This window comes from Streptomyces sp. NPDC000348, from assembly GCF_042898795.1.
Classification (GTDB): Bacteria; Actinomycetota; Actinomycetes; order Streptomycetales; family Streptomycetaceae; genus Streptomyces.
Genome location: NZ_JBIAZD010000019.1, coordinates 55,010 through 108,319, shown reverse-complemented (window position 1 = coordinate 108,319; position 53,310 = coordinate 55,010). Strand labels below are relative to the sequence as shown.

At 74.4% G+C, this 53,310-nt stretch carries 59 protein-coding genes and 1 riboswitch (2 of these 60 only partly in view); of the genes, 29 read left to right on the top strand and 30 right to left on the bottom strand.

Translation table 11 applies throughout. From position 1 onward, the window contains the following. A protein-coding gene (locus ACFY3N_RS29850; protein ID WP_390819890.1) for a lysophospholipid acyltransferase family protein crosses the window boundary here: on the top strand, positions 1-724 show its 3' portion. 2 nt of this gene lie to the left of the window's left edge; only the last 724 of its 726 coding nucleotides appear in the window; the start codon is cut by the window's left edge — 1 of its three bases falls inside, at position 1; it ends in the stop codon at positions 722-724. A 69-nt stretch (positions 725-793) separates the two neighbouring features. Here the strand turns inward: ACFY3N_RS29850 and ACFY3N_RS29845 are convergent, their stop codons facing one another. The 9 genes from ACFY3N_RS29845 to ACFY3N_RS29805 form a co-directional block, all read right to left on the bottom strand. Further along, positions 794-2,395 (bottom strand): alpha/beta hydrolase, encoded by a 1,602-nt coding sequence (locus tag ACFY3N_RS29845; protein ID WP_390819889.1) that lies wholly within the window; start codon positions 2,393-2,395, stop codon positions 794-796. 119 nt (positions 2,396-2,514) lie between these two features. Beyond that, entirely contained in the window at positions 2,515-3,294 is a 780-nt protein-coding gene (locus ACFY3N_RS29840; RefSeq protein ID WP_390819888.1) for an urease accessory protein UreD, read from the bottom strand. Then, on the bottom strand, positions 3,282-3,965 hold the full coding sequence (ureG, locus tag ACFY3N_RS29835; protein WP_390819887.1) for an urease accessory protein UreG: 684 nt from the start codon (positions 3,963-3,965) through the stop codon (positions 3,282-3,284). The genes ACFY3N_RS29840 and ureG overlap by 13 nt, the downstream gene beginning before the upstream one ends. A 116-nt stretch (positions 3,966-4,081) precedes the next feature. Then, positions 4,082-4,756, bottom strand: coding sequence for an urease accessory protein UreF (locus tag ACFY3N_RS29830; RefSeq protein ID WP_390819886.1), 675 nt, complete (start codon positions 4,754-4,756; stop codon positions 4,082-4,084). Beyond that, positions 4,756-6,477 carry an urease subunit alpha gene (locus ACFY3N_RS29825; RefSeq protein ID WP_390819885.1) on the bottom strand — a complete coding sequence of 574 codons (1,722 nt, stop codon included), beginning with the start codon at positions 6,475-6,477 and terminating at the stop codon, positions 4,756-4,758. Before ACFY3N_RS29825 ends, ACFY3N_RS29830 begins: the two co-directional genes overlap by 1 nt. Further along, positions 6,470-6,781, bottom strand: a complete 312-nt coding sequence (locus ACFY3N_RS29820; RefSeq protein ID WP_390819884.1) for an urease subunit beta — start codon at positions 6,779-6,781, stop codon at positions 6,470-6,472. Before ACFY3N_RS29820 ends, ACFY3N_RS29825 begins: the two co-directional genes overlap by 8 nt. A gap of 14 nt (positions 6,782-6,795) precedes the next feature. Next, positions 6,796-7,098 carry an urease subunit gamma gene (locus ACFY3N_RS29815; protein WP_390819883.1) on the bottom strand — a complete coding sequence of 101 codons (303 nt, stop codon included), beginning with the start codon at positions 7,096-7,098 and terminating at the stop codon, positions 6,796-6,798. 89 nt (positions 7,099-7,187) lie between these two features. Further along, a complete protein-coding gene (locus tag ACFY3N_RS29810; protein ID WP_390819882.1) occupies positions 7,188-7,394 on the bottom strand; it encodes a hypothetical protein in 207 nt (68 codons plus the stop codon). 217 nt (positions 7,395-7,611) lie between these two features. After that, positions 7,612-7,899, bottom strand: coding sequence for a type II toxin-antitoxin system Phd/YefM family antitoxin (locus ACFY3N_RS29805; RefSeq protein ID WP_390819881.1), 288 nt, complete (start codon positions 7,897-7,899; stop codon positions 7,612-7,614). 68 nt (positions 7,900-7,967) lie between these two features. On the opposite strand from ACFY3N_RS29805, the gene ACFY3N_RS29800 reads away from it, so the two are divergent. From ACFY3N_RS29800 to ACFY3N_RS29790, 3 genes are all read left to right on the top strand, one after another. Next, a complete protein-coding gene (locus tag ACFY3N_RS29800) occupies positions 7,968-8,603 on the top strand; it encodes an ATP-dependent Clp protease proteolytic subunit (protein WP_390819880.1) in 636 nt (211 codons plus the stop codon). Positions 8,604-8,610: 7 nt separating this feature from the next. Next, positions 8,611-8,919, top strand: a complete 309-nt coding sequence (locus tag ACFY3N_RS29795) for a hypothetical protein (protein WP_390819879.1) — start codon at positions 8,611-8,613, stop codon at positions 8,917-8,919. A gap of 333 nt (positions 8,920-9,252) precedes the next feature. Beyond that, positions 9,253-9,455: riboswitch (cyclic di-AMP (ydaO/yuaA leader) on the top strand. Between the two features lie 3 nt (positions 9,456-9,458). After that, positions 9,459-9,932: a C40 family peptidase gene (locus ACFY3N_RS29790; protein ID WP_390819878.1), complete on the top strand. Its 474-nt coding sequence runs from the start codon at positions 9,459-9,461 to the stop codon at positions 9,930-9,932. Between the two features lie 45 nt (positions 9,933-9,977). On the opposite strand, the gene ACFY3N_RS29785 is transcribed toward ACFY3N_RS29790, so the two are convergent. After that, complete coding sequence (locus tag ACFY3N_RS29785) at positions 9,978-10,439, bottom strand: ATP-binding protein (RefSeq protein ID WP_390819877.1); 462 nt, start codon at positions 10,437-10,439, stop codon at positions 9,978-9,980. Positions 10,440-10,651: 212 nt separating this feature from the next. On the opposite strand from ACFY3N_RS29785, the gene ACFY3N_RS29780 reads away from it, so the two are divergent. Both ACFY3N_RS29780 and ACFY3N_RS29775 read left to right on the top strand, forming a co-directional pair. Beyond that, positions 10,652-11,512, top strand: a complete 861-nt coding sequence (locus tag ACFY3N_RS29780) for a helix-turn-helix domain-containing protein (RefSeq protein ID WP_390819876.1) — start codon at positions 10,652-10,654, stop codon at positions 11,510-11,512. A 9-nt stretch (positions 11,513-11,521) separates the two neighbouring features. After that, the gene (locus tag ACFY3N_RS29775; RefSeq protein WP_390819875.1) at positions 11,522-11,746 is read left to right on the top strand and encodes a DUF397 domain-containing protein; all 225 of its coding nucleotides are present in this window, start codon (positions 11,522-11,524) and stop codon (positions 11,744-11,746) included. 52 nt (positions 11,747-11,798) lie between these two features. Here ACFY3N_RS29775 and ACFY3N_RS29770 read toward each other — a convergent pair whose 3' ends face one another. Then, positions 11,799-12,926 carry an 8-amino-7-oxononanoate synthase gene (locus ACFY3N_RS29770; RefSeq protein ID WP_390819874.1) on the bottom strand — a complete coding sequence of 376 codons (1,128 nt, stop codon included), beginning with the start codon at positions 12,924-12,926 and terminating at the stop codon, positions 11,799-11,801. Between the two features lie 148 nt (positions 12,927-13,074). Here ACFY3N_RS29770 and bioB point away from each other — a divergent pair, with 148 nt between their 5' ends. The 4 genes from bioB to ACFY3N_RS29750 all read left to right on the top strand — a co-directional run bounded on the left by bioB (position 13,075) and on the right by ACFY3N_RS29750 (position 16,988). Next, a complete protein-coding gene (gene bioB, locus ACFY3N_RS29765) occupies positions 13,075-14,226 on the top strand; it encodes a biotin synthase BioB (protein WP_390819873.1) in 1,152 nt (383 codons plus the stop codon). Then, positions 14,219-15,499 carry an adenosylmethionine--8-amino-7-oxononanoate transaminase gene (locus ACFY3N_RS29760; RefSeq protein WP_390819872.1) on the top strand — a complete coding sequence of 427 codons (1,281 nt, stop codon included), beginning with the start codon at positions 14,219-14,221 and terminating at the stop codon, positions 15,497-15,499. Before bioB ends, ACFY3N_RS29760 begins: the two co-directional genes overlap by 8 nt. Position 15,500: 1 nt before the next feature. After that, entirely contained in the window at positions 15,501-16,217 is a 717-nt protein-coding gene (bioD, locus tag ACFY3N_RS29755; RefSeq protein WP_390819871.1) for a dethiobiotin synthase, read from the top strand. A gap of 69 nt (positions 16,218-16,286) precedes the next feature. Next, a complete protein-coding gene (locus ACFY3N_RS29750) occupies positions 16,287-16,988 on the top strand; it encodes a class I SAM-dependent methyltransferase (protein ID WP_390819870.1) in 702 nt (233 codons plus the stop codon). Here ACFY3N_RS29750 and ACFY3N_RS29745 read toward each other — a convergent pair whose 3' ends face one another. Both ACFY3N_RS29745 and ACFY3N_RS29740 read right to left on the bottom strand, forming a co-directional pair. Continuing rightward, positions 16,989-17,363 carry a fic family toxin-antitoxin system, toxin component gene (locus ACFY3N_RS29745; protein ID WP_390819869.1) on the bottom strand — a complete coding sequence of 125 codons (375 nt, stop codon included), beginning with the start codon at positions 17,361-17,363 and terminating at the stop codon, positions 16,989-16,991. A gap of 4 nt (positions 17,364-17,367) precedes the next feature. Continuing rightward, positions 17,368-17,607, bottom strand: a complete 240-nt coding sequence (locus ACFY3N_RS29740; protein ID WP_390819868.1) for a toxin-antitoxin system HicB family antitoxin — start codon at positions 17,605-17,607, stop codon at positions 17,368-17,370. A gap of 156 nt (positions 17,608-17,763) precedes the next feature. On the opposite strand from ACFY3N_RS29740, the gene ACFY3N_RS29735 reads away from it, so the two are divergent. The 6 genes from ACFY3N_RS29735 (at position 17,764) to mug (ending at position 23,621) form a co-directional block, all read left to right on the top strand. Continuing rightward, the gene (locus tag ACFY3N_RS29735) at positions 17,764-18,189 is read left to right on the top strand and encodes a GNAT family N-acetyltransferase (RefSeq protein ID WP_390819867.1); all 426 of its coding nucleotides are present in this window, start codon (positions 17,764-17,766) and stop codon (positions 18,187-18,189) included. Positions 18,190-18,348: 159 nt separating this feature from the next. Further along, entirely contained in the window at positions 18,349-19,716 is a 1,368-nt protein-coding gene (locus tag ACFY3N_RS29730) for a hemolysin family protein (RefSeq protein WP_390819866.1), read from the top strand. After that, positions 19,713-20,726, top strand: a complete 1,014-nt coding sequence (locus ACFY3N_RS29725) for a hemolysin family protein (RefSeq protein ID WP_390819865.1) — start codon at positions 19,713-19,715, stop codon at positions 20,724-20,726. Before ACFY3N_RS29730 ends, ACFY3N_RS29725 begins: the two co-directional genes overlap by 4 nt. A gap of 58 nt (positions 20,727-20,784) precedes the next feature. Next, positions 20,785-21,561: an SGNH/GDSL hydrolase family protein gene (locus ACFY3N_RS29720; protein ID WP_390819864.1), complete on the top strand. Its 777-nt coding sequence runs from the start codon at positions 20,785-20,787 to the stop codon at positions 21,559-21,561. A gap of 72 nt (positions 21,562-21,633) precedes the next feature. Continuing rightward, on the top strand, positions 21,634-23,076 hold the full coding sequence (purB, locus tag ACFY3N_RS29715) for an adenylosuccinate lyase (RefSeq protein ID WP_390819863.1): 1,443 nt from the start codon (positions 21,634-21,636) through the stop codon (positions 23,074-23,076). Next, complete coding sequence (mug, locus tag ACFY3N_RS29710) at positions 23,073-23,621, top strand: G/U mismatch-specific DNA glycosylase (protein WP_390819927.1); 549 nt, start codon at positions 23,073-23,075, stop codon at positions 23,619-23,621. Before purB ends, mug begins: the two co-directional genes overlap by 4 nt. Before the next feature lie 10 nt (positions 23,622-23,631). On the opposite strand, the gene ACFY3N_RS29705 is transcribed toward mug, so the two are convergent. Genes ACFY3N_RS29705 through ACFY3N_RS29695 form a run of 3 tightly spaced genes read right to left on the bottom strand, consistent with a single transcriptional unit; the run spans position 23,632 to position 25,763 of the window. Then, positions 23,632-24,069 carry a hypothetical protein gene (locus ACFY3N_RS29705; protein ID WP_390819862.1) on the bottom strand — a complete coding sequence of 146 codons (438 nt, stop codon included), beginning with the start codon at positions 24,067-24,069 and terminating at the stop codon, positions 23,632-23,634. Between the two features lie 45 nt (positions 24,070-24,114). Further along, positions 24,115-24,840, bottom strand: a complete 726-nt coding sequence (locus ACFY3N_RS29700) for an ABC transporter permease (protein ID WP_390819861.1) — start codon at positions 24,838-24,840, stop codon at positions 24,115-24,117. A gap of 2 nt (positions 24,841-24,842) precedes the next feature. Next, positions 24,843-25,763: an ABC transporter ATP-binding protein gene (locus tag ACFY3N_RS29695; protein ID WP_390819860.1), complete on the bottom strand. Its 921-nt coding sequence runs from the start codon at positions 25,761-25,763 to the stop codon at positions 24,843-24,845. Between the two features lie 108 nt (positions 25,764-25,871). Here ACFY3N_RS29695 and ACFY3N_RS29690 point away from each other — a divergent pair, with 108 nt between their 5' ends. From ACFY3N_RS29690 to ACFY3N_RS29680, 3 genes are all read left to right on the top strand, one after another. After that, positions 25,872-27,041, top strand: a complete 1,170-nt coding sequence (locus tag ACFY3N_RS29690; protein WP_390819859.1) for a sensor histidine kinase — start codon at positions 25,872-25,874, stop codon at positions 27,039-27,041. 14 nt (positions 27,042-27,055) lie between these two features. Then, positions 27,056-27,718 (top strand): response regulator, encoded by a 663-nt coding sequence (locus ACFY3N_RS29685; protein ID WP_390819858.1) that lies wholly within the window; start codon positions 27,056-27,058, stop codon positions 27,716-27,718. Positions 27,719-27,813: 95 nt separating this feature from the next. Next, entirely contained in the window at positions 27,814-28,971 is a 1,158-nt protein-coding gene (locus ACFY3N_RS29680; protein ID WP_390819857.1) for an ROK family transcriptional regulator, read from the top strand. 161 nt (positions 28,972-29,132) lie between these two features. Here ACFY3N_RS29680 and ACFY3N_RS29675 read toward each other — a convergent pair whose 3' ends face one another. Both ACFY3N_RS29675 and ACFY3N_RS29670 read right to left on the bottom strand, forming a co-directional pair. Continuing rightward, positions 29,133-29,894, bottom strand: coding sequence for a GntR family transcriptional regulator (locus ACFY3N_RS29675; RefSeq protein WP_390819856.1), 762 nt, complete (start codon positions 29,892-29,894; stop codon positions 29,133-29,135). A gap of 161 nt (positions 29,895-30,055) precedes the next feature. Then, the gene (locus tag ACFY3N_RS29670) at positions 30,056-30,943 is read right to left on the bottom strand and encodes an RNA polymerase sigma-70 factor (protein ID WP_390819855.1); all 888 of its coding nucleotides are present in this window, start codon (positions 30,941-30,943) and stop codon (positions 30,056-30,058) included. Between the two features lie 150 nt (positions 30,944-31,093). On the opposite strand from ACFY3N_RS29670, the gene ACFY3N_RS29665 reads away from it, so the two are divergent. From ACFY3N_RS29665 to ACFY3N_RS29650, 4 genes are all read left to right on the top strand, one after another. Then, complete coding sequence (locus tag ACFY3N_RS29665; RefSeq protein ID WP_390819854.1) at positions 31,094-31,924, top strand: alpha/beta fold hydrolase; 831 nt, start codon at positions 31,094-31,096, stop codon at positions 31,922-31,924. Between the two features lie 55 nt (positions 31,925-31,979). Then, the gene (locus tag ACFY3N_RS29660) at positions 31,980-33,410 is read left to right on the top strand and encodes a PLP-dependent aminotransferase family protein (protein WP_390819853.1); all 1,431 of its coding nucleotides are present in this window, start codon (positions 31,980-31,982) and stop codon (positions 33,408-33,410) included. A gap of 113 nt (positions 33,411-33,523) precedes the next feature. Then, on the top strand, positions 33,524-35,110 hold the full coding sequence (locus ACFY3N_RS29655) for an alkaline phosphatase D family protein (protein ID WP_390819852.1): 1,587 nt from the start codon (positions 33,524-33,526) through the stop codon (positions 35,108-35,110). 97 nt (positions 35,111-35,207) lie between these two features. Continuing rightward, a complete protein-coding gene (locus ACFY3N_RS29650; RefSeq protein ID WP_390819851.1) occupies positions 35,208-36,479 on the top strand; it encodes a GNAT family N-acetyltransferase in 1,272 nt (423 codons plus the stop codon). Between the two features lie 189 nt (positions 36,480-36,668). On the opposite strand, the gene ACFY3N_RS29645 is transcribed toward ACFY3N_RS29650, so the two are convergent. Next, entirely contained in the window at positions 36,669-37,844 is a 1,176-nt protein-coding gene (locus tag ACFY3N_RS29645; RefSeq protein WP_390819850.1) for a trans-sulfuration enzyme family protein, read from the bottom strand. 72 nt (positions 37,845-37,916) lie between these two features. Between ACFY3N_RS29645 and ACFY3N_RS29640 the strand changes: the two genes are divergently transcribed. Next, positions 37,917-38,408 (top strand): Lrp/AsnC family transcriptional regulator, encoded by a 492-nt coding sequence (locus ACFY3N_RS29640; protein WP_390819849.1) that lies wholly within the window; start codon positions 37,917-37,919, stop codon positions 38,406-38,408. Between the two features lie 32 nt (positions 38,409-38,440). Further along, the gene (locus tag ACFY3N_RS29635) at positions 38,441-40,129 is read left to right on the top strand and encodes a DUF885 domain-containing protein (protein WP_390819848.1); all 1,689 of its coding nucleotides are present in this window, start codon (positions 38,441-38,443) and stop codon (positions 40,127-40,129) included. Positions 40,130-40,342: 213 nt separating this feature from the next. On the opposite strand, the gene ACFY3N_RS29630 is transcribed toward ACFY3N_RS29635, so the two are convergent. Both ACFY3N_RS29630 and ACFY3N_RS29625 read right to left on the bottom strand, forming a co-directional pair. Further along, on the bottom strand, positions 40,343-40,855 hold the full coding sequence (locus ACFY3N_RS29630; RefSeq protein WP_390819847.1) for an immunity 21 family protein: 513 nt from the start codon (positions 40,853-40,855) through the stop codon (positions 40,343-40,345). A gap of 43 nt (positions 40,856-40,898) precedes the next feature. Next, the gene (locus ACFY3N_RS29625) at positions 40,899-41,372 is read right to left on the bottom strand and encodes a rhodanese-like domain-containing protein (protein WP_390819846.1); all 474 of its coding nucleotides are present in this window, start codon (positions 41,370-41,372) and stop codon (positions 40,899-40,901) included. 94 nt (positions 41,373-41,466) lie between these two features. Here ACFY3N_RS29625 and ACFY3N_RS29620 point away from each other — a divergent pair, with 94 nt between their 5' ends. Further along, positions 41,467-41,913 carry an Lrp/AsnC family transcriptional regulator gene (locus tag ACFY3N_RS29620; protein WP_390819845.1) on the top strand — a complete coding sequence of 149 codons (447 nt, stop codon included), beginning with the start codon at positions 41,467-41,469 and terminating at the stop codon, positions 41,911-41,913. Positions 41,914-41,920: 7 nt separating this feature from the next. Here ACFY3N_RS29620 and ACFY3N_RS29615 read toward each other — a convergent pair whose 3' ends face one another. The 5 genes from ACFY3N_RS29615 to ACFY3N_RS29595 all read right to left on the bottom strand — a co-directional run bounded on the left by ACFY3N_RS29615 (position 41,921) and on the right by ACFY3N_RS29595 (position 48,127). After that, positions 41,921-44,914 carry an AAA family ATPase gene (locus tag ACFY3N_RS29615; protein ID WP_390819844.1) on the bottom strand — a complete coding sequence of 998 codons (2,994 nt, stop codon included), beginning with the start codon at positions 44,912-44,914 and terminating at the stop codon, positions 41,921-41,923. Further along, positions 44,911-46,074 (bottom strand): exonuclease SbcCD subunit D, encoded by a 1,164-nt coding sequence (locus ACFY3N_RS29610; protein ID WP_390819843.1) that lies wholly within the window; start codon positions 46,072-46,074, stop codon positions 44,911-44,913. Before ACFY3N_RS29610 ends, ACFY3N_RS29615 begins: the two co-directional genes overlap by 4 nt. A gap of 120 nt (positions 46,075-46,194) precedes the next feature. Then, entirely contained in the window at positions 46,195-46,821 is a 627-nt protein-coding gene (locus ACFY3N_RS29605; RefSeq protein WP_390819842.1) for a YigZ family protein, read from the bottom strand. Between the two features lie 41 nt (positions 46,822-46,862). Further along, positions 46,863-47,405, bottom strand: a complete 543-nt coding sequence (locus ACFY3N_RS29600) for a SixA phosphatase family protein (protein WP_390819841.1) — start codon at positions 47,403-47,405, stop codon at positions 46,863-46,865. Continuing rightward, positions 47,402-48,127, bottom strand: coding sequence for a hypothetical protein (locus ACFY3N_RS29595; RefSeq protein WP_390819840.1), 726 nt, complete (start codon positions 48,125-48,127; stop codon positions 47,402-47,404). Before ACFY3N_RS29595 ends, ACFY3N_RS29600 begins: the two co-directional genes overlap by 4 nt. Positions 48,128-48,330: 203 nt before the next feature. Here ACFY3N_RS29595 and ACFY3N_RS29590 point away from each other — a divergent pair, with 203 nt between their 5' ends. Beyond that, a complete protein-coding gene (locus ACFY3N_RS29590; RefSeq protein WP_390819839.1) occupies positions 48,331-48,738 on the top strand; it encodes a CoA-binding protein in 408 nt (135 codons plus the stop codon). Positions 48,739-49,064: 326 nt separating this feature from the next. Here ACFY3N_RS29590 and ACFY3N_RS29585 read toward each other — a convergent pair whose 3' ends face one another. Then, positions 49,065-49,424 (bottom strand): ArsR/SmtB family transcription factor, encoded by a 360-nt coding sequence (locus ACFY3N_RS29585; RefSeq protein ID WP_390819838.1) that lies wholly within the window; start codon positions 49,422-49,424, stop codon positions 49,065-49,067. Between the two features lie 61 nt (positions 49,425-49,485). On the opposite strand from ACFY3N_RS29585, the gene ACFY3N_RS29580 reads away from it, so the two are divergent. Beyond that, positions 49,486-50,598, top strand: a complete 1,113-nt coding sequence (locus ACFY3N_RS29580) for a cation diffusion facilitator family transporter (RefSeq protein ID WP_390819837.1) — start codon at positions 49,486-49,488, stop codon at positions 50,596-50,598. 2 nt (positions 50,599-50,600) lie between these two features. Here the strand turns inward: ACFY3N_RS29580 and ACFY3N_RS29575 are convergent, their stop codons facing one another. From ACFY3N_RS29575 to ACFY3N_RS29565, 3 genes are all read right to left on the bottom strand, one after another. Then, positions 50,601-51,158, bottom strand: coding sequence for a YbaK/EbsC family protein (locus ACFY3N_RS29575; RefSeq protein ID WP_390819836.1), 558 nt, complete (start codon positions 51,156-51,158; stop codon positions 50,601-50,603). Positions 51,159-51,181: 23 nt separating this feature from the next. Then, the gene (locus tag ACFY3N_RS29570; RefSeq protein ID WP_390819835.1) at positions 51,182-51,754 is read right to left on the bottom strand and encodes a helix-turn-helix domain-containing protein; all 573 of its coding nucleotides are present in this window, start codon (positions 51,752-51,754) and stop codon (positions 51,182-51,184) included. Between the two features lie 130 nt (positions 51,755-51,884). After that, positions 51,885-52,682: an acyltransferase gene (locus tag ACFY3N_RS29565; RefSeq protein ID WP_390819834.1), complete on the bottom strand. Its 798-nt coding sequence runs from the start codon at positions 52,680-52,682 to the stop codon at positions 51,885-51,887. Between the two features lie 117 nt (positions 52,683-52,799). Between ACFY3N_RS29565 and ACFY3N_RS29560 the strand changes: the two genes are divergently transcribed. Continuing rightward, positions 52,800-53,310, top strand: partial view of a gamma carbonic anhydrase family protein gene (locus ACFY3N_RS29560; RefSeq protein WP_390819833.1) — the 5' portion only. It continues 20 nt past the right edge of the window; only the first 511 of its 531 coding nucleotides appear in the window; it begins with the start codon at positions 52,800-52,802; its stop codon lies off the right edge, out of view.

Genomic DNA, 53,310 nt, shown 5'->3' with positions numbered 1-53,310 from the left:
GTTCTACTACCTGCTCAAGTACGTGCTGCTGGGCCCGCTGCTGCGTCTGGTCTTCCGGCCGCGCATAGAGGGCCTCGAACACGTGCCGTCGTCCGGCGCCGCCATCATCGCGGGGAACCACCTGTCGTTCTCGGACCACTTCCTGATGCCAGCGGTGCTCAAGCGGCGCATCACCTTCCTCGCCAAGGCCGAGTACTTCACCGGCCCCGGCCTCAAGGGCCGGCTGACGGCGTTCTTCTTCCACAGCGCGGGGCAGATCCCCGTCGACCGCTCCGGCAAGGAGGCCGGGCAGGCCGCCATCCGGGAGGGTCTCGGCGTGCTCGGCAAGGGGGAACTGCTCGGCATCTACCCGGAGGGCACGCGCTCGCACGACGGCCGCCTCTACAAGGGCAAGGTCGGCGTCGCGGTGATGGCCCTCAAGGCGGGCGTCCCGGTGATCCCCTGCGCGATGATCGGCACCTTCGAGGCCCAGCCGCCCGGCAGGAGGATTCCCCGGATCCGCCCGGTGGCGATCCGTTTCGGCACGCCGCTGGACTTCTCGCGCTACGCGGGGATGGAGAACGAGAAGGCGGTCCTGCGCGCCGTCACCGACGAGATCATGTACTCCATCCTCACCCTGTCCGAGCAGGAGTACGTCGACCAGTACGCGGCCGTCGCCAAGGCGGAGGACGCCGCGCGCGGGGCGGAGGACAAGCACCGCTTCCCGCGCATGCCGCTGAGCTGACCCTCCCGCGCACACGGGCGAGGGGCGGCCGGAGGGTTCCGGCCGCCCCTCGTGCCGTACGGCACGGGTTCAGGGCTTCGGCGTGGCGTGCGGGGCGCAGGTCACGTCGGACCGGTCCACCTCGCCGGTGAGCAGGTAGGTGTCCACCCGGGCGTTGACGCAGGGGTTGACCAGGCCGGTGACCCCGTGGGATCCGGCGTTCCGCTCGGTGACGAGGCGGGAGCCCCTGAGCCGCTGGTGCAGTTCGACGGCGCCCGCGTACGGGGTGGCCGCGTCGCGCTCGGACTGGACGATCAGCACCGGCGGCAGCCCCTTGCCGGACCTGACGTCCACGGGCGTTCGCTGCTTGACCGGCCAGGTGGCGCAGGGGAGGTTCATCCAGGCGTTGGCCCAGGTCATGAACGGGTGGTCCCGGTGCAGCCGGGTGTTGTCGCGGTCCCACGTCCGCCAGTCGGCGGGCCACTTGGCGTCGGTGCACTCCACGGCCGTGTAGACGGCGTTGCCGTTCTCCGAGGCCGCGTTGCCGGCCGTGTCGGAGAGGTCGGGGGCGGCCGCGTCGACGAGCGCCTGGGTGTCGCCGGCGACGTACCGGCTGAAGACGGTCGCGACCGGGACCCACGCGGAGTCGTAGTACGGGGCGCTCTGGAAGAAGCCGATCAGCTCGGCCGGTCCGACGACTCCGCCGATCGGGTCCTGCTCGGCGGTGGCGCGCAGCTTCAGCCACTGGGCCTGGACGGCGTCGCGGGTGGTGCCGAGGTGGAAGGCGGCGTCGTTCTTCGCGACCCAGTCCTGCCAGTCCTTCCAGCGGCCCTCGAAGGCGACGTCCTGGTCCAGGTTGGCCTGGTACCAGATCTTGTCGCGGGAGGGGTTGACGACGCTGTCGACGACCATGCGGCGGACGTGGCCCGGGAAGAGGGTGGCGTAGACGGCGCCCAGGTAGGTGCCGTAGGAGACGCCGAGGAAGTTGAGCTTCTCCTCGCCGAGGGCGGCGCGGATGACGTCGAGGTCGCGCGCGGTGTTCGGCGTGGTCATGTGCGGCAGCATCTCGCCGCTGCGCTCGTGGCAGCCCTCGGCGTACGCGCGGGCGAGCTTCCGCTGGGCGAGCTTGTCGGCCTCGGAGCGGGGCACCGGGTCCATCTTGGGCGCCTTGACGAACTCCTGCGGGTCGGCGCAGGAGATGGGCGCGGACCTGCCGACGCCGCGCGGGTCGAAGCCCACGAAGTCGTAGGCCTTGGCCGTGTTGGCCCAGACCGGGTTCTTGGCGGTGACCCGGGCCGGGAAGCGCAGACCGGAACCGCCGGGGCCGCCCGGGTTGTACAGGAGCGCGCCCTGGCGTTCGCTCCCGGTGCCGGTGCTGCCGATGCGGTCGACGGCGAGCTCGATCTGCTTGCCGTACGGCTCGGCGTAGTCCATCGGCACCGAGACCCAGCCGCACTGGATCGGCTTGGCCAGGTTCCAGTCGGCGGGGCAGTCCTGCCAGTCGACGCCGGTCTTCGCGGCCCGGGCGGCGGCGATCGCCACGCCCCTGGCCTCGCGGTCCTTGCCGTGGTGGGTGTCCGCCGTCGCGCTCGCCGCGGGTGCCGCGACGGCGCCGGCTATGAGCGTCGCCGCGACGAGCACTCCGGCCGAACCGAGCGCCGCCGCCCGCCTCTTCGGTCTGCTGTCCCTCAAGTGGGGCCTCCCCGTTCATCGTTGCGATGGGTACGGGGGATCCTCTCCGCCGCGAGGCCGCCGGGGACAGGGTCCGGGCCCCTTCTTTGCCAATCCGATAACCGGGTGGAGGCGTCCCGTCAATCGGACACGGCCGCGAAGGAGGCGGGTGCCCCGTCGAGGAGGCGCCGCAGCCGCAGCGCGTCGGGCGCCACGGCGCTCACCAGGACGGCGGGCCCGGCGAGCGGCAGGACCGCGGCGCCCTCGCCCGGCTCCCCCGCGCGGACCGGCTTCTCCTCGAACTCGGGCCTCGCCACGAGGAGCTGACCGACGGCCCGGTGCCCGCCGAGCACGGCCGGGCCGTCCCAGCCGCCGGGGGCTCCGGGACCGCAGGCCAGCTCCTGGTCGAGGACGGTACGCCCCGCGATCCGTACGGTCAGACGGGAGGTGAGCCTTCCGGGCCGCTCCCCGGCCCGCCCCAGGACCTGCTCCTCACGCAGCACGAGCCGGGCCCCGGCAGCGAGGTCGACCCGGGTGGTGACGTACAGTTCGCTTCCGCTGATGGAGATCAACTGCTCGGGAAGCCAGTGGAGTTCACCGCCCTCGGCGACGGTGATCCGTACGTCGTAGCGCGCCCCGTCCCGGTGCCCGCCCGGCAGGGCGAGGGTGGCGGCGGCCGTTTTGAAGCGGAGCCCGGCCCCCGGCTCCACGTCCGCCAGCACCGTGAGGTGGTCCCCGCCGAGGGGTCCGCTCATGGCGCCGACCAGCATGACGTGCGCCTCGGTGCCGCTCCCCCGCGTCCGCCGGAGCGCCAGCGGCCCGTCGCTCTCCAGCACGGGCAGGCAGGTCCCGCCCCGGCCGTCGGGGCGGGCACGGACCCGGGCGACGGCGCGTACGCCGGCGGTGTTCACGCGGTCCACGCGGCGAGCCGCTCCCGCACCCAGCCGGCGACGTCCTTCGCCCCGTCCCCGTCGCGCAACGACTGGAACACCACGGGGAGGTGGGCCCGCTGGGCCCTGGCGTCGGCGGCCATCCGGGCGAGGTCGGAGCCGACGTACGGGGCGAGGTCGGTCTTGTTGACGACCAGCAGGTCGGCGGTGGTCACCCCGGGGCCGCCCTTGCGCGGGATGTCGTCCCCGCCGGCCACGTCGATGACGAAGATCTGCGCGTCGACGAGCCCTCTGGAGAAGGTGGCGGTGAGGTTGTCCCCGCCGGACTCCAGGAGGATCAGGTCCAGTGGACCGGCCTCGTCCTCGAGGTCCTCCACCGCCTCGAGGTTGGCGGAGATGTCGTCCCGGATCGCGGTGTGCGGGCACGCCCCGGTCTCCACGGCGGTGATCCGCTCGGGCGGCAGCACGGCCTCACGGAGCAGGAACTCCGCGTCCTCCCGGGTGTAGATGTCGTTGGTGACGACGGCGAGCGACACCTCGTCCCGCAGTGCCCGGCACAGGGCGGCGACGGTGGCGGTCTTCCCGGACCCGACGGGCCCGCCGAGCCCGATGCGCAGGGCCCGCCGCGCCCCGTCGGGCCGTCGGACGTCGGCGCTGACGGCCGCGGGCCCGTCGTGGGAGAGCGAGTGGTCACGATGCATGGAGTTCCTCCGATCTCCGGCCCGCCCGGTGTCCGGGGACGGGGCCGTTCGGGCCTACGGGGTCCGGGGGCGAAGCCCCCGGGGGCGGGACGGGAAGGGGGCGGGGCGACCACCCCTCATGTGGCGAACAGCCGCACGGCCCACCCGGCGTGCGCCTGGGCGAAGACCTCCAGCAACGGCGCGGACGCCGCGGGCAGCGCGTCGGCCCCCTCGTCGACGACCTTCCGCGCCGCCGCCACCGCCCTCGACACCACCTCGTCCACCTCCGGCGCCAACCGCGCCGTCACGCGCGTCGCGTCGAACGGATCGAGTGCCAGCAACCGCACCGTCGCCGATGCCGGCCCGCTCACGCACTCGTACGCCGCGCAGTACGCCGCGTCCACCGCCCCCAGTCCCGCCGCCCGCGCGACGACCCCCAGCACCACCGGCTGGTGCGCCCCCTTGGGAAACCGCCGCGCCAGGGCGTCGAGCTCGTCGGAAGGCCACACCGCGCGTCCCGCCCGCGTCAGCTGCCGCCCCAGCCTGCGCGCGGCCAGCCGCAGCGCGGGCGACGGGGTCCGCGCGTCGGCCGCCGCGTCCAGCGCCGCGGGATCCGCCCCGAGCGCGGCGGACGCCGCGAGCGCCGCCGACACCAGCCCCGTCGTGTGCAGCCGCCCCCGGCAGAACCGCTCCAGGCTCGCCACCCCCGTGACCCGCCCGGCCCGGACCGCCGCCTCGGCCCCGCCGGAGTGCGCGTGCCCTCCGGCGGGAAACCTGCCGTCGGCCAGCACGAGCAGCGCTCCCCTGGACATCAGAAGAGGAAGTACCGCTGGGCCAGCGGCAGTTCGGCGGCCGGGACCGCCTCGACCAGCTCCCCGTCGATGTGCACGGCGAAGCTGTCGGGGTCGATCCGTACGTCCGGCCGGGCGTCGTTCTCCCGCATGTCCGCCTTGGTCACGCCACGGGTGGAGTCGATGGTCACGAACCGCTTGCCCAGCCCCAGCCGGTCCGGCAGCCCGGCCTCGACCGCCGCTTCCGCCACGAAGTTCACCGAGCCCGCGGCGACCGCCCGCCCGATCGCCCCGTACATCGGGCGCGGGAGGACCGGCTGCGGGGTCGGGATGGAGGCGTTGGCGTCGCCCATCTGGGCGTAGGCGATCTGTCCGCCCTTGATGACGAGTTGGGGCTTCACACCGAAGAACGCCGGTTCCCACAGCACGAGGTCGGCCAGCTTGCCGCTCTCCACGGAGCCGATCTCGCGGGCCAGGCCCTGGGCGAGCGCCGGATTGATCGTGTACTTGGCGACATAGCGACGCACCCGGTGGTTGTCGGCGCGCCCGTCCCCCGGGAGCGCGCCGCGCCGCCGCTTCATCACGTGGGCGGTCTGCCAGGTCCGCATGATCACCTCTCCGACCCGTCCCATGGCCTGGGAGTCGGAGGAGATGATCGAGATCGCGCCGAGGTCGTGCAGCACGTCCTCGGCGCCGATGGTGGACGGACGGATCCGGGACTCGGCGAAGGCGAGGTCCTCCGGCACCGCCGGGTTCAGGTGGTGGCACACCATCAGCATGTCGAGGTGCTCCTCGACGGTGTTGACGGTGAACGGCCGGGTCGGGTTGGTGGAGCTGGGCAGGACGTGCGGTTCGGAGACCACGGTCATGATGTCCGGGGCGTGCCCGCCGCCGGCGCCCTCGGTGTGGTACGCGTGGATGCCGCGCCCGGCGATCGCGGCGAGCGTGTCGCCCACGAAACCGGCCTCGTTGAGGGTGTCGGTGTGGATGGCGACCTGAACGCCGGTCCGCTCGGCGGCGGTCAGCGCGGCGTCGATGACGGCCGGGGTGGATCCCCAGTCCTCGTGCAGTTTCAGCCCGACCGCGCCTCCCCTGATCTGCGAGAGCATCCCCTCCTGGGAGACGGTGTTGCCCTTGCCGAGCAGACCGATGTTGAGGGGGTGGGCCTCCATCGCCTCGAGCATCCGCGCCAGGTGCCAGGGACCGGGCGTGACGGTGGTCGCCTTGGAGCCCTCGGCGGGTCCGGTGCCGCCGCCGACCAGGGTGGTGACGCCGGAGGCCAGCGCCTCGTCGGCGATCTGCGGGCAGATGAAGTGGACGTGCGCGTCCACGGCGCCGGCGGTCAGGATCCGCCCGTTGCCCGCGATCACCTCGGTCTCGGGCCCGATGACCAGGTCCGGGTGGACGCCGTCCATGGTGTCGGGGTTGCCGGCCTTGCCGATGCCGGTGATCCGGCCGTCGCGGATGCCGATGTCGGCCTTGACGATGCCCCAGTGGTCGATGACGACCGCACCGGTGACGACCGTGTCCGGGGTGCCGTCCGCGCGGGTGGCGCGGGACTGGCCCATGGACTCGCGGATGACCTTTCCGCCGCCGAACACGGCCTCGTCGCCCGCGCGTCCGGGGCCGCCGGAGCGGTCCTCCTCGATCTCGATCAGCAGGTCGGTGTCGGCGAGCCGGATGCGGTCGCCGGTCGTCGGGCCGAACAGGTCGGCGTAGGCGGCGCGGGAGATCTCAGGCATCGAGGGCGCCTCCGGTCTCCCCGCGCAGCCCGGGCACCACACGCGCCCCGGCGAGCGGGACGAGCAGCACCTCGACCGGGATGCCGGGTTCGAACCGTACGGCGGTGCCCGCGGCGACGTTCAGCCGCTTTCCGCGCGCCGCCGCCCGGTCGAACTCCAGGCCCGGGTTGGCCTCGGCGAAGTGGTAGTGGGAGCCGATCTGGACGGGCCGGTCGGCGGCGTTGAGGACGGTCAGCCGGGTGACCTCGCGGCCCACGTTGTAGGCAATCGGGTCGTCGGCGAACAGGATCTCTCCGGGGATCACGGCGGCCTCCTCCGTCAGACGATCGGGTCGTGGACGGTGACGAGTTTGGTGCCGTCCGGGAAGGTCGCCTCCACCTGGACGTCGTGGATCATCTCCGGGACGCCCTCCATGACGTCGTCCCGGGTGAGCAGCCGGCGTCCGGACGCCATGAGTTCGGCGACGGTACGGCCGTCCCGGGCGCCCTCGAGGAGGTGCGAGGTGATGAGGGCGACCGCCTCGGGGTGGTTCAGCCTCAGCCCACGGGCCCGGCGCTTGTCCGCCACGTCGGCCGCGACATGGATCAGCAGCCTCTCCTGCTCGTGCGGGGTCAGTTGCACGGCGTCCCACCTCACAGTCCTCGTCCCGGACCGTGCGGGCCCGGCGCCCCGGCCACGCGGGCCCACCCCCGGTGGCGTGGCTCGGCAGGCTAGCCGGGCGGCGTTTCGGGGACGTTAACCGGGCTGCCTCGCCGTCGGTCGCCGTGTCCGGCCCGGCGCACCGTCGTCAGCGCCCGCGGACCGTCGGCCCGGGTCCGTCCGGAGGTTTCGCCGAAGAGGGCCGTCCGGACCGCGAAGCCCTGCGCGAGCGCGATCGACGCCGGCGCCATGGCGTCGGTGCCGGTGCCGGTATCCACCAGGCCGGCCTCGTTGCAGCCCTCGCCGATCCGCCCCGGGCCCGGACGCCGTGCTCCTCGGCGGCGTGCCGGGGAGGTGCGCGGGGAACGCGCAGCCCGCGGCCGAGCGGGTGCCGGCCCCCGCCGGCCGACCTCGGACGGCCCGGCCTCCGGCCACACGGAACGACCGCGCGTCCCCACCGCGGCGGACGGGGGTGCGCGGTCAGTCGGCGGGGGCTTACGGGGTGGCCGTCCCCCGGTGCTCCGCCGCGATGCCGAAGCGCTGCCGTTCGCGGGGAGCGGACGCGGCCTCGCGGACGCCGGCCACCGTGCTGATCACCTGCTCCTCCGCGGGTTCCCGGGCCTCCCCGAGTTCTTCGAGTCGTCGCAGGTCATCGGCGGACACGAGGGCGACGAGGGGCTTTCCGTGGCGGGTCACGACGACGCGCTCACCGCCGTACACCACACGGTTGATGAGGTCGGCGAGCTCAGCCCTGGCTTGGGTGACCGGAATCTCGTAGGCCATGAACCCATCATAACGTCATGTACGTCCTGTACATTTTTTACGGAGACGACCAGACAGGAGGGACTCTCATGACCCGACCGTCCGCCCGCCAGGTCCTGCCCGAGCCCACCGACCGCACGGCGTCCGGGAACCGGACGACCGGCCCCTGCGCGAAGCTGCTCGAGGAGCGGATCGTCATCCTCGGGACACGGATCGACGAGACCTCCGCGAACGACGTGACGGCGCAGCTCCTGTACCTGGAGCACCACTCCCCCGACCGGGACGTCTCGCTCTGCGTCAACTCCCCCGGCGGCTCCTTCCACGCCACGTCGGCGATCCACGACACGCTGCGCCACGTCTCCTGCGACGTGGAGACGGTCTGTCCGGGCCGGGCGGAGGGCGCCGCCGCGCTGCTGCCGGCCGCCGGCACCCCGGGCAAGCGGCTCCTGCTGCCCGGTTCCCGCCTGGTGCTCCGTCAGCCCTCCCTCCCTGGGCCGGCCGAGCGATGGACCGGCGATCCGGCGATCCACGCGGAGGAGCCGACCCGGATCCGCTCGCGGATGGAGGAGATCCTGGTCCGGCACACGGGCCGCACCGCGGAGCGGGTCCGGGCGGACATCGAGCGGGACACGGTCCTCGACGCACAGGCGGCGGTGGAGTACGGCCTGGCGGACCGGATCGTGCCCAGCCGCCGGGGCGCGTCCCCCGCCTCCGGCGCGAGGTGAGCCGCGGATGCCGCCACCGGAGCTGCCGCCGCTGCCCGCGCTGACCCGCGCGGAGGCCGAACTGATCGACCGTTACCTCGAGGCCGTCGACCTGCTCGGCCGGATCAACCCGGCCCTGGACGGTGACACCTATCGCGGACTGCGCGCGGCCCAGGCACTGGTCGGCACGGCCGTCGCGCTGCGCGACGCGCTGACCCTGATGCACCGGCGCGGCGAGACCGAACTGCACTCCGGCACGCTGGCCCGGGCCCTGCGGGTGCTGGACGGCGAACGGCGCACGGCCCGGGTCACACTGCCGCCGGACCCCGGCAGTTGAGACCCGCGGGGTCCGGACGGCGTCCCCGGCCGGTGGTGCGCCGCGGCCGGGGTTGAAACGGACCAAACGGCGTACCCCCGTCCGGCGTAGACGAACCTGCTGTTTTCGGGCCCTCTCGGTTGCGCAACGCGCGTACCGCACAGCCGGAACGGTGCTTTTCACCCCTGGTCCGGGGCTCCCCGAGCTCTCGGCGAGGACCCGAACAAGGAGGTGTCCACCCGAACGGGTGAGTGGTGAGTAACAACACAAATCCCACGTTCCGTTGGGATTTCGATTGCGTCATGAGCCAAGATCCCTGACTGACGACAAGACCCCGCCGCCGCGGCGGGGCGATCCGGGCGGACGCCGAGTCCTGCCGCCGCCCGGATGACCGGTCGACAGGAGTGGATCGGCAGGAGTGGAGGACCCAAGCACGACGGGCCGCCGGGACGTCAGTTCCGAGCAGCCCTTGGGGTGAAGCCGCACATGTGCGGCCGGGCCACTTCGCCAGCCCGAATCCGACAGGTCATCCTTCACAGGCGGCTGACGAAGGGTTGCGCATGACTGCGCTCAATCGTGTCCCGTCTCTCATGGCCCGGGCCGGCACGGCCTCGGCCCTCACCCTGGCCGCCGTGGGCGGCTCCCTCGTGGTCCCCGGAGCCGCCTCGGAGGCGGCCGCCGCGAGCCCGGCCGCCAAGGCGCTGAACATCGCCGCCTCCAAGAAGGGCTCGCCCTACCAGTGGGGCGCCACCGGGCCGCACCGGTTCGACTGCTCGGGCCTGACGCTGTACTCGTTCAAGAAGGCGGGCAAGAAGCTGCCGCGCACCGCCGCCCAGCAGTACAACAAGACGCGCCACATCTCCGCCCAGAGCCGCAGGGCGGGGGACCTGGTGTTCTTCCATTCGGGCAGTTACGTCTACCACGTCGGCATCTACGCGGGTAAGGGCAAGATCTGGCACGCCCCGAAGACCGGGGACGTGGTGCGCCTGCAGAAGATCTGGACCCGCAGTGTCTGGTACGGCCGGGTGAGGTGACCGCGGGGGCGGCGGTGCCCCGGGGCACCGCCGCCCGCCGCCCGACTACTGCTCCTGCTGTCCGGCCGCCGTGACCGCTCCGGCGGCCCGGACGGTCCACGGGAGTTCGACCGACACGGTCTTGCCGCCCTCACGCGTGGGGCGGATCCTGAGCCTGCCGCCGCACTCCGCGGTCAGCCAGCGGATGATGACCAGCCCGCGGCCGTTGTCCTGCTGGACCGCCGCGGGCAGCCGCCTGGGGAACCGGGGGTGGCTGTCCGTGACACCGATGTGCACCCGCTCGTCACGGACCAGGACGACGTCCACGGTGAACGTGGGCGACTGCCCGAACGTGTGCTGCACCGCGTTGGTGGCGAGTTCGGAGACGATCAGCCGGACGGTGTCGCACAGTTCCGCGCCCGCCGGCATGCCCCATTCCTCCAGCACGCCCACCACGTGGGCGCGGGCGGCCGAGACCGAGGCGGGATCGCTCGGCAGAGTGACGGATGCTTCCAGATGGTCTGCCATGGCGACGTCGTCCCTTTCCCACGGGCCCGCGGTCCGACACGGAGCGGAAGGTTCGAGTACGGTCCCGCACTGGTGCTTCGCCGCCAGACTGCCATCACCGCACGGCGCAGGACGGCGATCCACCAAGATATGCATATATCTGTCGCTCAAAGCGGTGAACTCTGCGACGGGAGACCGTATCCGGGCGACTCGGAAGGAGTAAGGAGAAGCCCATGCAGCACGGTCCCGCGGTGCGCCGCCGGAAACTGGGCGCCGAACTGCGCGCGCTGCGCACCTCGGCGGGACTCACCAGCGGTGAGGCGGCCCGGCTGGCGGGCTGGCACCAGTCGAAGGTGAGCCGGATCGAGACGGGCACGAGCGGGGTGAAACCACCCGACGTGCGGTTACTGCTCGACGTCTACGGCGTGGCCGACCCTCAGTTGCGGGAGCTGCTGCTGGTGCTGTCGGGCTCCGGCGACGGGGACGGACGGCACCACTGGTGGCACGCCTACCGCGGGGTGCTGCCGCCGACCTACCGGGACTTCATCAGCCTGGAGTCGCAGGCGAGCGCGATGCGCACCCTGGAGACCACGGTGATCCCGGGGCTGCTGCAGACGCCGGAGTACGCGCGTGCGGTGACGCAGGCGGCCCTGGAGGGCGCGTCGGAGGAGCGCCTGGACGCGCTGGTGGAGGTGCGGCTGGCCCGGCAGGACGTGCTGCGGGCGACGCCGCCGCTGGAGCTGAGCGCGGTGCTGGACGAGGCGGTGCTGCGCCGGGAGGTCGGCGGCCCCGGCGTGATGGCCCGTCAGCTGGACCGGCTGGTCGAGGCCGCCCGTCTTCCCCAAGTGCGTTTGCAGGTCCTGCCGTTCAGCGCGGGTGCGCATATCGGCGTGACCGGTCCTTTCGTAATCTTTTCATTTTCGCGCACTTCTGATCTGGACGTGGTTGTTCTCGACCACTTGACGAGTAGCCTCCATCTGGAGCGGAAAGAAGACCTCCGGGTGTACTCGGAGGCCTTCGACGCCCTCTCGATCCACGCCCTTTCACCCGAGGACTCGTTGGATTTCATCGCCGGTACAGCCGCCGGCGCGTAAGGAGGCACGATGCCCGCACCGCCTCGGACCATCCCTTCCAGCCGCGCACTGCACGAGGTGAGGTGGCTGCGCAGCAGCTACAGCACGGGTGCGAACAACTGCGTCGAGACGGCCCGGCCGGCCGCCGGCCCCCTGGCCGGACTGCTCGCCGTGCGCGACTCCAAGGCCCCGGACGGGCCCGCGCTGCTCTTCTCACCCGCCAGCTGGACGGAGTTCGTGACCGCGGTCGGCTGACGGCCGACCGGTCGGCCCGTCATCGGGCGACGCACGGCCGTGCCCCGCCGACTCATGGCCGCGTCTCGCCGATCACCCGTACAGCGCGTTCGATCTCCGCCCCGGGCAGGTCCGCGCGGGCGGTCAGCCTGAGCCGTGAGACGCCGTCGGGCACGGAAGGAGGACGGAAGCAGCCCACGGCCAGGCCGGCCGCCCGGCAGTCGGCCGCCCATCGCACGGCCTGCTCCGGGGAGGGGGCTCGCACGGAGACGACCGCGGCGTCCGGACGCACCGCTTCCAGACCCGCGGCCGTCAGCCGCGCGTGCAGTTCCCGCGCCACCTCGCCCGCCCGTGCCGCGCGCCCGGGTTCGCGGCGCAGCAGCCGCAGGGCCGCCAGGGCCGCCCCCGCCGCGGCGGGGGCGAGTCCCGTGTCGAAGATGAACGTCCGGGCCGCGTTGACCAGGTGCCCGATCACCCGGGCCGGGCCGAGCACCGCCCCGCCCTGGCTGCCGAGCGACTTGGACAGCGTCACCGTCACGACGACGTCGTCGGCGCCCGCCAGTCCCGCCGCGTGCGGGGCCCCGCGCCCGCCGTCGCCGAGCACGCCGAGACCGTGCGCGTCGTCGAGCACCAGACCCGCGCCGTGCTCCCGGCACGCCTCGGCGAGCCCGGTGAGCGGGGCGGCGTCGCCGTCCACCGAGAAGACCGTGTCGGAGACCGCGACCGCGGGCCCGTCGTGCCCCTCCAGCGCCTTGCGCACGGCGTCGGGATCGGAGTGCGCCACGACCTGTGTCGTGCCGCGGGCCAGCCGGCAGCCGTCGATCAGCGAGGCGTGGTTGCCCGCGTCGGAGACGATCCTGGAGCCGTGCGGGGCCAGCGCGGTGACGGCGGCGAGGTTGGCGGCGTAGCCGGAGGAGAAGACCAGGGCCGCCTCGAAGCCGCAGAATCCGGCCAGTTCGCGTTCCAGCTCGGTGTGGAGTTCGGTGGTGCCGGTGACGAGCCGGGAGCCCGTCGCCCCGCCGCCCCAGGTCCGCGCGGCCCGTGCGGCGCCCTCGGCGACCTCCGGATGCCGGGCCAGGCCCAGGTAGTCGTTGCTCGCCAGATCGAGCAGCGGCGTGTCGGCGGCCCGGGGACGCAGGGCGCGCGCGAGTCCGGCCCGGCGGCGCAGTTCCGCCTGCTCGTCGATCCAGCCGAACGCCATGGGTCCTCCGGGGGATTTTGTAGGCAGTGCACAGACATTAGCGGGAGGCCGGACGGACCACTGTGTGGCGATACCCACACCCGGAAGTGCCCCTGTTGTACGAACCCTCCTTGGCCCGGACGGGTCGGGTAGGACAGGATCGGCTCTCATGGACCTGCTGAACACGCTGGTGGACAAGGGGCTTCGGCGCGAGACGCCGACCCGCGGGGAAGCTCTGGCCGTCCTCGCGACGTCCGACGACGACCTGCTCGATGTGGTGGCCGCGGCCGGGAAGGTGCGGCGGCACTGGTTCGGCCGACGGGTGAAACTCAACTATCTCGTCAACCTCAAGTCCGGCCTGTGCCCGGAGGACTGCTCGTACTGTTCCCAGCGGCTCGGCTCCAAGGCCGACATCCTGAAGTACACCTGGCTCAAGCCGGACCAGGCGTCGCAGGCGGCCGCCGCCGGTCTCGCGGGCGGCGCCAAGCGGGTGTGCCTGGTGGCCAGCGGCCGGGGGCCGACCGACCGTGACGTGGATCGGGTCTCCGACACCATCAGGGCGATCAAGGAGCGGCACGAGGGCGTCGAGGTGTGCGCCTGCCTGGGCCTGCTCTCCGACGGCCAGGCGGAGCGGCTGCGCGAGGCGGGCGCCGACGCCTACAACCACAACCTCAACACGTCCGAGTCGACGTACGGGGACATCACGACCACGCACACGTACGCCGACCGGGTGGACACGGTGCAGAAGGCGCACGCCGCCGGTCTCTCGGCCTGCTCCGGGCTGATCGCCGGCATGGGCGAGTCCGACGAGGACCTGGTCGACGTGGTCTTCTCGCTGCGCGAGCTGGACCCGGACTCGGTGCCGGTCAACTTCCTGATCCCGTTCGAGGGGACGCCGCTCGCCAAGGAGTGGAACCTCACCCCGCAGCGGTGCCTGCGCATCCTGGCGATGGTGCGGTTCGTCTGCCCGGACGTCGAGGTGCGGATCGCCGGCGGCCGTGAGGTGCACCTGCGCACGATGCAGCCGCTCGCGCTGCACCTGGCCAACTCCGTCTTCCTCGGCGACTACCTCACCAGCGAGGGCCAGGCGGGCAAGGCGGACCTGGAGATGATCGCGGACGCCGGGTTCGAGGTGGAGGGCGCCGGCGAGGTGACGCTGCCCGAGCACCGCGCGGGCGGCGGCTGCGGCTCGCACGAGGGCGCCGGCGCGTGCGGTCCGGCGACCGCGGGCTCCTGCGGGAGTGCGCCCGAGGAGCCTCGTACGGACCTGGTCGCCGTGCGCCGCCGGGGCGCCGGTACGGACCTCGCGCCCAATGCCTGAGCGGTCCGTCGCCGAACTGCTGGAGCTGGACCGGCGGCACGTCTGGCACCCGTACGGGCCCATGCCGGGCCGTCGGGAACCGCTCGTCGTGGAGTCGGCGAGCGGGGTGCGGCTGAGGCTCGCCGACGGCTCGGGCGAGCTGGTCGACGGGATGTCGTCCTGGTGGTCGGCGATCCACGGCTACAACCACCCGGTGCTCAACGAGGCCGCGCGCGGACAGCTGGAGCGGATGAGCCATGTGATGTTCGGCGGGCTCACCCACGAGCCCGCCGTGCGGCTGGCGAAGCTCCTCGTCGACGTGTCGCCGGACGGTCTCGAGCACGTGTTCCTCGCCGACTCCGGGTCGGTGTCGGTCGAGGTCGCGGTCAAGATGTGCCTGCAGTACTGGCGCTCGCTGGGCCGGCCGGAGAAGCGGCGGCTGCTGACCTGGCGGGGCGGCTACCACGGCGACACCTGGCAGCCGATGTCGGTGTGCGACCCCGAGGGCGGGATGCACGGACTGTGGTCCGGGGTGCTGCCGCGCCAGGTCTTCGCGGACGCGCCGCCGGCCGGGTACGAGGAGGCGTACGCGGAGCACCTGCGGTCGGCGGTCGAGCGGCACGCCGGCGAGCTGGCCGCGGTGATCGTGGAGCCGGTGGTGCAGGGTGCGGGCGGTATGCGGTTCCACTCCCCCGCGTACCTGCGGGTGCTGCGCGAGGCGTGCGACGCGCACGACGTGCTGCTGGTGTTCGACGAGATCGCGACCGGGTTCGGGCGCACGGGCGCGTTGTTCGCGGCGGGGCACGCGGCGGTGACGCCGGATGTGATGTGTGTGGGCAAGGCGCTGACCGGCGGTTATCTGACCATGGCGGCGACGCTGTGCACCGCGCGGGTGGCGGAAGGCATCTCGCGCGGTGAGGTGCCGGTGCTGGCGCACGGTCCGACGTTCATGGGCAATCCGCTGGCGGCGGCCGTGGCCTGCGCCTCCGTCGAGCTGCTGCTCGGCCAGGACTGGCGCGCGGAGGTCGGGCGGATCGAGGCGGGCCTGCGGGAGGGGCTGGCGCCGGCGGCCGGGCTGCCCGGTGTGCGGGACGTGCGGGTGCTCGGGGCCATCGGGGTCGTCCAGCTCGGTCACGCCGTCGACATGCGGGCGGCCACGGAGGCCGCCGTGCGGGAGGGCGTGTGGCTGCGTCCGTTCCGCGATCTGATCTACACCATGCCGCCGTACGTCACGGACGACGCGGACGTGGCGCGCATCGCCCGCGCGGTGTGCGCGGCGGCGAAGGAGGGATGACATGCCGGTATGGGTGATCACGGGCACGGGCACCGAGGTCGGCAAGACGGTGGTGACGGCCGCCCTCGCCGCGACGGCGCTGGCGGCGGGCCGGTCGGTGGCCGTACTGAAGGCGGCGCAGACGGGCGTGCGGCCGGACGAGGCCGGGGACGCCGAGGAGGTCGCGCGGCTCGCCGGCGCGGTGACGACGGCCGAACTGGCCCGGTACCCGGATCCGCTGGCGCCGGCCACGGCGGCCCGCCGGGCCGGCCGGGCGCCGGTGCATCCGCACGAGGTCGCGGAGCGGGCCGCCAAGCTGGCCACGGAGCACGATCTGGTCCTGGTGGAGGGCGCGGGCGGGCTGCTCGTGCGGTTCGACGCGGCGGGCGGGACGCTGGCGGACGCGGCGGCGCTGCTGGCCGCGCCGGTCCTGGTGGTGGCGTCGGCCGGGCTCGGCACCCTGAACGTCACGGAGCTGACGGCCCGTGAACTGCGCGGCCGGGGGCTGGACCTGGCGGGCGTGGTGATCGGCAGCTGGCCCTCCGAACCCGACCTGGCCTCGCGGTGCAACCTGCTGGACCTGCCGGACGTGACCGGCGCCCCGCTGCTGGGCGCCGTGCCGGCCGGGGCGGGCGCGCTGCCCCCCGCCGGGTTCCGGGCCTCGGCGCCGCACTGGCTGGCGCCCCGGCTGGAGGGAACCTGGGACGCGGAGACGTTCCGGGTGCGCGAGGCGCCCTGACGGCGAACGGGGGTGTGGATCGCCCGTTCGGGGCAGAATCGGCGTAGGCCTGTTCCGGGGGAGGTCCTCATGCAGCTACGGTCCGGCCGGTCCACGCGGGTGGAGCGGGACGCCGTGCACCATCCGCTGTTCGCGCGGTGCTACGCCCGGCTCAGCGTCGCCGCCGAGACCCACGCGGGGATGGCCGGGGTGCGGCGCAGACTGCTCGGCGGGCTCTCCGGCCGGGTGATCGAGGTCGGCGCGGGCAACGGTCTGAACTTCGCGCACTATCCGGGCACCGTCTCGGAGATCGTCGCCATCGAACCGGAGCGGGAGCTGCGGGCACTGGCCGTGGAGGCCGCCGTGCGCGCCCGGGTGCCGGTGGACGTGGCACCGGGCGCGGCGGAGGCGCTGCCGGTCAAGAGCGAGGCGTTCGACGCGGCGGTGCTCTCGCTGGTGCTGTGCAGCGTCCGGGACGTGCCGCGGGCGCTCGCGGAGCTGAGGCGGGTGCTGCGGCCGGGCGGCGAGGTGCGGTTCTTCGAGCACGGCCGGGGCGGCGGCCGGGTCATGCGCCTGACCCAGCGGGCGCTGGACCGGACGGTGTGGCCGCCGCTGGCCGGGGGCTGTCACGTGGCGCGCGACCCGGTCGGCGCGCTGCGGGAGGCGGGGTTCGAGCTCGGCCCCTACCGGCGGGTGCTGATGCCGGACAAGGGGCCGGCGCTGCCCACCTCGTACTGCGTCATGGGCACCGCGTGGCGGCCGCCGGGCGACGCGGCGGCCGACGGGAGCTGATCACGCGCACCAGCGGCGCAGTTCGGCCGCGATGTCGTCCACGGTCGCCTCGCCGTCGTTGACCAGCCGGGCCAGGTCGCGCACCTGTTCCGGCGAGGTGACGACCTTCAGACCGCTGGCGACGAGGTAGGCGTACGCGACGGCGGAGGCGAACAGGGCGTTGGAGCGCTCCAGCGCGGGGACGCGGATCAGCAGCTGGAGCAGCGACGCGGCGCGGGCGTGCGGGCCGTCGTAGACGGGGACGTCGAAGATCTCGGCCTCGTGGCGTGCGACGGCGGCGACGAGGGCGCCCCAGTCGGTGACCTGGGGGTCCCCCGGGGTCTGCCGCTCGGCGAGCATGAGCAGCCACGCGAGGTCGATGCGCAGGTCGTTCAACGGCTCAGCGACGACCTTCGCTCGTGCCTCCGCGCTCCTTGCCGAACTCCTCGGCGAAGACGCTCTCGTACTGCTGCATGAAGTCGGCGGCGGCCTCGACGAACGCGCGGCCCGCCTCACCGGTGTCCTGCCGGACCAGTTCCTCGATGTAGCGGTTCACGCTCATCCCGCGCGCCAGGGCACGTTCCCGTGCCGCGCGGGCGGTGCCCTCGTCCACGCGCACGTTCAGCTGGGTCTTCGCCATACCTCGAAGCTAGCGCCGGAACGCTAGCAGCGGCAAGTACCGGGCGGCCCCGCTCCGTGGGCGTCACGTACGGACGGGGCGGGGCGACCGGCGCGGTCGGGCGTCCGGATCCTGGAATTCCCTGTCGTGCGCACTCGCGCGTGCTGGGATCGCCGCATGACCGAGCTGCGCATACGGGCCGCCGGGCCCGAGGATCTCGACACCGTGCTGGCCTTCTGGAAGACGGCCGCCGAGGGCACGAGCATCAGTGACGACCGGGACGGCGTGGAGCGGCTGGTCGCCCGCGATCCCGGGGCGCTGATCCTCGCGGAGAGCGGCGGTGAGCTGGTCGGCACGGTGATCGCGGGCTTCGACGGCTGGCGGTGCCATCTCTACCGGCTGGCGGTGCATCCGGACCGCCGCCGCCGGGGCATCGGCTCCGCGCTGCTGACCGCCGCGGAGGAGCGGTTCGCACGGCTCGGCGGGCGCCGCGCGGACGCGATGGTGCTCCAGGAGAACGAGACGGCCCACCATGCATGGGGCGCCGCGGGGTATGCGCGGGAGGAACGCCGGCGGCGCTGGGTGAAGCCCCTCACCGGGTGATCCACGGCCCGACGGCGCCCTTTTGCCGTTCCTTCACCCCTGGACGGCCACTCGGTCCTCCGTGAAAGGTTGTGTGCGTCCCCCCATGGGCGAGCCCTCCGGTCCGCGACATCGCGCATTCGTTCCCGTCCTGTCCGACCATGGGACGGAGGTGACCCGATGACCGAAGTGCTCCTCCTCCTGGTGGCGATCCTGCTGTCGCTCGCCTGCGGCGCCTTCGTCGCGGCCGAGTTCTCCCTCACCACGGTCGAGCGGGCCGAGCTGGAGCGGGCCGTCGAACGCGGCGAGCGGGGGGCCGCGGGCGCCCTCAAGGCCGTGCGGAACCTGACCTTCCAGCTCTCCGGCGCGCAGCTCGGCATCACGGTCACCAACCTGGTGGTCGGCATGCTGGCCGAGCCGTCGATCGCCGCGCTGATCGCGGGCCCGCTGGAGGACGCCGGCGTCTCCGGTTCGGTGGCGCGCTCCCTCGCCCTGGTGATCGGCACGGCCCTGTCGACGGTGTTCCTGATGGTGGTCGGCGAGCTGGTGCCCAAGAACTGGGCGATCTCCTCGCCGCTGGCCGTCGCCAGACGGGTGGGCAACGCGCAGCGCTGGTTCAGCGCCGCCTTCCGCCCGTTCATCACGCACCTGAACAACACGGCCAACCGCATAGTGCGCCGCATCGGCGTGGAGCCCGCCGAGGAACTGGAGTCCGCGCGCGGGCCCCAGGAGCTCGCGGCGCTCGCCCGGCACTCGGCCCGGGAGGGCGCCCTGGAACCGGACACCGCCGAACTGTTCGTCCGCACGCTGAACCTCGCCGACCTCACCGCCGAGAACGTGATGACACCGCGCGTCCAGGTCGTCGCGCTGGAGGTGCACGCCACCTGTGAGGACGTGGCCAACGTGACCCGGGCGACCGGGCTGTCCCGGTTCCCCGTCTACCGCGGCACCCTCGACGCGGTCGTCGGCACCGCGCACGTCAAGGACGTCCTGGCGCTGCCCGCGGAGCGCCGCGCCCAGGTGCCCGTGTCGGAGCTGATGCGCGAACCGCTGCTGGTCCCCGGATCGCTCACCGTCGACCGGCTCCTCGACCGGCTCTCCGGGCGGCGCACCATGGCCGTGGTGATCGACGAGTACGGCGGCACGGCGGGCGTGGCCACGCTGGAGGACATCGTCGAGGAGGTCGTCGGCGAGGTCCGCGACGAGCACGACCCGCACGAGACCCCCGATCTGGCCCGGGCCGGCACCGACGAGGACGGGCGCCTCCTGTTCTCGGCCGACGGCTCCGCGCGCGTGGACCAGCTCGCCCGGGTCGGCCTGCGCGCGCCGGAGGGGCCGTACGAGACCCTCGCCGGACTCGTGGCGGCCGAGCTGGGCCGGATCCCGGCCGTCGGCGACACCTTCGAGGTCGCCGGCTGGCGCCTGGAGGTGGTGGACGCCACCGGCCGCCGCGCGGCACGCGTCCTGCTGCACGCGCCCCTCGACGACCGGCACACGGCGGAACGGCGGACGGCCGGCACCGCGGATGACAGGAGGACGCGGCGATGACCGCCGTACAGCTGCTGATCGGTCTGGCGACGCTGGTCGTCAACGCCTTCTTCGTCGGCGCCGAGTTCGCGCTGATCTCGGTCCGCCGCAGCCAGATCGAGCCGCACGCGGACGAGGGCGACCGGCGCGCGAGGAGCGTGCTGTGGGGTCTGGAGCACGTGTCCGCGCTGATGGCGGCCGCGCAGCTCGGCATCACGCTGTGCACCCTGGTCCTCGGCGTCGTCGCCGAGCCGGCCATCGCGCACCTGCTGGAACCGGTGTTCCACGCGGTGGGCGTGCCGGAGGGCGCGGGGCACGCGGTGTCGTTCGTGATCGCGCTGGCGCTCGCGACGTACCTGCACATGCTGCTCGGCGAGATGGTGCCGAAGAACATCGCGCTCGCCGAGCCGGTGCGCAGCGCCCTGGTGCTGGGTCCGCCGCTGGTGGCCCTGTCCCGCGCGCTGCGCCCGGTGATCTTCACGGTCAACGCGTTCGCCAACGCGCTGCTGAAGCTGATGCGGGTCGAGGCGCGAAACGAGGTCGTCGCCTCCTTCTCGGACGCCGAGCTGGCCCAGATCGTGAAGGACTCCGGCGAGGCGGGCCTCATCGACGACCGCGCGCGCGAACGGCTGCACGACGCGCTGGAGCTGGGCCGGCGGCCCGTGCGGGACGTGGTGATGCCGCTGGAACGCGTCGTCTACGCGAGCGTGGGGGTCACCCCGGAGGGGCTGGAGCGGCTGTCGGCGGAGTTCGGGTTCTCCCGCTTCCCGGTCGTGGACGAGCAGCGGCGGATCGTCGGCTACCTGCACGTGAAGGACGCCCTCGACGCCTCACCGCGGGACCTTCCGTTCCGGCTGGGGGACATGCGGTCCATCGCGCGCGTGCGGGAGAGCACGCCGATGGACGACGTCCTCACCGCCATGCGGGGCAGCCGTACGCATCTGGCGGCCGTCCTCGGGACCGACGGGCGGCTGGCCGGGCTGGTGACCATGGAGGACGTGCTGCAGGAGCTGTTCGGGCAGCGGGCCTGAGCGACCGGGCGGGCGACCGACCGGCGGGTATGTGCCACGGGATACCATCTGTGGCGCCATGCAGACGAATCCCACCTACAGCAGTCTCGTAGCCCTCGGCGACTCCTTCACCGAGGGCATGTCGGACCTCCTTCCCGACGGCACCTACCGGGGCTGGGCCGATCTCCTCGCCGCGCGGATGGCGGCCGCCGCCCCCGGTTTCCGGTACGCCAACCTCGCGGTGCGCGGCAAACTGATCCAGCAGATCGTCGACGAGCAGGTCGAGGTCGCCGCCGCCATGGGGGCGGATGTGATCACCCTGGTCGGCGGGCTCAACGACACCCTGCGGCCCAAGTGCGACATGGCGCGGGTGCGGGATCTGCTGACGGAGGCCGTGGAGCGGCTGGCGCCGCACTGCAAGCAGCTGGTGCTGATGCGCAGCCCCGGCCGCCAGGGGCCGGTCCTGGAGCGTTTCCGCCCGCGCATGGAGGCGCTGTTCGAGTGCGTCGACGAGCTCGCCGGACGGCACGGCGCGCTGGTCGTCGACCTGTACGGGGCGCCGTCGCTCGCCGACCCCCGGCTGTGGGACGTGGACCGGCTGCATCTGACCGCGGACGGGCACCGCAGGGTCGCCGAGGCGGTGTGGCAGACGCTCGGTCACCCGCCGGAGGACCCCGAGTGGCACCTGCCGCCGGAGGCGTCGCTCCCGCCGCACTGGGTGGCACGACGGGTCGCGGACGCGCGGTTCGCCCGGCAGCACCTGCTGCCGTGGATCGGCCGCCGGCTCACCGGCCGTTCCTCCGGCGACGGTCTGCCGCCGAAGCGGCCCGAGCTGCTGCCGTACGAGGGCCTGTAGCGCCTCCTTGTGGTTTCCTCCAGGTCACCCGGTGGCGCCGGCCTGCAGGAATCGCCAGTAGACTCCCTGTACGTGACTGCTGCGCCCGCCAAACCCCGCATCCCCAACGTCCTCGCCGGACGCTACGCCTCCGCCGAGCTCGCCACGCTCTGGTCGCCCGAGCAGAAGGTGAGGCTGGAGCGGCAGCTCTGGCTCGCCGTGCTGCGGGCCCAGAAGGACCTCGGGATCGAGGTGCCCGACGCGGCGATCGCCGACTACGAGCGGGTGCTCGACACCGTCGACCTGGCCTCGATCGCCGAACGCGAGAAGGTCACCCGGCACGACGTGAAGGCGCGGATCGAGGAGTTCAACGACCTCGCCGGGCACGAGCACGTGCACAAGGGGATGACCTCCCGCGACCTCACCGAGAACGTCGAGCAGCTGCAGATCCGGCTCTCCCTGGAGCTGATGCGCGACCGCACGGTGGCCGTGCTGGCCCGCCTGGGCAAGCTGGCCGGCGAGTACGGCGAGCTGGTCATGGCCGGCCGCTCGCACAACGTGGCCGCGCAGGCCACCACCCTCGGCAAGCGGTTCGCCACCGCCGCCGACGAGCTGCTCGTCGCGTACGGCCGGGTGGAGGAGCTGCTGGGCCGCTACCCGCTGCGGGGCGTCAAGGGCCCGGTCGGCACCGCGCAGGACATACTGGACCTGCTCGGCGGCGACGCGGACGGGCTCGCGGAGCTGGAGCGGCGGATCGCCGGGCACCTGGGCTTCGCGCAGGCGTTCACGAGCGTCGGCCAGGTCTACCCGCGCTCGCTCGACTACGAGGTCGTCACCGCGCTGGTGCAGCTGGCCGCCGCGCCGTCGTCACTGGCGAAGACGGTCCGGCTGATGGCCGGGCACGAGCTGGTGACCGAGGGCTTCAAGCCGGGCCAGGTCGGCTCGTCCGCGATGCCGCACAAGATGAACACCCGCTCCTGCGAGCGCGTCAACGGCCTGATGGTGATCCTGCGCGGCTACGCCTCGATGACCGGGGAACTGGCCGGCGACCAGTGGAACGAGGGCGACGTGTCCTGCTCGGTGGTGCGCCGGGTCGCGCTGCCGGACGCGTTCTTCGCGCTCGACGGTCTGCTGGAGACGTTCCTGACGGTGCTCGACGAGTTCGGCGCCTTCCCGGCGGTCGTGGCCCGGGAGCTGGACCGCTACCTGCCGTTCCTCGCCACCACCAAGGTGCTGATGGGCGCCGTGCGCGCGGGCGTCGGCCGCGAGGTCGCGCACGAGGCGATCAAGGAGAACGCCGTCGCCACCGCCCTCGCCATGCGGGAGCGGGGCGCCGAGCGCAACGACCTCCTCGACAAGCTCGCCGCCGACGAGCGGCTGCCGCTCGGCCGCGAGGAGCTGGAGGCCCTGATGGCGGACAAGCTGTCCTTCACCGGTGCCGCGGGCGACCAGGTCGCCGCCGTGGTGGGCCGCATCGACGAGATCGTCAAGCAGCACCCGGCGGCCGCCGGGTACACCCCTGGGGCGATCCTCTGACGCGCTTCACCCAGGAGGAGCTGGAGGCCGCCCGCGACCGCCTCGTACCGGATGTGGTCGCGGACGGCCTGCGCGTGCTCTTCTGCGGCATCAACCCCGGTCTGATGACGGCCGCGACCGGCCACCACTTCGCCCGCCCCGGCAACCGCTTCTGGCCGGCGCTGCACCGCTCCGGTTTCACGCCCCGGCTGCTGCACCCGTCCGAACAGGGGGAGCTGCTGTCGTACGGGCTCGGGATCACCAATGTCGTGGCGCGGGCGACCGCGCGGGCCGACGAGCTGAGCGCCGAGGAGTACCGGGAGGGCGGGCGGCTGCTCACCCTGAAGGTGGCCCGGCTGCGGCCGCGGTGGCTGGCCGTGGTGGGGGTCACCGCGTACCGCGCGGCGTTCGACGACCGGAAGGCACGGGTCGGACCGCAGGAGCGGACCATCGGCGACACCCGCGTGTGGGTGCTGCCCAACCCCAGCGGGCTGAACGCCCACTGGACGCCGGCGACGCTGGCGGAGGAGTTCGGACGACTGCGGGAGGCCGCGGCCGGGCGGTGACGGCCGGTGGTCAGGGCGGAGCGGTTTCCGTGACCACCGCCAGCAACCGGACCGGTTCGCCCGGGTCCCGGTCGGCGACCGCCACGGCGACCCAGCGGCCGGTGCCCTGCACCTCCCACAGCCGGGCGGCGCCGACGCGGGCACCGAGCCAGGCCCACGGCCCGGGTGTCTCCCCGCCCCCCGTGCGCGGCAGGACCGTGCGCGGGTCCCAGGGACCGACGTCGCCCCAGCGGGAGGCCAGCACCTCGTACACCGCGTCACGGGCCTTCTCGAACCGGTCCGCCGTGACCGCCCGGGACGCGGGATCGCCGCCCGGTCCGTCACCGGTCTCCAGTACGGCGACGTGGTGGCCCGGTCCCCCGAAGCCGACGTCCGACGGGCCGTGCTCCGCCGGGAAGGGGCGGAAGCACAGTTCGTCGATGAGGGCGAGGTGCCGGGCGATGTTCATGGCCCCAGTAAACCCTCCGCCGCCGGGGCGTCGGCCGACTTCCGGTCAGGCGTCCCGGCGGCGCAGGCTCCACGCCCCGGCCAGAAGAGCGGCGGCCGTCCACAGCGCGGTCACCGCGAGTCCCGGCCAGGGGCCGAGGGTTCCGTCGTGGGTCTCGTACAGGACCACCTGTCCGGCCCGGTCGGGCAGGAAGTCGGCGACGGTGCCGGCCGCGTCGCCGATCACGAAGGACACGACGAGGATGAAGGGGATCAGCACGGACAGCGTGGCCACTCCGCTGCGCAGCAGGGTCGCGAGGCCCGCGGCGAACAGGGCCATCAGCGTGAGGTAGAGGCCGCAGCCCACGACACCGCGGATCTGCTCGGCCGGGGTGAGGCCGCTCGCCGCCGGACCGAGCCCCGCCCGCGCCACGAGGAGGGCGGCCGGGGCGGTCAACAGGCTCACGGCCAGCACGGGGACGGCGATCGCCGTGACCTTCGCGGCGAACCAGCGCCCGCGCCGCGGGACCGCGGCCAGCGAGAGCCGCAGGGCGCCGTTGTGGTACTCCGCCGACACGGCCATGGCACCGAAGGAGATGGCGGCGATCTGGCCCAGTGTGACACCGGACAGGGCCGTGAACAGCGGGTCGGACTCCGGGTCCGACGCGCCGTCCACCACGGCGATCGCGGAGAACGCCGTGGTCGCGGCGAACAGCGCGAGCAGGGCCCCGGGGAGCGCGCGGACGGTGCGGATCTTCAGCCACTCGGCGTGGAGAACGGGTGCGAACTGCATGGTCAGGCCTCCTGGGGCTGCGCGGCGAACTCGGTCTCGGCGGCGGTCAGGTCCAGGTAGGCCTGCTCCAGCGTGCCCTCGTCCGCCGTGAGTTCGAGGATCGGCACCCCGGCGGCGAAGGCGAGGCGTCCGATGTCGTCCACGCGCGCCTCCGGCACGGTCCAGTGGCCGTCGGGGTGTTCCACGACGGGGTGGCCGTGCCCGGCGAGGACGCTCCTGAGGGCGGTGGGGTCGGACGTGCGGATGCGGACGGCGGGGCGCACGCGCGCGTCGATGAACTCCCGCGTCGGGGTGTCGGCCAGCAGCCGGCCCCGCCCGAGGACGACGAGGTGGTCGGCGAAGGAGGCGGTCTCGTTCATCAGGTGACTGGAGACCAGGACGGTCCGCCCCTCGTCCGCGAGCCGGCGCAGCAGGGTGCGGATCCACACGATGCCCTCCGGGTCGAGGCCGTTGGAGGGCTCGTCCAGCATGATCACCTCCGGGTCCCCGAGCAGCGCGGCGGCGATGCCCAGCCGCTGGCGCATGCCCAGGGAGTAGGTCCGCGCCCGGCGGCGCGCCACCGGGCCCAGGCCGGTCTCCTCCAGCACCTCGTCGACCCGGCGGTCCGGGATCCGGTGGCTCGCCGCCAGGACGCGCAGATGGTCGCGGCCGGTGCGGGAGCCGTGCGCGGCCTGCGCGTCGAGCAGGGCGCCGACCCGGTGCAGGGGTTCCCGGAGGGTGGCGTAGGCACGGCCGCCGACGGTGGCGGAGCCGGACGTGGGGCGGTCGAGGCCGAGCACCAGGCGCAGGGTGGTGGACTTGCCGGCGCCGTTGGGGCCGAGGAATCCGGTGACGCGGCCGGGCAGGACGCGGAAGGTGAGGTGGTCGACGGCTCGCCGGGGGCCGTACTCCTTGGTGAGGTCCTGGACGTCGATGCTGGTCATGGCAGCAGCGTGACGGCTCGTACGGGGGCGGGGCCTCCCCCGCCGGTGGGGATCGTCTCCCCCGCGCGGGGGAGGTCCGTCGCCGGCGGCGGCTGGCACGATGACCGCATGGTCCGCTTGCTGCGCCCGTTCGGCCGGGCGGTGACGTACACCCGGCTGCTGCATCTGTTCATCGCGATCGTGTGGCCGTCGCTGTGGCTGTTCGTCGAGGAGGCGTGGTGGACCTGGGCGGCGGCGGCCCTGGTGCTCGTGCCCGTCGGGCTGGTGCCCGCGATGCGCACCGTGGAGGGGTTGCAGGCCAGGCTGCTGCTGACCGGTCAGCGGCACGACAGCGAGAGCACCGGCGTCGTCGTCGCGCCGTCCGCCTCCTGGAGCGACCGGGGCCGGCTCGTCGTGTGGCTCCAGGCGCGGCTGCTGATCGGCTGCGCGACCTCCCTGGGCACCGTGCAGCTGCTCATGGCCGCGGTGGACCTGGCGGCGGCCGCGTTCGGCGTGGACACGGCCTCCGGCGAGCCGCTCCTCCTCGAGGGCCACAGCCGGTGGCACGTCCTCCTGCTCCCCCTGGCGCTGGTGGCCCTGGCGGTGGCCGCGGTCGTCCCGGGCCGTCTGATCACGGTGCTGGCCCACCGTCTGCTCGGCCCCTCCCCCGCCGAGCGGCTGGCCGCCCTGGAGGAACGCACCGAGCAGCTCCTGGAGCGCACCCGTATCGCCCGGGAGCTCCACGACTCCATCGGCCACGCCCTGACCGTGGCCGTCGTGCAGGCGGGCGCCGCCCGTGCGGCCGGCGATCCCGCCTTCACCGACCGGGCCCTGGACGCCATCGAGGAGACCGGCCGGGCCGCGCTGGAGGACCTGGAGCGGGTCCTCGGCGTCCTGCGCGAGTCCGGGCGGCCGGCGGCCGGCCGGCCGGCCCTCACGGACGCCGGCCGGCTGCTGGAGTCCGCGCGGGCTTCCGGCGCGCGGGTCGACGCCGACCTGACCGGGCCCCTGGACACCGTGCCCGGGCCGGTGTCCCGCGAGGGGTACCGCATCCTCCAGGAGGCCCTGACCAATGTGCTGCGGCACGCGGGTGCCGTCCCCGTGCGGGTCCGTGTCGCGGTCGACGACGGCTCGCTCGGCCTGGAGGTCCGCAACCCGCTCACCGGGGCGGTGCCCGGGCCCGGCCGGGGCAGCGGTCTGCGCGGCATACGCGAACGCGCGGCGCTGTTGGGCGGGCGCGCGCACACCGGCCCGGACCGGGGCGACTGGCAGGTGCGGGTGGAACTGCCGTTGCGCTGATCTAGGCTGGCCGGATGCCGGTGACCGTTCTCCTCGTCGACGACGAACCCCTCGTGCGCGCGGGTCTGCGGGCCGTGCTGGAGGCGCAGCCGGACATCGAGGTCGTCGGGGAGGCGGCCGACGGGGCGGCGGTCGTTCCGCTGGTGCGGCGGCTGCGGCCGGACGTGGTCGCCATGGACGTACGCATGCCGTTGCTGGACGGGATCGAGGCCACGCGCGCGCTGCTGCGGTCGGTCGACGCGCCGCCGAAGATCCTCGTCGTGACGACGTTCGAGAACGACGAGTACGTGTACGGGGCGCTGCGCGCGGGCGCCGACGGGTTCCTCCTGAAACGGGCGCGGCCCGCGGAGATCGTGCACGCGGTGCGGCTGGTCGCCGAGGGCGAGTCGCTGCTGTTCCCCGCGTCGGTGCGGCAGTTGGCCGCCGAGTACGGGAACGGCAGCGGAAACCGCGCGGCGCGCGCCGTGCTGGAGCGGGCGCGGCTGACCGAGCGCGAGGGGGAGGTGCTGCGGCTGATGGCGCGGGGCCTGACGAACGCGGAGATGGCGGCGCGGCTGGTGGTGGGGACGGAGACCGTGAAGTCCCATGTGAGCGCCGTGCTGGCGAAGCTGGGGGCGCGGGACCGGACCCAGGCGGTGATCGCGGCCTACGAGTCGGGCTTCGTGGCGCCGGGCTGAACCGCGTCCCCGGGGCGGCCTCGCCCGGAGGTCGCCGGGGCCCGCCGCGCCGAGTACGATCCGCCCAACACGCGCACGAGCTGGGAGGACGGACGGTGGGTCGGCTGACCGGCGGGGACCCCTCGCTGCTGCGGAGGATCAACTCCGCGGTGGTGCTGCACGCGTTGCGGGCGACGGACTGCGCGACGCTGACCGAGGTGACCCGGGTGACGGGGTTGTCCCGGCCGACCGTCGAGGGCGTCGTGGAAGGGCTCATCGAAGCGGGTCTCGTGGTGGAGACGGCGGCCGGGGAGGGCGCCGCGCGGCGGCAGGGACGGCCGGCGCGACGGTTCCGGTTCCGGGCGGAGGCCGGGCATCTGCTCGGCCTGGAGATCGGGGTGCACCGGGTGGCCGCGCTGCTGGCCGATCTGGACGGCCGGGTGATCGGCGCGCAGGCGCGGGACGTTGACGGGACCGTCGACGCCGACGAGCGGCTGGAGCGGCTGCGCACGGCCGTCGCGGAGCTGCTGCGCCGGGCCGGTGTTCCGCGCGGCTCGCTGCGGGCCGTGGGCGTGGGCACGCCGGGGATCGTGGAGGCGGACGGCACGGTGCGGCTGGGCACGGCGCTGCCCGGCTGGACGGGGCTGGGCCTCGGCGAGCGGCTGGGCCGGTCCTTCAAGTGCCCGGTGCTGGTGGAGAACGACGCCAACGCGGCTGTCGTCGCCGAGCACTGGAAGGGCGCCGCCCGGGAGAGCGACGACGTGGTGTTCGTGCTGGCCGGTCTGAGTCCGGGCGCCGGCTCGCTGATCGGCGGGCGGCTGCACCGGGGGTACGGCGGGGCGGCCGGGGAGATCGGGGCCCTGCACCTGCTGGGCCGGGAAGCGACCCCCGAAGCCCTGCTGTCCACCACGGACGAGCCGCTGCACCCGCTCGACGAGCAGGCGGTCGCCGGGGTCTTCGCCCAGGCCCGTGAGGGCGACGCACGGGCCCTCGCGGCCGTGGACCGGTTCATTCGCCGGCTCGTCCACGACGTGGCGGCGCTGGTGCTGGCCCTCGACCCGGAACTGGTCGTGATCGGCGGCTGGGCGGCCGGCCTGGACGGCGTCCTGGAGCCGCTGCGCCGCGAACTGGCCCGCTACTGCCTGCGCCCGCCGAAGGTCGCCCTGTCCCACCTCGGCGAGGCGGCGGTCGCCACCGGCGCGGTCCGTCTCGCCCTCGACCACGTGGAGGAACAACTCTTCGCGGTGGAGGGCACGGTGACGGCCCGCCGGTAGCGGGCACGCCGTATCGGCGGCCGGCGCCCCGGAAGTTCCGGCCCGCCGCGTCCCCGCTCCCGTGGGCAGTCGTGCCGCTGGGGCGGGGGCCCCGCCCCAGCGGCACGACTGCCCGCAACTGCGTGGTGGCTACGGCGGCGCGGCACGCGGCTACGGGGGGGTCAGGACGCGCGGCTTTCCGGGCCGTGGTGGATCTCGACGCCGCCGGAGTCGCCGAAGGTCAGCCGGCAGGTGTCCGCGCGGTAGGTGGCCACGGAGAGCGCGGCGGTGCGGCCGCGGGCGATGAAGCGGGTGGTGACGACGAGGACGGGGGCACCGGGCAGCCGGTCCAGTTCGCGCGCGTCGTCCGCGCGGGCGGAGCCGAGTTCCACCGCGTTCTCCTGCCGCTCCAGCTCCAGGCGCTGCAGTTCCCGCAGCACGGCGCGCGCGCGTGCCGCGCCGGACGGCGTGTCGATGCCGGACAGGTCCGGTACCGAGTCCGCCGGGACGTGGAGGAGTTCGGCGCCGACGGGCTGGTTGTGGGAGACGCGGGAGCGCCGCACGACGTGCACGGGCTCGTCGCGGCCGGTCACCAGCGCCTCGGCGACGGCCGCGGGCGGCACCTCGAGCGCGCAGTCGAGGGTCTGCCAGGCGTCGTGCGGCCCGCCGGGCCAGGCGTGCCGTGCCGTGCCGACGGACACGCCCATGCGCGGCGGGGCGACCGTGGTGCCCACACCGCGGCGGCGCTGCAGCCGGCCTTCGAGTTCGAGTTGTTCCAGGGCCTGCCGGAGCGTGGCGCGGGCGACGCCGAAGCGGGCGGCGAGGTCGCGCTCGTTGGGCAGGATCTCGCCCACGGAGAACTCCGAGTCAAGCGCCTCGCTGAGCACGGTCCTGAGATGCCAGTACTTCGGTTCCGGCACCGTTTCCAGCTGCGTGGTCCCCACCCTGTCCTCCACGATCGCCGTGTCCGGCCGCGTTTTAGCGCCCTTGTTTATTAAAGGTTGTTTCACTTGTCTGCGACCATAGGACGCCCCGCCCCCTTGGTCAAGACCAATGGGGCGGGACGACGGGCCCCGCCACGGCGGGGACACCGGTGCGGGGACCCCTACCGGACCGCGGCGAGCGGACGCAGCTTGTCGGGATTGCGGATGACGTACACCGTCCGGACGCGCCCGTCGGCGACGTCGAGCTGGACGACGGAGTCGGGCGCGTCACCGGACAGGACGAGCACTGCGGGGCCGCCGTTGAGCTCCAGGAAGCGGAAGGAGAGGTCCGGCACGCTCTTGCGGGCGACGCCGAGGAGGAAGCGTCCCACGTGGTCGGCGCTCTCCAGGACCCGCAGCGGGGCACGCGACCTGCCGCCGCTGTCGCCGACCAGACGGGCGTCGGGGGCGAGCAGTTCCAGCAGGCCCTCCAGGTCGCCCCCGGCCGCCGCGGCCAGGAAGCGCTCGGTGAGGTCGCGGCGCTCGGCGGGGTCGACCTCGTAGCGCGGGCGGCGCTCCCCGACGTGCCTGCGGGCCCGGCCCGCGAGTTGGCGCACGGCCGGTTCGCCGCGGTCGAGCACGGCCGCGATGTCGGCGTACGGATAGCCGAACGCCTCCCGCAGCACGAACACCGCGCGCTCCAGCGGGGACAGGGACTCCATGACGACGAGGAGGGCGAGGGAGACGGAGTCGGCGAGGACGGCCCGCTCGGCGGCGTCCGGGACGGTGGCGCCGAAGTCCGTGACGTAGGGCTCGGGCAGCCACGGGCCGACGTACGTCTCGCCGCGCGCCCTGATCCGGCGCAGCCGGTCGACGGCGAGGCGGGTGGTGACGCGCACCAGGTAGCCGCGCGGTTCGCGCACCCCGTCCCGGTCGCCGCCCGACCAGCGCAGCCACGCGTCCTGCACCACGTCCTCCGCGTCGGCCACCCGGCCCAGCATGCGGTAGGCGACCCCCAGGAGGAGGGGGCGGTGTTCCTCGAAGACGTCGGTCGGGGTGTCGGTGGTCACGGCACCATCCCAACCGACCCGCGCGGTCGTGTCCAGGCGGCCGGCGGGACACGCCGACCGGGGGGCTACCCGTCGGTAGCAATTGCTGACAAGCTGTCTACGACGCCGGGCGGCGTCCGTTCCCGCGAGTCCCAGACGAGGAGCACCCTCATGTCCGCGACCGTCTCCTTCAAGGTCACCTCTCCCCTCGGCCCGCAGACCGTGACCCTGTCCTACGCGCGGGCGGGCCGCGGCGAGCCGCTGCTCCTGCTGCACGGCATCGGCCATCACCGCCAGGCCTGGGACCCGGTGGTGGACATCCTGGCGACCGAGCGCGAGGTGATCGCCGTGGACCTGCCCGGCTTCGGCGCCTCCCCGCCGCTGCCCGACGGCCTCACCCATGACCTGCCGACCATGAACGCCGCCCTGGGCGCCCTGTGCGAGGAGCTGGAGCTCGACCGGCCGCACGTCGCGGGCAACTCGCTCGGCGGCCTGCTGGCCCTGGAACTCGGCAGGGAACGGCTGGTACGGTCCGTCACCGCCCTGTCCCCGGCGGGCTTCTGGACCCAGGCCGAGCGGCGGTACGCCTTCGCCGTGCTGACCGGCATGCGGCGGATCGCGGAGCGGATGCCGCTTCCGCTGGTCGAGCGCCTCGCCCGTTCCGCGGCCGGCCGGGCGGCGCTGACCAGCACCATCTACGCCCGTCCGGGGCGTCGTTCCCCCGAGGCCGTGGTCGCCGAGACGCTCGCGCTCGCCGGGGCCACCGGTTTCGCCGAGACCCTCCGCGCGGGCACCGCCGTACGGTTCACCGACGACGTGCCCGGTATCCCGGTGACCGTCGCCTGGGGTGCCCGGGACCGGCTGCTGATCCCCCGGCAGGGCGTGCGCGCCAAGCAGATCATCCCCCGGGCCCGGCTGGTCCGGCTGCCCGGCTGCGGCCACGTCCCGATGAACGACGACCCGGCGCTGGTCGCGCGCGTCATCCTCGACGGCAGCCGCTGAGGGCGGGCCGCGCGACGGCGCCCCCGCGTCCGGGAACGCCTAGGGTGGCCCTGTCATGACGTCACCGCAGAGCGGCCCCGAGGGGCCCGCCCCCTCCTCCGCCTGGGAGTTGCTGCTGCCCGCCGTCTCCGCGCCGGCACGCGCGCGCGGCCGTTCGCTGCAGGCCGCGCTGCGCGAGGCGGTGCGGTCGGGGCGGCTCCCGCCGGGGACCCGGCTGCCGTCGAGCCGTGACCTGGCCGCCGACCTCGGTGTGTCGCGGGGGCTGATCACGGAGGCGTACGAGCAGCTGACGGCGGAGGGGTACCTGCGCTCCGGCCGGGGTTCCGGGACGTGGGTGGGAGCGGCGGTACGGGCAGCCCGCCCGCGCGCCCGCGACCTCGCCCCGCGCACCCCCGGCGCCCGCGCGGACTTCGTCCCCGGCACACCCGACCTGTCGCTGTTCCCCCGCGCGGCATGGGCAGCGGCGCAGCGCGGTGTGCTCGCGGACCTCCCGCACCAGGAGCTGGGCTACCCCGATCCGCGGGGGCTGCCCCGGCTGCGCACGGCACTGGCCGGACTGCTCGCGCGGCGCCGGGGCGTGGTGGCCGATCCCGAGCGGATCGTGGTGGTCTCCGGAGTGGCGCAGGCGACGGCGCTGCTCGGATCCGCCCTCCACGCGCGCGGGGTGCGCGCCGTCGCCGTGGAGGACCCCGGCAGCCCCCAGCACGCGTCCCTGTACGCCGCCGCCGGGGTCACCGCCGTACCCGTACCGGTGGACGGGGAGGGACTGTCGATGGAGCCGCTGCGGGCCTCGCGGGTGCGGGCGGCCGTCGTGACACCGGCGCACCAGTTCCCCACCGGCATCGCGTACTCCGCGCGGCGCCGGGCCGAACTGCTCGACTGGGCGCGGTCCGTGGACGGAATCGTCCTGGAGGACGACTACGACGGCGACTTCCGCTACGACCGGGCCCCCGTCGGCGCCCTCCAGGGGCTCGACCCCGAGCACGTGGCCTACACCGGCTCGGTCAGCAAGTCCCTCGCCCCGGGGCTGCGGCTCGGCTGGCTGCTGGTGCCGCAGGGGTGGGCCGAGGAGGTGGTGGAGCGCAAGCGCACCATGGATCTCGGCCACCCCACCCTGGACCAGGCGCTGTTCGCCCGGTTCCTGGAGCGCGGCGACTACGACCGTCAGCTGCGCCGCTGCCAGCGCGCCTACCGCGAGCGGCGCGACGCCCTGGTCGCCGCCCTCGGGGAGCACTTCCCGGGCGCCGGGGTGTCCGGGATCGCGGCGGGGCTGCACGTCATCGTCTCGCTGCCCGGGCGCTACGGGCCACAGGAGCGTTTCCTCGCGTGCGTGGCGGAGGCCGGTGTGGCGGTACGCCCCCTCACGGAGTACGCGCACGACGGGGCACCGGAGGAGGGCGTACGGCTCGTGCTGGGCTACGCCCACGCGGCGCCCGCGCGGATCCGCGAGGGGGTGCGCCTGATGGCGGAGGCCGCCGCCCGGTAGGCACCCGCTCCCCTCCCGTGCGAGTTGTTCACCCGGGGTTCGCGTGCGGGCCGCGCCGCCCGAGTAGATGTGGCTGCGCACACTGGCCGGATCCCGTCCCTGGAGGCGCATCCATGTCACACCGTCCGCTCCCCGGCCGCCGCGCCGTGCTGCGCGGCTCGCTCGCGGCCTCGGCGGCCCTGACCCTGCCCGCCGCGCTCGGCGCGGCACCCGCCTTCGCCCTCTCGGGGCGCCCGCGGGCCGAGTGGGGCGTGCAGACCGGCGACGTCACCCGTGACTCGGGGCTGGTGTGGGTGCGCTCCGACCGTCCGGCGCGGATGATCGTCGAGACGTCGGCGACCGAGTCGTTCCGCCGCCCGCGCAGATGGCACGGTCCGCTGCTCGGCGCGGGCACCGACTTCACCGGTACGACCCGGCTGCGCGGACTGCCGTCCGGGGAGCAGATCCACTACCGGGTGCTGCTCGCCGACCCCGACGACCCGCGCCGCACCGGTGAGCCGGTCACCGGCACCTTCCGCACCGTCGCCGCCCGGCGCCGGGACGGCGTGCGGTTCCTGTGGTCGGGCGACCTGGCGGGACAGGGCTGGGGCATCAACCCCGACTTCGGCGGCTACCGCATCTTCGACGCGATGGCGCGGCTGGACCCCGACTTCTTCCTGTTCAGCGGCGACACCGTCTATGCCGACGGCCCCCTCTCCGCGACGGCCGCCCTGCCGGACGGCGGCGTCTGGCGGAACGTCACCACCGAGGAGAAGGCCAAGGTCGCCGAGACCCTGGCCGAGTTCCGCGGCAACTTCCGCTACAACCTGCTCGACGAGAACCTGCGCCGGTTCAATGCCCAGGTGCCGTCCGTCGTGCAGTGGGACGACCACGAGGTGCGCAACAACTGGTACCCGGGCCAGCGGATCGCGGAGACGGACGCCCGGTACACGGAGAAGAGCGTCGACGTGCTGGCGGCCCGGGCGCGGCGGGCCTTCAGCGAGTACTTCCCGATGTCCACGCTGCGGCCGGGCGCCCGGGAGGGCCGGGTGTACCGGGTGCTGCGGCAGGGGCCGCTGCTCGACGTGTTCGTGCTGGACATGCGGACCTACCGGGGCGCCAACTCCCCCGGGGACCAGACCGTGGACCCGCAGGGCATCCTCGGCCGGGAGCAGCTGGAGTGGCTCAAGCGGGAGCTGTCGCGGTCGCGGGCGGTGTGGAAGGTGATCGCCGCGGACATGCCGATCGGCCTCGTCGTGCCCGACACGACCGAGGGCAGCCGGCACGTCGAGGCGGTGGCCCAGGGCGACCCGGGGGCGCCGCTGGGGCGGGAGCTGCAGATCGCGGAGCTGCTGCGGTTCGTCAAGCACCGGCGGATCACCGGCACGGTGTGGCTGACCGCCGACGTGCACCACACCTCGGCGCAGCATTACCAGCCCTCGCGGGCCGCGTTCGACGACTTCGAGCCGTTCTGGGAGTTCGTGTCCGGTCCGCTGAACGCGGGCGCCTTCCCGGCCAGTGCGCTCGACGGCACCTTCGGCCCGGAGCGGGTGTGGGTGAAGGCGCCGAGCGCCTCGAACGTCTCGCCCGCCGGTGGCTACCAGTTCTTCGGCGAGGTCGACATCGACGGCGACAGCGGCGATCTGACGGTGCGGATGCGGGAGCAGGACGGCACCGTGCTGTTCACGAAGACGCTGCGGCCGGGCCTGGTCGGTCAGTAGCTCAACAAAACGGGCGGAAGCGCGCTTTACCCATCAGTCACAGTACGTTCGTGATCAGGAAACACGATTCCTTCACAGTGGCTGTATGAATCGAGACATGTCTGACGTGACGAACACCCGGAACGGCGGCCCCGCGCACCGCCGGTGGAGCCCCGTCGAACTCGCCGCGCGGTGCACGGCCGCCTTCCACGCGTGGTGGGCACGGCGCCACGGCCACGCACCGCCGGCGCACGATACCGGCGGTGCCCGGCCGCCCTCCGCCGTGGCCGGGAGCAGCGTGCTGTGGCGGATGCGGACGACGGTGAAGGACGAACCGGGCGCGCTGGCCGCGCTCTGCACGGCGCTGGCCGAGCTGCGGGTCGACATCCTGAGCCTGCAGACGCACCCGCTGGGCGAGGACACCGTCGACGAGTTCCTGCTGCGGGCACCGGAGGGGACGGACCTCGTCACCGCCGTGTCGCTCGCCGGGGGCACGGACACCTGGACCGAGCGGGCCGACGCCCACGATCTGGTGGACGCGCCGACCCGGGTCCTCGGCCTGGCCGCCCGCACCGCGCAGGACGCGGCCGAACTGCCGCTCGCGCTGCGCCAGCTGCTGGGCCGGTGCACGATCCGCTCCCGGCCCGCCACGTCCATGGGCGGCCGGCGGATACCCGACACCGTGCCCGAGGAGGGCTCCCTGGAGGACACCGTGATCCGGCTGCGCACCCCGGAGGGCGGGGTGATCACCGTGGAACGGCCGTATCTGCCGTTCACGCCCACCGAGTTCGCCCGCGCCCGCGCGCTGGTGGAGCTGGACGCCCGGCTCGGTCCGCGCATCCCGCGCGGCCACGACGTCCTCACCCTGCCCGAGGGCGGTGACATCTCCGTGCGCCGCGCGGACACCGGCGATCTGGCGGCCGCGCGGGCGATGCACGAGCGGTGCTCCACCGAGACCCTGCGCATGCGGTACCACGGACCGGTCGGCGACGCGGACCGCTATCTGAACCACCTGCTCAGCCCGCGCTTCGGCCGTACGCTCGCCGCGCAGACCGCCTCGGGCCGCATCGTCGGCCTCGGTCATCTGCTGTGGGACGGCGACGAGACCGAGGTGGCGCTGGTCGTGGAGGACGCCTGGCAGCGCCGGGGCATCGGCGCCGAGCTGCTCACCCGGCTGGTGGCGATGGCGGCCGAGGACGGCTGCGCCCAGGTGTACGCCGTGACGCAGGCGTCCAACACCGGCATGGTCGCCGCGATGCGCGGCCTGGGGCTGCCGCTCGACTACCAGATCGAGGAGGGGACCCTGGTCGTCACGGCCCGCCTGGACGCCGTGGCGGACCGCCGCGTGACCGGGGAGCGGGAGCACGGCGAGCGGATCGGCAGGCCGTAGCCCGTCCCGCGCGAAGCCGCGGCACCGGCGCTGCTCCCGGGCACGGGGGCCGCGGCCGGCCCGCGGCCACGGCCACCACGCGCCGGACGGCGCACGGCGGGCGCGCGGAACGGGTTCCGGCCGCCGCGCGGGCACCGGGGGAACGGCCCGGCGGCACGACCCGCCGGGCCGTTCCCCGTGTGCCCGGTCTCAGCCCCGGGCCGGCGCCTCCGCCGGCCCGGGCGTCCGGGCCCGCTCCCCCAGGGCCGCGTCCAGGTCGGCCCACAGGTCCTCGACGTCCTCCAGGCCGACCGAGAGCCGCAGCAGCCGGTCGCTCACCCCGGCGTCCCTGCGGTCGCCGGCGTCGACGATGCGGTGGCTGATGGAGGCCGGGTGCTGGATGAGGGAGTCCACGCTGCCCAGACTGACGGCCGGGGTGATCAGGCGCACGCCGGCGATCACCTCGTGCGGGTCCCCGTGCACCTCGAAGGAGACCATCGCCCCGCCGATGCCCGGGTAGTGCACCCGGGCCACGCGCGGATCGGCGGCGAGCCGGCCGGCGAGTTCGGCGGCGCCCGCGGACGCGGCCCGCACCCGTACCGGCAGGGTCGACAGGCCGCGCAGCAGCAGGTAGCCGGCCAGCGGGTGCAGCACGCCGCCGGTGGCGAACCGCACCTGGCGCAGCCGCCCGGCGAACTCCTCGTCGCAGGCCACCACGCCCGCCAGCACGTCCCCGTGCCCGCCGAGGTACTTGGTGGCGCTGTGCAGCACCAGCCGCGCCCCGTGCTCGGCCGGGCGCTGGAGGACCGGCGTGGCGAAGGTGTTGTCGACGAGCAGCGGTACGGAGCCGCAGGCGTGGGCGACGGCCCGCAGGTCGATCTCGGCGAGCGTGGGGTTGGCCGGGGTCTCCACGAGCACCAGGCCGGTGTCGGGGCGCAGCGCGTCGGCGACCCCGGCCGGGTCGGTCCAGGTCACCTCGGAGCCGAGCAGTCCGGCGGTCAGCAGATGGTCGCTGCACCCGTACAGGGGACGTACGGCGACGACGTGCCGCAACCCCATGGAACCGCGGACCAGCAGGACAGCGCTGAGCGCGGCCATGCCACTGGCGAACGCGACCGCCGACTCCGTCCCCTCCAGGCGGGCCAGGGCGGCCTCGAAGCGGGCGACGGTCGGGTTGCCGAGCCGCCCGTAGACGGGCGGGCCCTCCGGCTCGGCGCCGGTGGCGGCGAAGGCGTCGATGCGGGCGGCCTCGGCCCGGCTGTCGTACGAGGGGTAGGTGGTCGACAGGTCGATCGGCGGGGCGTGCAGTCCCCGTCCGGCGAGGTCGTCGCGGCCGGCGTGCACGGCCTCGGTGGCGAGTGCTCGTGTGGTGCGTCGCGTGTCCATGCCCAAGTCCATGGACGGAAGGGTGAACACCGGACGGGTCCGGAGGGTCTGAGCCCGTGCTACGTTCGGCCGATGGCCGAATCCGTCGCACTGGATCCGGTGGACCTTCATCTGCTGCGGCTGTTGCAGAACGACGCCCGGACGACGTACCGGGACCTCGCCGCGCAGGTCGGGGTCGCGCCGTCGACCTGTCTGGACCGGGTGACCCGGCTGCGCCGCTCCGGCGTGATCCTCGGGCACCGGCTGGAGCTGGACCCCGCCAAGCTGGGGCGCGGGCTCCAGGCGCTGCTGTCGGTGCAGGTCAGACCGCACCGGCGGGAGCTGGTGGGGCCGTTCGTGGAGCGGATCCGGGCGCTGCCGGAATCGCTGACCGTGTTCCATCTGACCGGCCCCGACGACTATCTGGTGCACGTGGCGGTCGCGGACATGGCGGACCTGCAACGGCTGGTGCTCGACGAGTTCACGGCCCGGCGGGAGGTGGCCCGCGTGGAGACCCGGCTGATCTTCCAGCAGTGGGACTGCGGCCCGCTGCTGCCGCCTTCGCCCACAGCTCAAACCGGGTGACGGGCGGCGGGCCGCGTACCAGGATGGTCCGCATGTCTCAGACCAACAGCGCGCTCCCCCGTCAGGTCGCCGACACCTACGTCGACGAGCTCATCGCCCTCGACCCGGTCACCGGAACGTTCCTCGGAGTGAAGGAGAGCTCCTCCCGTCTGCCCGACCTCTCGCCCGCCGGTCAGGAGGCGGTCGCCGAGCTCCAGCGGGCCACGCTCGAGCGGCTCGCCGAGGCCGAGCGGCAGCCCGGCGCGGACAGCGGCATCGAGCGCCGCTGCGCCCGCCTGCTGCGCGAGCGGCTCACCGCGGAACTGGCCGTGCACGAGGCCGACGAGGGGCTGCGCGCGGTCGGCAACCTGGGCACGGCCGCGCATTCGGTGCGCGAGGTGTTCACCGTGACGCCGGCGGAGACGGAGGAGGACTGGGCGGCGATCGCCGAGCGGCTGCGCGCGGTCCCGGCCGCGCTGGCGGGCTACCGGGAGTCCCTCGCGCTGGGCCTGGAGCGCAGGCTGTACGCGGCTCCGCGCCCGACGGAGACGTTCACCGGACAGCTCACCGAGTGGGCGGACACCGGCGGGGGCCGCGGCTGGTTCGAGGACTTCGCCGCCGCGGGACCGGACGCGCTGCGCACGGAACTGGACGAGGGCGCCCGCGCGGCGACCGCGGCCGTCGTGGAGCTGCGGGACTGGATGCGCGACGTCTACGCCCCGGCCGTCGCGGGCGCGCCGAACACGGTGGGCCGGGAGCGGTACGCCCGCTGGGCCCGCTACTACAACGGCACCGATCTCGACCTGGACGAGGCGTACGCGTACGGCTGGTCCGAGTACCACCGGCTGCTCGGCGAGATGAGGAAGGAGGCCGAGAAGATCCTGCCCGGCGCCCGGACGCCGTGGGTGGCGCTGGCGCACCTGGACGAGCACGGCCGGCACATCGAGGGCGTCGACGAGGTCCGCGAGTGGCTCCAGGGCCTGATGGACCGGGCGATCGAGTCCCTGGACGGCACGCACTTCGACCTCGCCGAGCGGGTACGGAAGGTGGAGTCGCGGATCGCCCCGGCGGGCAGCGCGGCGGCGCCGTACTACACGCCTCCCTCGGAGGACTTCTCCCGGCCCGGCTGCACCTGGCTGCCCACGATGGGCCTGACCCGCTTCCCGGTCTACGACCTGGTGTCGACCTGGTACCACGAGGGCGTGCCGGGCCATCACCTCCAGCTCGCGCAGTGGGTGCACGTGGCCGAGTCCCTCTCCCGCTACCAGGCCTCCGTCGGCATGGTCAGCGCCAACGCCGAGGGCTGGGCGCTGTACGCGGAGCGGCTGATGGACGAGCTCGGCTTCCTCGCGGACGCGGAGGAGCGGCTGGGCTACCTGGACGCGCAGATGATGCGGGCGGCCCGGGTCGTCGTCGACATCGGCATGCACCTGGAGCTCCGGATCCCGGCGGACTCGCCGTTCCACCCGGGTGAGCGCTGGACGCCGGAGCTGGCCGAGGAGTTCTTCGGGGCGCACAGCAGCCGCCCGGCGGACTTCGTGGAGAGCGAGCTGACCCGCTACCTGACGATCCCGGGTCAGGCGATCGGCTACAAGCTCGGCGAGCGGGCGTGGCTGCTGGGCCGGGAGAACGCCCGCAGGCGGCACGGCGACGCCTTCGACCTCAAGGCGTGGCACATGGCCGCGCTGTCCCAGGGTTCGCTGGGCCTGGACGACCTGGTGGACGAGCTGTCGGCGCTGTGATCCGGTCCGCCTCGTCGCGTGGCCGGCCACGCGACGAGGCGGGCGGGGGCGTCGGGCACACCGCCGACGGCGTCCCGCCCGGAGTTCGTCGTCACCACGCGCCCGCCCGGGAAATCACGGCGGAGCGCTTCGGGCGGGGGGCGGGGAAGCCCGGGCATGATCACTCGGCATGGAGGCCGCGCGGCGCCGGCGCACACGGACGTCCCCCGCGGTTCAGGTCAGGGGCCGGATCCGGACGAGGGTCAGCCAGGTCTCCGGACCCGGCTGCACCCGGGCCGCGCGGACCGCGTAACGGCCCGGGGCGAGGGTGAGGTTCACCTGGTCGGTGCCCGCGGAGCCGGTGCCGGGCCAGGCCGCGTCGAACAGGACGACCGGGCCGGGCACCCTCCAGTGCACCTCGGGCTGCCACCGCGCGGTGTGCAGCGCCGCCGGGACGCTCGCCAGGACCTCCGCCTCACCGTCACCGGCGATCCAGCGGACGAGGGTGCCGTGCTCGGGCAGGAAGGCGGTCGCGGCGGGCTCGTCGCCCAGGACCAGGGCCGCCGCGTCGCCGACCGGGAGGAGCCCGACGAGTCCGTCCACCTCGCAGGCACGGTCGTAGTCCGAGGCCGTCTCGTCGCCGTCGGCTCCCGTCCAGAACGGGAGCACCGTCTCCGGCACCGCGACGAGCGGCCCGCCGCCCGACTCCACCCACTCGACCGTGCCCGGCTCCGCGTATCGCACCATGCGCAGAACCTACCGGGTCGACTCCCTTACCGGAGGCGGGGGTTCAGCATCCGCAGTCGTCGGTGCCCACGGGCGCCGTCAGCGGGTCGGGGGCACGGCGTTCCCGGCCCCGCCAGGTCTCGAACTCGAGGCCCTCGCGCACCCAGTACTCGAATCCGCCGAGCATCTCCTTGACCCGGTGGCCGAGTTCGGCGAGGGCGAGCGCGGCGCGGGTGGCGCCGTCGCAGCCGGGTCCCCAGCAGTACGTCACGACCGGGACCGACGGGTCCAGGAGCCGCGCGGCCCGCTCGGGGACGAGCGCGGTGGGAAGGTGCACCGCGCCGGGGACATGGCCCTGGTCCCAGGCCTCGGTGGAGCGGGAGTCCACCAGGACGAACCCGGGGTCGCCGCCGGCCGCGAGCGCGGCGGCCACGTCGGAGACATCGGTGTACAGGGCGAGGCGCGCGCGGAAGTGGGCGGCGGCCTCCGCCGGGGGGACGGGGGCGACGCGCAGGACGGAGTTCACGGTGGTGGTCATGGAAGAGAAACTACGGCCGCGGGATCCGGGTCTGAAGCGGAGAACCCCGGCCTTCGCCTTGATCGACCGGGGATTCCCCTGGTATTCCTCGGGAATGACCGCGTATTCCCCGGACGCCACCGACTGGCGCATCCTCGACGTCCTCCAGCGGGAGGGACGGGCCGGTTTCGCCGAACTCGCCCGTGCCGTCTCGATGTCCGCGAGCGCGGTCACCGAAAGGGTGCGCCGCATGGAGGAGGCCGGGGTCATCCGGGGCTACACGGCGGTGGTGGACCCGGAGCGGATCGGGCTGCCGATCCTGGCCTTCGTACGGCTGCGCTACCCGACCGGCAACTACAAGCCCTTCCACGACCTCGTCGCGGCGATGCCGGAGATCCTGGAGGCGCACCACGTGACGGGCGAGGACTGTTTCGTCATCAAGGTCGTCGCCCGTTCGATGCGGCACCTGGAGGAGGTGACGGGCCGGATCGGCACGCTCGGCTCGGTGACCACCAGTGTCGTCTACTCCTCGCCGCTGCCGCGCCGCCCGCTGGGGCGGTGAGCCGGTCTCAGCGGGTGCCGCGCCGGCGCAGTTCCGAACCGGAGCGTCCCTTCACGACCTCCAGCTGGGCGTGTATCCGCCGTCGCAGATCGCCGACGTGACTGACGATGCCCACGCTGCGGTCGCGTTCACGCAGGGAGTCCAGGACGTCCAGGACCTCGTCGAGGGTCTGGTCGTCGAGGCTGCCGAAGCCCTCGTCGATGAAGAGGGTGTCCAGCCGGACCCCGCCCGCCTCGTCGGCGACGACGTCCGCGAGACCGAGCGCCAGGGCGAGCGAGGCGAAGAAGGTCTCGCCGCCCGAGAGGGTCGCGGTGTCGCGCTCCCGCCCGGTCCAGGCGTCGACGACGTGCAGTCCGAGCCCGCTGCGGCCGCGGCCGGAGCGGTCGTCGGAGTGGACGAGGGTGTACCGGCCGGACGACATGCGGTGCAGCCGTACGGTCGCGGCGGCGGCGACCTGTTCCAGACGGGCGGCGAGGACGTACGACTCCAGGCGCATCCTGCGTTCGTTCTCCGCCGAGGTGCCCGCGGTGAGTCCGGCCATGCGGGCCACCCGGTCGTACTCCTCGCGCAGTGGTCCCAGCCGGCGCACCGAGGCGGCGGCCCGCGCGGAGAGCCGGTCGAGTTCGGCGCAGCGCCGGGCGGCGGCGTCCCGCGCGGAGGCCGCCTCGCGCACCTCGCGGCCGGCGTCCTCGGCGGCCCGCTGCGCGGTGGCGGGGTCGGCGGGCGGCTGCTGCGCGGCGGCCGCGGTCTCCGGTTCGGCGAGGACGGCCCGTACGGCGGCCTCCTCGTGCTGCCAGGTGTCCAGGCGCTGCCCGAGTTCACGCCGGGCGGTGTCGTCGAGGAGGGCTTCGGCGGCGGCCTGCGGGGTGTCGAACCCCGCGCGGAAGGCGGCGTCGGCGAGCCGGGCGTCGGCCTCCTTGAGCCGCTGGGCCGCGTCCTCGGCGGCGCGGGCGGTGTCGGCGGCGTCCGTGAGCCGTGCGACGCTCCGCTCCAGCTGCGCGGCGCGTGCGGCCACGTTGGTGGCGTCCCCCCGCGCCTGCGCCAACTCCTCCTCCAGCGCGGCGTGCTCCCGGTCCAGCCGCTCACGGTGCCCCACCCGTGCGGCGGCCCGGACGGCCGTCTCACGCTGGGCGGTGATCCGCAGCTCGTGCTCCCGCTCCGCACGGCGCAGCCGCTCCTGCTCGGCGTGCAGTACCGAGGCGGCCTCCCGGGCCTGTGCGTACTGCTGCTCCAACTCGTCCACCTCGCGGGCGAGTTGTTCAGTGGCGGCGTCCCCGGCCGCCGCGCTCGCGGCGGCCAGCGCCTCCCGGACGGCGCCGAGCCGCCGCTCGGCCCCGGTGCGGTGGTCGTCGGCGCGCTGGTGGTCGGCGAGGGCGCGTTCCTCCGTCTCGCGGTCGACGTGCCCGTCGACCTTGCGGGCGGGGGCGGGGTGTTCGGTGGCGCCGCAGACCGCGCAGGGTTCGCCTTCGGTGAGGCCGCCGGCCAGTTCGGCGGCGATGCCGTTCAGGCGCTGTTCCTTGAGGTCGAGCCAGTGCTGCTTCACCGCGAGCGCCTGTTCCCGGGCGGCGCGGGCCTGTTCCTCGGCCGTTTCCGTGTCCGCGGCCAGCCGGTCGCGCAGCCGCGCGGCGTTCAGCCGCTGCCGTGCGGGGTCGCGCCGCACGGCGAGTTCGCCGGCCCGCGTCGCGGCCTGCTGCGCGGACTCGATGCGGCTCTGCAGACCGGCCCGGGTCTCCTCCCAGTCCGCGAGCCAGGTCTCCGCGTCCTCCCGCACCTCCTCGTCGGCGCGTTCCTGGCGGTCCAGGTCGGCGCGCTCGCCGAGGAGTTCCGTCAGCCGGCGCTCGGCGCGGCGGGCCGACTCCAGCCCGCCCAGTTCCTCGGCGGCCCGGCGGGCGGCGACCGCGAGCCCGGCCGCTCCCGCGTCCGCGAGGGACGCCGGGAGCAGGGCACGCGCGCGCAGTTCGGCACCGGCCGCCCGCCGGTGCTCGGCCTCGGCGGAGTCCCGCAGGTCCAGGGCGGGGGCGACGGTCTCGGCCTTGCGGGCCCGCTCCATGCGGGCCCGCTCCTCGTGGTGGGCGCCGGACCGCTCCCGGAGCCGGGCCGCCCGCTCCCGTGCCTCAGCGAAGCGCCGTTGCAGCCGGTCCCGTTCGCGTACGACGTCCAGGGCGCGGTCGGCCTCGGCGAGGGCGGACTCGGCGGTGGCGAGGCGGCAGCGGGCGGCCGTGAGCTGTTCCCGCGCGGTGCTGCGGGCGACGGCGGCCGCGGCCAGCACGGCCTCGGCCAGTCCCGGTTCGCCGGGCGTCAGCGCGGGCAGCTCCATGGAGCCGCCCGCGGCCTGCTGCATCCGGTGCGCGTCGGCGAGCAGGTCGGCGTCGCCCTCGCGCACCCGGGACTCGGCGGCCCGCCGGCGTTCGGCGAGGCGCTTCTCCACGTCGGCGAAGCGGCGGGTGTCGAAGAGGCGGCCCAGCAGTCTGCCGCGGGCTTCGGCGTCGGCGCGCAGGAAGCGCGCGAAGTCGCCCTGGGGCAGCAGCACGACCTGGCAGAACTGCTCCCGGCTCATGCCGAGGAGCTGGGTGATCTCCTCGCCGATCTCCTGGTGCGAGCGGCTGAGGTCCTTCCAGGCGCCCGCGGCGGCGTCGCGTTCGCGCAGCCAGGTCTGGGCCTTGTCCAGGGTGGTGCCGGTGCCGCGTTTCTTCGGCCGCTCCCAGGGCGGCTGCCTGGTGATCTCCAGCCGGCGTCCGGCGACGGTGAGTTCGAGGGCGACCTCGGTGCGGACGCCCGGGGCGGCGTGGTCGCTGCGCAGGGTCGTGCCCTGACCGCTCTGCCGGGCCCCGGGGACGGAGCCGTACAACGCGTAGCAGACGGCGTCCAGCACGGAGGTCTTGCCGGCGCCGGTGGGGCCGTGCAGCAGGAAGAGCCCCGCGGCGGACAGGTCGTCGAAGTCGACGCTCTGGGTGCCTCCGAAGGGCCCGAAGGCGGTGATGTCCAGCCGGTGCAGCCTCACCGCGCCACCTCCCGTACCGCGTCGTCCGCGCGGACCGCGTCGAAGGCGTCCCGCAGGACGGCCCGTTCGTGCGCGTCGGGACCGGCGCCGCGCACGTGGGCGACGAAGTCCTCGGCGATCTGCTGGTCGTCCCGGCCGGCGAGGCGGCGGGCGTAGGAGACCGCGGGGTCGTCCGCCGCCCGGTCCGGGTCGAAGACCAGGCTGAGGGTGTGCGGGAAGCGCTCGGTGAGCCGGGCCATGGGGTCGGCCGGGCGGACCGGATCGGTGAGCGTCGCCTCGACCCACGCCTCCGTGTGCCGTGCCAGCGCCGGATCGGCGAGCAGTTCCTCCAGGGTGCCGCGGATCCGGGCCAGCGCGCGCGGCACCGGGCAGTCGACGCGCTCGGCGGTGACCGCCCCGTCGGCGGCCAGGTCGACGAGCCACATGCTCTTGCGGTGGCCGGCCTCGGAGAAGGAGTACGGCAGCGGGGAGCCGGAGTAGCGCACCCGCTCGGTGAGGGTCTGGCAGCCGTGCAGATGCCCCAGCGCCACGTAGTCGACGCCGTCGAACACCCCGGCGGGCACGGCGGCCACCCCGCCGACGGTGATGTCCCGTTCACTGTCGCTGGGTTCGCCACCGGTGACGAAGGCGTGCGCGAGGACGACCGAGCGGGTGCCGGGCGCGCGGTCGGCGAGGTCCGCGCGGACGCGGTCCATGGCGGCGGCGAGCACCGTCTCGTGGCCGGCCCTCTCCACCCCGAAGGTGTCCTTCACCAGGGCGGGTTCGAGGTACGGCAGCCCGTAGAACGCGACGTCCCCGTGCTCGTCGGACAGCACCACCGGCGTGCCGCACGCGGCCGGTTCGGTCCGCAGATGGATGCCGGCGTGCCCCATGAGCCCGGCGCCGACGCCGAGGCGGCGGGCCGAGTCGTGGTTCCCGGAGATCATCACCGTCGGCACGCCGAGACCGGCGAGACGGTGCAGGGCGTCGTCGAACAGCTCGACCGCGGAGAGCGGCGGCACCGCGCGGTCGTACACGTCTCCCGACACGACCACCGCGTCCACCTCGCGCTCACGGACGGTGTCGACGAGGTGGCCGATGAACTCGGCCTGGGCACCGAGCATGCCGACCCGGTGGAAGGACCGGCCGAGGTGCCAGTCGGACGTGTGCAGCAGTCTCATGATCCCCGCAGCGTAACCGGAGGGTCCGACAGCACGGGCGGTTACTCCCGTATCGCCGCGTCATGACCCGTTCCGCATTTACCCGTTGTCCCCCATGTCCGCATATGTACGGCGGACCGGTCACGCGTCGCCGTACGCCTCCCCGCCCAGCTCGAACCCGGCCGTTCCCGCGGTCGCGTCGGCGAGCCAGGCGCGGAAGGCGGCCACGTCGGCGTCCGGGAGGCCGATCTCGATGGTGACCTGCTCGGCGTAGCGCACGTCACGGACCTCGCGGCCGGTGGCGCGCAGGTCGTTCTGGACCTTGCCGGCGCGGTGGTGGTCGACGGTGACCGTGGCCAGGCGGAAGCGGCGGCGGGTGATCGTGCCGAGGGTGTCCAGTGCCTCGCCGACGGCGCCGCCGTAGGCGCGGATGAGGCCGCCGGCGCCGAGCTTGACGCCGCCGTAGTAGCGGGTGACGACGGCGACGACGTACCGCATGTCGCGGCGGAGCAGCATCTGGAGCATGGGGACGCCCGCGGTGCCGCCGGGTTCGCCGTCGTCGCTGGCCTTCTGGGTGGAGGCGTCGGCGCCGATGACGTACGCCCAGCAGTTGTGGGTGGCGTCCGCGTGCTCCCTGCGGATCGCGGCGACGAAGTCCTGGGCCTCCCGCTCGGTGGCCGCGGGGGCGAGCGCGCACAGGAAGCGGGAGCGGTTGATCTCGGTCTCGTGCACACCCGCGCGGGCGACGGTGCGGTACTCGTCCTGCATCCGGCCAGCCTATGCGCCTCCGCGCGGAAGGGGTGTCCCGGCTATCCCCGCCCGCCCCGGGGCACCGTCACCGAGGTCAGCAGGGCGACGCCGGGGGCGAGGTCCCGCCATGCGGCGCCGCGCCAGGACAGGACGGCGATCGCGGAGGTGGGGAACTTGGTGCGGACCCGGTCCAGGGTGTCGTCCAGGCCGTCGCCGGCCAGGGTCAGGACGAGGTCCTCCAGCCCCGGGTTGTGTCCGATCAGCAGCAGCGTCTCGACCTCGGCCGGTGTCTCGCGCACCACGTCCAGCAGCTCGGGGACGTCGGCGTGGTACAGGCGGGGGTCGTGACGGACCGGTGGGGGTGTGCCCCACTGCGCGGCGACCAGCTCCCAGGTGCGGCGGGCCCGGACGGCGGTGGAGCACAGCGCGAGGCCCGGCAGGCAGTCGGCCTCGGCGAGCGCGCGTCCGGCGGCGGGGGCGTCCCTGAGTCCGCGCGGACCGAGGGGGCGGTCGTGGTCGGTGACGCCCTCCGGCCGGGCGGACTTGGCGTGGCGCAGGACGACCAGGCGGCGCAGCGGTCCCGGCCCGGCACGCTCGATCACGCCGGGGATCCCAGGTCTCGGGCGAGGTCGAGGCCGAGCAGCCGGTCGGCGTAGGCGTACGTCTCGAAGCGGGCGCCGTCCGCCAGGTCCGGGGCCGTCTCCACCCCGCGGAGGACGGCCAGCACGCCGGCCGTGTCCAGATCGTCCTCCCACGCGGTGCGCAGATCGGCGCGCACCGCGTCGGGGACCGGCCGCGAGGGCCGTCGCGCCCAGTCGGCGACCGCGCGGCGCCAGCGGCCGAGGGTCTCGGCGGCCTCGCCCAGGGCGGCCGGGCCGGCCGTCACGGGCTCGCTCCGGGGGCGGGCGAGCAGGGCCAGCCGCAGGGCGGCGGGGTCGGCGCCGTCCGCCGGGCCGGGTGCCTCACCGCGCACGGGGGCCACGGCGACGCGGACTCCGTCGGGTGCCGCGCCGCCCTCGCCCACCACGTGCAGCACCTGGGCCTCGCCCAGGCCGGTGCCGGCGTTCCCGCCGGCCTCGAAGGGCCGGACCCCGAGGGCCGCGCCCGCCGCGCGCAGTTCCGCCTGCCGCCGGTCGCCGGTGAGCAGCGCCCAGACCGGCGTGCCGCCGAGTTCCAGGGCGCGTACGAGCAGGTCGGCGACGAGCAGCACACGCAGGTTCGTCGGGTCGGCCCCCTGGGTGTGGGCCTCGACCCGGGTCAGGCCCCGCCGGGCGGGGGCGGCGTCCACGGGTTCGCCGGTTCGGGCGTCGGTGATGCGCAGCACGAGGCGAGCGTAGGCGTGTGAGCGGGCGTACGCAGGTATCCGGGCCGCTTTTCGGGTCGCCGTGTGCGGTTCCCGGCTCCGGGCGGCCCGGCGACCGGTACAGTCCACCGGCCCCGGGAAGAACGACCGGCACCGGGAATCACCGTGCGTCCCGCTTCGTTGTGCGGGGCGACAGCTCTTCCACGACCCCCGGGAGGCCGACGGTGTACGGCGACGAGGCGACGGTCCGCAAGATCCTCACCGGACTCGGTGACACCTGGGCCGTGGTGGGCCTGTCGTCCAACCGGCAGCGCGCGGCGTACGGCGTCGCCCAGGTGCTCCAGCGGTTCGGCAAGCGCGTGGTGCCGGTGCACCCGAAGGCCGAGACCGTGCACGGCGAGCAGGGCTACGCCTCCCTCGCGGACATCCCCTTCGGGGTGGACGTCGTGGACGTGTTCGTCAACAGCGACCTGGCCGGGGCCGTCGCGGACGAGGCGGTGGCCAAGGGCGCCGGGGCCGTGTGGTTCCAGCTCGGCGTCATCGACGAGGCGGCCTACCGGCGGACCCGCGCGGCGGGCCTGGAGATGGTGATGGACCGCTGCCCGGCGATCGAGATACCCCGGCTCGGCTAGCGCCTGTCCCAGCGGGGCCGTGCCGCCACAGCGGTGTGACGAGCCGGAGCCCCGCCCGCCTCGCCCCTCTTCTCCGCAGCGCTTTCCGGTCGTCGTCGTGGGCGCCGGTCCCGCCGGACCCACCATGGGCAGCATCCTGCGGGCGGCCCGGACTGCCAGGAGTTCTCGCAGTGGCTGTCCGGGCTGTGCCACGGCGCCGCGGCGGGGGATCCGTTCCGGGCGGGCGCCACGCTCGCACGGCTGCGCCGCCTGTTCTCCTCCCCCGCCGCCGCCTTCGCGGAGCGGTTACCCGGGTGCGGCGGCCCGGTACCGAGGCCGCGGCTCCGTCAGTCGTGCGGCGGCCGGCCGCCGATCCGGTGGTCGGCCACGTTCAGCGCCTCGTCCACCAGCCGCCGCAGATGGCCGTCGCGCAGGGAGTAGATCACCCGGCGGCCCTCCTTGCGGGTGTCCACCAGTCCCGCGAGCCGCAGGCGCGCCAGGTGCTGGCTGACCGCGGGCCGTGCCGCGCCGCAGGCCTCGGTGAGCGTGGTGACATCGGCCTCGCCGCCGGTCAGGGCGTGCAGCAGGGTCAGCCGGGTGCGATCGCCGAGCAGGGCGAGCAGCTCCGCCGCGAGCGCGTAGTGCTCCTCGCCGGGTGTGCGCGGATGCTCATCGTGCGCAGGTGATAGGTGCATGCGTGCGCTCATACGCACATAATGGCGGCGTGGGCGCCGCCGCGTCCACCTCGCGCACCGGAAGGGGACGATCGTGAGCGACCGCCACCACGACCATGGACACGCGCACGACCACGAGCACAGCCACGACCACAAGCACGAGCACAGCCACGACCACGACCACAGCCACGACCACGACCACAAGCACGAGCACCACCGGGCTTCGCCGCTGCACCGCCTCGCCCATCTCCTCGCGCCGCACTCCCACGAGACGGCCGACAAGCTCGACTCCGCGCTGGAGTCCTCGGCCCGGGGCATGCGCGCGCTGTGGGTCTCGCTGGCGGTGCTGGGCGTGACGGCGCTGGCTCAGGCTGTCGTGGTGGCCGTGTCGGGCTCGGTGGCGCTGCTCGGCGACACGGTGCACAACGCCGCGGACGCGCTGACCGCCGTACCGCTGGGCATCGCCTTCGTCCTGGGGCGGCGCGCCGCCACCCGCCGCTTCACCTACGGCTACGGACGCGCGGAGGACCTGGCGGGCATCGCGATCGTGCTGACGATCGCCGCGTCCGCGGCCTTCGCCGGCTGGACGGCGCTCGGCCGGCTGCTGGACCCGCGCCCGGTCGAGCACGTCCCGGTGGTCGCCGTCGCGGCGCTGGTCGGGTTCGCGGGCAACGAGTGGGTGGCCCGGTACCGCATCCGGGTCGGAAGGTCCATCGGCTCGGCCGCGCTGGTCGCCGACGGGCTGCACGCCCGCACCGACGGGTACACCTCACTGGCGGTGCTGCTGGGCGCCGGCGGCGCGGCCCTGGGCTGGCGGTACGCGGACCCGGTGGTGGGGCTGGCCATCACGGCGGCGATCGTCCTGGTGCTGCGGGACGCCGCGCGGGAGGTGTTCCGGCGGGTGATGGACGCCGTCGACCCGGCCCTGGTGGACCGGGCCGAGCGGGCCCTGACCGGCGTACCGGGTGTGCGCGGGGTGGGTGAGCTGCGGCTGCGCTGGATCGGCCACCGGCTGCGCGCCGAGGTGGCGGTCGTGGTGGACGGCGAGGCGACGGTGCGCGAGGCCCACCGCGTCGCCGTCGAGGCCGAGCACGCGCTGCTGCACGCCGTCCCCCGGCTGACCGCGGCCCTGGTCCACGCCGACCCGGAACCGGTGCCCGGCGCGGCGGACCCGCACCTGCCGCTCGCCCACCACGCGGTGCGGTGAGTTCAGGCCGCTCCCAGCCCTTCCAGCACGACCGCTCCGGGCAGCTCCGCGAACGCCTTGCCCGGCACCAGCAGCTTGCCGCGCCGCCGGCCGCTGCCGACGAGCACGTACGGCAGGTCCACGACGGCCGCGTCCACCAGCACCGGCCAGTCGCCGGGCAGTCCGACCGGGGTGATGCCGCCGTACTCCATGCCGGTCTCCCCCGTGGCCGTGTCCATCGGGGCGAAGGACGCCTTGCGGGCGCCGAGGTGACGCCGTACGACACCATTGACGTCGAGCCGGGTGGTGGACAGCACGACGCACGCGGCGAGCGTGGTCCCGCCGCCCCGTCTGCCCGCCACCACCACGCAGTTGGCCGACCGCTCCAGCAGGTCCCGGCCGTAGTGCTCGACGAAGACGGCGGTGTCCGCCCAGCGCGGGTCGGTGTCGACGTAGAGCAGCCGGTCGGCCGGGACGCTGCCGCTCCAGGCGCGGACGGCGGCGGCGACCGGGGCGGTCAGCTCGTCGAGGCGGTCGGGGGCGGGGACGGCGTGGTCGAAGTCTCCGATGGGTGCGCGCATGGCCGCACCGTAACAGGGGCGCCTCAGTGCACGGACGGCACCGAGACGGTCATGATCATCTCCATCGGGACGCCGCCCCGGTTGCCGTACGTGTGCGGTGTGCCGGCCTCGAAGGAGGCGCTGGCGCCGGCCGGCACCAGGTGCTCCGCTCCGTCGACGGTGAGGGTCAGCTCCCCGGACGTGACGTGGACGAGTTCGACCGTGCCGGCGGGGTGCGGGTCGGAGTCGCTGCTCTCGCCCGGCATGAGCCGCCAGTCCCACATCTCCAGCGGACCGGGCGCCTCGGTGCCGGCGAGCAGCCGGCTGTAGCTGCCGCCCTCGGTGTGCCACAGCCGCACCGCCTGGTCGGCGGGGACGATCCGGACCTTCGGGCCCCGTTCGTAGTCGAGCAGGGTGGGGACGCTGACGCCGAGCGCGTCGCCGATCTTGACGACCGTGCCGATGCTCGGATTGGTGCGGGCCTGTTCGATCTGGATGAGCATGCCGCGGCTGACACCGGCCCGTGCCGCGAGCGTGTCCAGGGTGAAGCCGCGCTCGGTGCGCCAGCGCTTGACGTTGCGCGCCAGGGACTGGGTCAGCAGGTCGAGGTCCGACACGTTCCGTCCGTTCCGTCCGACAGGTGGGGCGGCCGGGTCCGCTCCGTCCGGCTGCCGCGGAATGGACCCGATCGTCCATCGCACTGTACTGCGACCGGAATCGGCGCCTTCCACGACCGGGCGGGGCGGTTCAGCCCTCGGGTTCCAGCTCGGCGAGCCGGGCCGCGCCCTGCTCGTCCAGTTCCGCGAGCCGGGCGGCGCTCTCCTCGTCCAGTTCCGACAGCGCCCGCAACTGCTCCGGGGTGATGCCCTCCGGGATCGGTACGGGCGCCGGGGTGCGCAGCGGCGGCTGCCAGCCGTCGGCGGGGGTCCAGCGGCGCACGACACGGGCCGGGGCGCCCGCGACCACGGCGTGGTCGGGCACCGCGCCCCGGACCACCGCGCCCGCGGCCACCACCACGTTCCGTCCGATGCGCGCCCCCGGCAGGATCACCGCGCCGGTGCCGATCCAGCAGCCGGGGCCGATCTCCACCGGCTCCATCCGGGGCCACTGCTTGCCGATGGGCTCGTGCGGATCGTCGTAGGAGTGGTTGGTGGAGGTGACGTAGACGTACGGCCCGAAGTAGCAGTCGCTGCCGATGGTGACCGTCGTGTCGGCGATGACGTGGCTGCCGCGGCCCAGCACGACCCCGTCGCCGATGCGCAGGATCGGTTCGGGCCCGAGGTCGAGACCGGGCATCAGACCGGCGGTGAGGGTGACCTGTTCGCCGATGACGCAGTGCGCGCCGATCCGGATCCAGGGCTCACCGAAGACCGTGCCGAGCGGGAAGGCGAGCCTGGTACCTGTTCCCATCGCCCCGAAGCGGAAGCGGCCGGGGTGCTCGGCGGTCACCGAACCCGTGCGCTGCGCCCAGGCCCAGCCCGCGTGGACCGCGCGCTGAGCGAGGCGGCGCGGCCAGGACGAGAACGTGTTCTTGCGCTTCGGCACCCGCTCACCGTAGTCGGCGGGCGGCTCGCCGACGGGCCGGTGACCCTGTGATCTTCACCCCACCGGGCCGGCGTATACGGTGCGTGGTGTCTACAGACGTCGGTGGAGGAGAGGGCGATGACGCACCGCGCGCTGATCACGGGTATCGGGGGCAGGGAGCCGGAGGTGGACGGGAGCGCCTTCGTGGCGCCCACGGCCTCGGTGATCGGGGACGTGACGCTGCACGCGGGCGCGAGCGTCTGGTACGGGGCGGTACTGCGCGGCGACGTGGAGCGGATCTCCGTCGGGGCGAGCAGCAACGTGCAGGACAACTGCACGCTGCACGCCGATCCGGGGTTTCCGGTCACCGTGGGCGAGCGGGTGTCGATCGGGCACAACGCCGTGGTGCACGGGGCGACCGTGGGTGACGACTGCCTGATCGGGATGGGGGCGACGGTGCTGAACGGTGCCGTGATCGGCGCGGGATCGCTGGTTGCCGCCCAGGCACTGGTGCCGCAGGGGATGGAGGTGCCCCCGGGCTCGCTCGTCGCGGGGGTGCCGGCGAAGGTGAGGCGGGAGCTGAGCCCCGAGGAGCGGGAGGGGCTCACCCTCAACGGCACGATGTACGCGGAGCTGGCGAAGGCGCACC

What these genes read in the sequence shown, in the direction of transcription:
- ureG (WP_390819887.1), bottom strand. Translation starts at nt 3,965, where the DNA reads ATGCATCGTGACCACTCGCTCTCCCACGACGGGCCCGCGGCCGTCAGC.
- ACFY3N_RS29830 (WP_390819886.1), bottom strand. Translation starts at nt 4,756, where the DNA reads ATGTCCAGGGGAGCGCTGCTCGTGCTGGCCGACGGCAGGTTTCCCGCC.
- ACFY3N_RS29825 (WP_390819885.1), bottom strand. Translation starts at nt 6,477, where the DNA reads ATGCCTGAGATCTCCCGCGCCGCCTACGCCGACCTGTTCGGCCCGACG.
- ACFY3N_RS29805 (WP_390819881.1), bottom strand. Translation starts at nt 7,899, where the DNA reads ATGGCCTACGAGATTCCGGTCACCCAAGCCAGGGCTGAGCTCGCCGAC.
- ACFY3N_RS29800 (WP_390819880.1), top strand. Translation starts at nt 7,968, where the DNA reads ATGACCCGACCGTCCGCCCGCCAGGTCCTGCCCGAGCCCACCGACCGC.
- ACFY3N_RS29795 (WP_390819879.1), top strand. Translation starts at nt 8,611, where the DNA reads ATGCCGCCACCGGAGCTGCCGCCGCTGCCCGCGCTGACCCGCGCGGAG.
- ACFY3N_RS29790 (WP_390819878.1), top strand. Translation starts at nt 9,459, where the DNA reads ATGACTGCGCTCAATCGTGTCCCGTCTCTCATGGCCCGGGCCGGCACG.
- ACFY3N_RS29785 (WP_390819877.1), bottom strand. Translation starts at nt 10,439, where the DNA reads ATGGCAGACCATCTGGAAGCATCCGTCACTCTGCCGAGCGATCCCGCC.
- ACFY3N_RS29780 (WP_390819876.1), top strand. Translation starts at nt 10,652, where the DNA reads ATGCAGCACGGTCCCGCGGTGCGCCGCCGGAAACTGGGCGCCGAACTG.
- ACFY3N_RS29775 (WP_390819875.1), top strand. Translation starts at nt 11,522, where the DNA reads ATGCCCGCACCGCCTCGGACCATCCCTTCCAGCCGCGCACTGCACGAG.
- ACFY3N_RS29770 (WP_390819874.1), bottom strand. Translation starts at nt 12,926, where the DNA reads ATGGCGTTCGGCTGGATCGACGAGCAGGCGGAACTGCGCCGCCGGGCC.
- bioB (WP_390819873.1), top strand. Translation starts at nt 13,075, where the DNA reads ATGGACCTGCTGAACACGCTGGTGGACAAGGGGCTTCGGCGCGAGACG.
- ACFY3N_RS29760 (WP_390819872.1), top strand. Translation starts at nt 14,219, where the DNA reads ATGCCTGAGCGGTCCGTCGCCGAACTGCTGGAGCTGGACCGGCGGCAC.
- bioD (WP_390819871.1), top strand. Translation starts at nt 15,501, where the DNA reads ATGCCGGTATGGGTGATCACGGGCACGGGCACCGAGGTCGGCAAGACG.
- ACFY3N_RS29750 (WP_390819870.1), top strand. Translation starts at nt 16,287, where the DNA reads ATGCAGCTACGGTCCGGCCGGTCCACGCGGGTGGAGCGGGACGCCGTG.
- ACFY3N_RS29740 (WP_390819868.1), bottom strand. Translation starts at nt 17,607, where the DNA reads ATGGCGAAGACCCAGCTGAACGTGCGCGTGGACGAGGGCACCGCCCGC.
- ACFY3N_RS29735 (WP_390819867.1), top strand. Translation starts at nt 17,764, where the DNA reads ATGACCGAGCTGCGCATACGGGCCGCCGGGCCCGAGGATCTCGACACC.
- ACFY3N_RS29730 (WP_390819866.1), top strand. Translation starts at nt 18,349, where the DNA reads ATGACCGAAGTGCTCCTCCTCCTGGTGGCGATCCTGCTGTCGCTCGCC.
- ACFY3N_RS29725 (WP_390819865.1), top strand. Translation starts at nt 19,713, where the DNA reads ATGACCGCCGTACAGCTGCTGATCGGTCTGGCGACGCTGGTCGTCAAC.
- ACFY3N_RS29720 (WP_390819864.1), top strand. Translation starts at nt 20,785, where the DNA reads ATGCAGACGAATCCCACCTACAGCAGTCTCGTAGCCCTCGGCGACTCC.
- ACFY3N_RS29705 (WP_390819862.1), bottom strand. Translation starts at nt 24,069, where the DNA reads ATGAACATCGCCCGGCACCTCGCCCTCATCGACGAACTGTGCTTCCGC.
- ACFY3N_RS29700 (WP_390819861.1), bottom strand. Translation starts at nt 24,840, where the DNA reads ATGCAGTTCGCACCCGTTCTCCACGCCGAGTGGCTGAAGATCCGCACC.
- ACFY3N_RS29695 (WP_390819860.1), bottom strand. Translation starts at nt 25,763, where the DNA reads ATGACCAGCATCGACGTCCAGGACCTCACCAAGGAGTACGGCCCCCGG.
- ACFY3N_RS29690 (WP_390819859.1), top strand. Translation starts at nt 25,872, where the DNA reads ATGGTCCGCTTGCTGCGCCCGTTCGGCCGGGCGGTGACGTACACCCGG.
- ACFY3N_RS29685 (WP_390819858.1), top strand. Translation starts at nt 27,056, where the DNA reads ATGCCGGTGACCGTTCTCCTCGTCGACGACGAACCCCTCGTGCGCGCG.
- ACFY3N_RS29665 (WP_390819854.1), top strand. Translation starts at nt 31,094, where the DNA reads ATGTCCGCGACCGTCTCCTTCAAGGTCACCTCTCCCCTCGGCCCGCAG.
- ACFY3N_RS29660 (WP_390819853.1), top strand. Translation starts at nt 31,980, where the DNA reads ATGACGTCACCGCAGAGCGGCCCCGAGGGGCCCGCCCCCTCCTCCGCC.
- ACFY3N_RS29655 (WP_390819852.1), top strand. Translation starts at nt 33,524, where the DNA reads ATGTCACACCGTCCGCTCCCCGGCCGCCGCGCCGTGCTGCGCGGCTCG.
- ACFY3N_RS29650 (WP_390819851.1), top strand. Translation starts at nt 35,208, where the DNA reads ATGTCTGACGTGACGAACACCCGGAACGGCGGCCCCGCGCACCGCCGG.
- ACFY3N_RS29645 (WP_390819850.1), bottom strand. Translation starts at nt 37,844, where the DNA reads ATGGACACGCGACGCACCACACGAGCACTCGCCACCGAGGCCGTGCAC.
- ACFY3N_RS29640 (WP_390819849.1), top strand. Translation starts at nt 37,917, where the DNA reads ATGGCCGAATCCGTCGCACTGGATCCGGTGGACCTTCATCTGCTGCGG.
- ACFY3N_RS29635 (WP_390819848.1), top strand. Translation starts at nt 38,441, where the DNA reads ATGTCTCAGACCAACAGCGCGCTCCCCCGTCAGGTCGCCGACACCTAC.
- ACFY3N_RS29630 (WP_390819847.1), bottom strand. Translation starts at nt 40,855, where the DNA reads ATGGTGCGATACGCGGAGCCGGGCACGGTCGAGTGGGTGGAGTCGGGC.
- ACFY3N_RS29625 (WP_390819846.1), bottom strand. Translation starts at nt 41,372, where the DNA reads ATGACCACCACCGTGAACTCCGTCCTGCGCGTCGCCCCCGTCCCCCCG.
- ACFY3N_RS29620 (WP_390819845.1), top strand. Translation starts at nt 41,467, where the DNA reads ATGACCGCGTATTCCCCGGACGCCACCGACTGGCGCATCCTCGACGTC.
- ACFY3N_RS29610 (WP_390819843.1), bottom strand. Translation starts at nt 46,074, where the DNA reads ATGAGACTGCTGCACACGTCCGACTGGCACCTCGGCCGGTCCTTCCAC.
- ACFY3N_RS29605 (WP_390819842.1), bottom strand. Translation starts at nt 46,821, where the DNA reads ATGCAGGACGAGTACCGCACCGTCGCCCGCGCGGGTGTGCACGAGACC.
- ACFY3N_RS29585 (WP_390819838.1), bottom strand. Translation starts at nt 49,424, where the DNA reads ATGAGCGCACGCATGCACCTATCACCTGCGCACGATGAGCATCCGCGC.
- ACFY3N_RS29575 (WP_390819836.1), bottom strand. Translation starts at nt 51,158, where the DNA reads ATGCGCGCACCCATCGGAGACTTCGACCACGCCGTCCCCGCCCCCGAC.